Origin of the sequence: Microcystis sp. M144S2 (assembly GCF_020246065.1) — a bacterium.
GTDB classification, from domain to species: domain Bacteria; phylum Cyanobacteriota; class Cyanobacteriia; order Cyanobacteriales; family Microcystaceae; genus Microcystis; species Microcystis ichthyoblabe_A.
Window position 1 is genome coordinate 1 of record NZ_JADBTR010000003.1, and the last position, 47,355, is coordinate 47,355.

General features: G+C 44.9%; 34 protein-coding genes, 2 tRNA genes and 1 pseudogene. 19 read left to right on the forward strand and 18 right to left on the reverse strand.

The genetic code is table 11. The annotated features are described in order from the left end of the window. Nucleotides 1–132 (reverse strand): GDP-mannose 4,6-dehydratase (locus IM462_RS00115; protein ID WP_287702743.1); only part of this gene is annotated, 132 nt, incomplete at its 3' end. 287 nt (nucleotides 133–419) lie between these two features. Between IM462_RS00115 and rpsT the strand changes: the two genes are divergently transcribed. From rpsT to IM462_RS00140, 5 genes are all read left to right on the forward strand, one after another. Then, the gene (gene rpsT, locus IM462_RS00120; protein WP_002737368.1) at nucleotides 420–713 is read left to right on the forward strand and encodes a 30S ribosomal protein S20; all 294 of its coding nucleotides are present in this window, start codon (nucleotides 420–422) and stop codon (nucleotides 711–713) included. Between the two features lie 50 nt (nucleotides 714–763). Further along, nucleotides 764–1,543, forward strand: a complete 780-nt coding sequence (locus IM462_RS00125; RefSeq protein WP_287702691.1) for a TatD family hydrolase — start codon at nucleotides 764–766, stop codon at nucleotides 1,541–1,543. A 189-nt stretch (nucleotides 1,544–1,732) separates the two neighbouring features. Then, nucleotides 1,733–5,044 (forward strand): DNA-directed RNA polymerase subunit beta, encoded by a 3,312-nt coding sequence (rpoB, locus tag IM462_RS00130; protein ID WP_287702693.1) that lies wholly within the window; start codon nucleotides 1,733–1,735, stop codon nucleotides 5,042–5,044. 50 nt (nucleotides 5,045–5,094) lie between these two features. Next, nucleotides 5,095–5,253, forward strand: a complete 159-nt coding sequence (locus tag IM462_RS00135) for a hypothetical protein (RefSeq protein ID WP_287702695.1) — start codon at nucleotides 5,095–5,097, stop codon at nucleotides 5,251–5,253. Nucleotides 5,254–5,370: 117 nt separating this feature from the next. Continuing rightward, nucleotides 5,371–9,402: a DNA-directed RNA polymerase subunit beta' gene (locus IM462_RS00140; protein ID WP_287702745.1), complete on the forward strand. Its 4,032-nt coding sequence runs from the start codon at nucleotides 5,371–5,373 to the stop codon at nucleotides 9,400–9,402. A 219-nt stretch (nucleotides 9,403–9,621) separates the two neighbouring features. Here the strand turns inward: IM462_RS00140 and IM462_RS00145 are convergent. The 3 genes from IM462_RS00145 to IM462_RS00155 all read right to left on the reverse strand — a co-directional run bounded on the left by IM462_RS00145 (nucleotide 9,622) and on the right by IM462_RS00155 (nucleotide 10,442). Then, nucleotides 9,622–9,695 (reverse strand) — tRNA-Pro (locus tag IM462_RS00145). Between the two features lie 40 nt (nucleotides 9,696–9,735). Continuing rightward, nucleotides 9,736–10,251: a GNAT family N-acetyltransferase gene (locus IM462_RS00150; protein ID WP_045359889.1), complete on the reverse strand. Its 516-nt coding sequence runs from the start codon at nucleotides 10,249–10,251 to the stop codon at nucleotides 9,736–9,738. 106 nt (nucleotides 10,252–10,357) lie between these two features. Next, nucleotides 10,358–10,442 (reverse strand) — tRNA-Ser (locus IM462_RS00155). 600 nt (nucleotides 10,443–11,042) lie between these two features. Here IM462_RS00155 and IM462_RS00160 point away from each other — a divergent pair. The 3 genes from IM462_RS00160 to IM462_RS00170 all read left to right on the forward strand — a co-directional run bounded on the left by IM462_RS00160 (nucleotide 11,043) and on the right by IM462_RS00170 (nucleotide 16,868). Next, on the forward strand, nucleotides 11,043–11,828 hold the full coding sequence (locus IM462_RS00160; RefSeq protein WP_287702698.1) for a peptidylprolyl isomerase: 786 nt from the start codon (nucleotides 11,043–11,045) through the stop codon (nucleotides 11,826–11,828). 75 nt (nucleotides 11,829–11,903) lie between these two features. Next, nucleotides 11,904–14,873 (forward strand): peptidase domain-containing ABC transporter, encoded by a 2,970-nt coding sequence (locus tag IM462_RS00165; protein ID WP_287702700.1) that lies wholly within the window; start codon nucleotides 11,904–11,906, stop codon nucleotides 14,871–14,873. A gap of 225 nt (nucleotides 14,874–15,098) precedes the next feature. Then, the gene (locus IM462_RS00170) at nucleotides 15,099–16,868 is read left to right on the forward strand and encodes a beta-barrel domain-containing protein (protein ID WP_287702702.1); all 1,770 of its coding nucleotides are present in this window, start codon (nucleotides 15,099–15,101) and stop codon (nucleotides 16,866–16,868) included. On the opposite strand, the gene hisA is transcribed toward IM462_RS00170, so the two are convergent. After that, complete coding sequence (hisA, locus tag IM462_RS00175) at nucleotides 16,865–17,626, reverse strand: 1-(5-phosphoribosyl)-5-[(5-phosphoribosylamino)methylideneamino]imidazole-4-carboxamide isomerase (RefSeq protein ID WP_287702704.1); 762 nt, start codon at nucleotides 17,624–17,626, stop codon at nucleotides 16,865–16,867. The genes IM462_RS00170 and hisA overlap by 4 nt on opposite strands. Before the next feature lie 498 nt (nucleotides 17,627–18,124). Here hisA and pedR point away from each other — a divergent pair, with 498 nt between their 5' ends. From pedR to IM462_RS00190, 3 genes and pseudogenes are all read left to right on the forward strand, one after another. Further along, on the forward strand, nucleotides 18,125–18,406 hold the full coding sequence (pedR, locus tag IM462_RS00180; protein WP_002754772.1) for a photosynthetic electron transport-dependent transcriptional regulator PedR: 282 nt from the start codon (nucleotides 18,125–18,127) through the stop codon (nucleotides 18,404–18,406). Further along, a complete protein-coding gene (locus IM462_RS00185) occupies nucleotides 18,390–18,941 on the forward strand; it encodes a TolB family protein (RefSeq protein ID WP_287702706.1) in 552 nt (183 codons plus the stop codon). The genes pedR and IM462_RS00185 overlap by 17 nt, the downstream gene beginning before the upstream one ends. Before the next feature lie 270 nt (nucleotides 18,942–19,211). Beyond that, a pseudogene (locus IM462_RS00190) lies at nucleotides 19,212–20,131 on the forward strand (IS630 family transposase). A gap of 179 nt (nucleotides 20,132–20,310) precedes the next feature. On the opposite strand, the gene IM462_RS00195 reads toward IM462_RS00190, so the two are convergent. Next, the gene (locus IM462_RS00195; RefSeq protein WP_287702708.1) at nucleotides 20,311–20,457 is read right to left on the reverse strand and encodes a hypothetical protein; all 147 of its coding nucleotides are present in this window, start codon (nucleotides 20,455–20,457) and stop codon (nucleotides 20,311–20,313) included. Nucleotides 20,458–20,695: 238 nt separating this feature from the next. Between IM462_RS00195 and IM462_RS00200 the strand changes: the two genes are divergently transcribed. Then, nucleotides 20,696–22,936, forward strand: a complete 2,241-nt coding sequence (locus tag IM462_RS00200) for a glycoside hydrolase (protein ID WP_287702710.1) — start codon at nucleotides 20,696–20,698, stop codon at nucleotides 22,934–22,936. Nucleotides 22,937–23,084: 148 nt separating this feature from the next. Beyond that, nucleotides 23,085–25,127, forward strand: coding sequence for a B12-binding domain-containing radical SAM protein (locus tag IM462_RS00205; RefSeq protein WP_194015420.1), 2,043 nt, complete (start codon nucleotides 23,085–23,087; stop codon nucleotides 25,125–25,127). 190 nt (nucleotides 25,128–25,317) lie between these two features. On the opposite strand, the gene IM462_RS00210 is transcribed toward IM462_RS00205, so the two are convergent. From IM462_RS00210 to IM462_RS00230, 5 genes are all read right to left on the reverse strand, one after another. Next, nucleotides 25,318–26,508 carry a HEAT repeat domain-containing protein gene (locus IM462_RS00210; protein WP_287702712.1) on the reverse strand — a complete coding sequence of 397 codons (1,191 nt, stop codon included), beginning with the start codon at nucleotides 26,506–26,508 and terminating at the stop codon, nucleotides 25,318–25,320. Nucleotides 26,509–26,619: 111 nt separating this feature from the next. Further along, complete coding sequence (locus tag IM462_RS00215; protein WP_194033150.1) at nucleotides 26,620–27,396, reverse strand: energy-coupling factor ABC transporter ATP-binding protein; 777 nt, start codon at nucleotides 27,394–27,396, stop codon at nucleotides 26,620–26,622. 14 nt (nucleotides 27,397–27,410) lie between these two features. Beyond that, a complete protein-coding gene (gene cbiQ, locus IM462_RS00220) occupies nucleotides 27,411–28,184 on the reverse strand; it encodes a cobalt ECF transporter T component CbiQ (RefSeq protein ID WP_287702715.1) in 774 nt (257 codons plus the stop codon). A gap of 87 nt (nucleotides 28,185–28,271) precedes the next feature. Continuing rightward, on the reverse strand, nucleotides 28,272–28,595 hold the full coding sequence (locus IM462_RS00225) for a PDGLE domain-containing protein (RefSeq protein WP_287702717.1): 324 nt from the start codon (nucleotides 28,593–28,595) through the stop codon (nucleotides 28,272–28,274). Nucleotides 28,596–28,623: 28 nt separating this feature from the next. After that, nucleotides 28,624–29,352 carry an energy-coupling factor ABC transporter permease gene (locus IM462_RS00230; RefSeq protein WP_108935755.1) on the reverse strand — a complete coding sequence of 243 codons (729 nt, stop codon included), beginning with the start codon at nucleotides 29,350–29,352 and terminating at the stop codon, nucleotides 28,624–28,626. Nucleotides 29,353–29,781: 429 nt separating this feature from the next. On the opposite strand from IM462_RS00230, the gene IM462_RS00235 reads away from it, so the two are divergent. Both IM462_RS00235 and IM462_RS00240 read left to right on the forward strand, forming a co-directional pair. Further along, nucleotides 29,782–30,318 carry a deoxycytidylate deaminase gene (locus IM462_RS00235; protein WP_002743086.1) on the forward strand — a complete coding sequence of 179 codons (537 nt, stop codon included), beginning with the start codon at nucleotides 29,782–29,784 and terminating at the stop codon, nucleotides 30,316–30,318. A 21-nt stretch (nucleotides 30,319–30,339) separates the two neighbouring features. Next, nucleotides 30,340–30,669, forward strand: coding sequence for a BrnT family toxin (locus IM462_RS00240; RefSeq protein ID WP_002743085.1), 330 nt, complete (start codon nucleotides 30,340–30,342; stop codon nucleotides 30,667–30,669). Nucleotides 30,670–30,865: 196 nt separating this feature from the next. On the opposite strand, the gene gyrB is transcribed toward IM462_RS00240, so the two are convergent. Then, nucleotides 30,866–32,788 (reverse strand): DNA topoisomerase (ATP-hydrolyzing) subunit B, encoded by a 1,923-nt coding sequence (gyrB, locus tag IM462_RS00245; RefSeq protein WP_008197359.1) that lies wholly within the window; start codon nucleotides 32,786–32,788, stop codon nucleotides 30,866–30,868. Between the two features lie 482 nt (nucleotides 32,789–33,270). On the opposite strand from gyrB, the gene IM462_RS00250 reads away from it, so the two are divergent. Further along, entirely contained in the window at nucleotides 33,271–34,959 is a 1,689-nt protein-coding gene (locus IM462_RS00250) for an iron uptake porin (RefSeq protein WP_287702721.1), read from the forward strand. On the opposite strand, the gene IM462_RS00255 is transcribed toward IM462_RS00250, so the two are convergent. From IM462_RS00255 to IM462_RS00280, 6 genes are all read right to left on the reverse strand, one after another. Continuing rightward, nucleotides 34,956–35,666, reverse strand: a complete 711-nt coding sequence (locus IM462_RS00255; protein WP_287702723.1) for a response regulator transcription factor — start codon at nucleotides 35,664–35,666, stop codon at nucleotides 34,956–34,958. The genes IM462_RS00250 and IM462_RS00255 overlap by 4 nt on opposite strands. Before the next feature lie 153 nt (nucleotides 35,667–35,819). Beyond that, on the reverse strand, nucleotides 35,820–37,166 hold the full coding sequence (locus IM462_RS00260) for an ABC transporter substrate-binding protein (RefSeq protein WP_287702725.1): 1,347 nt from the start codon (nucleotides 37,164–37,166) through the stop codon (nucleotides 35,820–35,822). A gap of 11 nt (nucleotides 37,167–37,177) precedes the next feature. Next, nucleotides 37,178–37,897 (reverse strand): PspA/IM30 family protein, encoded by a 720-nt coding sequence (locus tag IM462_RS00265; RefSeq protein WP_287702727.1) that lies wholly within the window; start codon nucleotides 37,895–37,897, stop codon nucleotides 37,178–37,180. A 107-nt stretch (nucleotides 37,898–38,004) separates the two neighbouring features. After that, nucleotides 38,005–40,590 (reverse strand): ABC transporter substrate-binding protein, encoded by a 2,586-nt coding sequence (locus IM462_RS00270; protein ID WP_287702729.1) that lies wholly within the window; start codon nucleotides 40,588–40,590, stop codon nucleotides 38,005–38,007. Nucleotides 40,591–40,622: 32 nt separating this feature from the next. After that, nucleotides 40,623–41,987 (reverse strand): DUF1822 family protein, encoded by a 1,365-nt coding sequence (locus IM462_RS00275; RefSeq protein ID WP_287702731.1) that lies wholly within the window; start codon nucleotides 41,985–41,987, stop codon nucleotides 40,623–40,625. Between the two features lie 22 nt (nucleotides 41,988–42,009). Beyond that, nucleotides 42,010–43,152: a sigma factor-like helix-turn-helix DNA-binding protein gene (locus tag IM462_RS00280; RefSeq protein WP_287702733.1), complete on the reverse strand. Its 1,143-nt coding sequence runs from the start codon at nucleotides 43,150–43,152 to the stop codon at nucleotides 42,010–42,012. Between the two features lie 245 nt (nucleotides 43,153–43,397). On the opposite strand from IM462_RS00280, the gene IM462_RS00285 reads away from it, so the two are divergent. From IM462_RS00285 to IM462_RS00295, 3 genes are all read left to right on the forward strand, one after another. Further along, on the forward strand, nucleotides 43,398–44,492 hold the full coding sequence (locus tag IM462_RS00285) for a fatty acid desaturase family protein (RefSeq protein WP_287702735.1): 1,095 nt from the start codon (nucleotides 43,398–43,400) through the stop codon (nucleotides 44,490–44,492). Between the two features lie 142 nt (nucleotides 44,493–44,634). Continuing rightward, complete coding sequence (gene pgsA, locus IM462_RS00290; protein ID WP_287702737.1) at nucleotides 44,635–45,186, forward strand: CDP-diacylglycerol--glycerol-3-phosphate 3-phosphatidyltransferase; 552 nt, start codon at nucleotides 44,635–44,637, stop codon at nucleotides 45,184–45,186. A 666-nt stretch (nucleotides 45,187–45,852) separates the two neighbouring features. Continuing rightward, entirely contained in the window at nucleotides 45,853–46,869 is a 1,017-nt protein-coding gene (locus IM462_RS00295) for a calcium-binding protein (RefSeq protein WP_287702741.1), read from the forward strand. Nucleotides 46,870–47,355: the final 486 nt, after the last annotated feature.

Genomic DNA, 47,355 nt, shown 5'->3' on the forward strand with positions numbered 1-47,355 from the left:
ATCGGTGTTAAAAGTTGAAGTACGACGGATGATACCGTGGACTTCGTAACCTTTTTCTAATAATAATTCGCTCAGATAGGAACCATCTTGACCGGTGATGCCGGTAATTAGGGCGCGTTTAGCTTCAGTCATCAGTAATTTACCTAATCGGAAAGAATAAAGACCCTGAAAGGGTCTGACTGCTTATAGCACACTTTAGCCCCTCAGGACAAGTTTGGCCATAGTTATCGGCACAGTCACGGCAAAATCCCCTGAACGTGAATTTAGGTTTGGCAGTCCCCTTAACCCTCAATCCTTCCCCGTCTCTGGAGTTGCCCCAATCTTGTCCAGAAAACTCTTGCAACAAATAGCACAAATCTGTTATTATGGTTTGTCTGTGTCCCGATTAACCATACCAGTATTGAGAACAAGAAACGACTGTGGCTAATACAAAGTCTGCACTCAAACGAGTCCAAATCTCCGAAAGAAATCGTCTACGCAACAAAGCGTACAAGTCAGCCGTAAGAACCCTGATCAAAAAATGTCTTGTCGCTGTCTCGGCCTACGGAGCCAACCCCAGCCCAGAAGGGCTAGAAAGCGCCCAACAAGCTCTATCAGAAGCTTACAGTAAAATCGATAAAGCCGTCAAGCGCAACGTCTTGCACCGGAACAACGGTGCAAGAAAAAAAGCTGGTTTAGCCAAAGCTTTGCAAAAAGTTAGCCAAGCTTCCTAAGAAACGAGTAAGCTGTAATCAGGACAGACGCAACAAGCGATCGGGGGTCGATGCAATTAATAGATACGCACGTTCATCTGAACTTTGACGTTTTGCAAGCCGACTTGCCCGCTATCTCCGAACGTTGGCGAAGTGTGGGAGTCGTTCATCTGGTTCACTCCTGTGTCGGACCAGATGAATTTGCGACGATTAAAGCCATTGCTGATCAATTTGAGGAAATTTCCTTCGCCGTCGGTTTACATCCCCTAGATGCCCAAAAATGGCGAGATAATAGTGCCGATCAGATCGAATCCCTAGCCCGATCTGATCGGCGCGTTGTGGCGATCGGGGAAATGGGTTTAGACTTCTATAAGGCGGATAATCAAGAGCAGCAAAAACAGGTCTTTTGGACGCAATTAGAAATCGCCCATCGTCTCGATAAACCCGTGATTATCCATTGTCGAGATGCGGCCCCGGTCATGCGGGAGGAAATCAGCGCTTTTAGGCAACAAGTGGGACAAATTCGCGGCGTGATGCACTGCTGGACTGGCAACCCCGAAGAAACTCAATGGTTTTTAGATTTGGGTTTTTACATCAGCTTTAGCGGCATTGTCACCTTCAAAAACAGTAAAACCGTGCAAGCTGCCGCCCAAATTGTCCCCAGCGATCGCCTACTGATCGAAACCGATTGCCCCTTTCTCTCCCCCAATCCCCACCGCGGTAAACCCTGTGAACCCTCTTTCGTCTTCCATGTGGCCGAAACCGTCGCCCGTCTGCGCGGCTATCCGGTCGAAACCCTAGCCGAACAAACCACCCAGAACGCCCGCAACTTATTTCAACTCCCCAGTTAAAAAACATAGTTTATTAGCACAGAGCAGGGGACGGGGAAATGGGGAAATGGGGGAATTCAACTAAAACCCTAAAACCCCAACACCCTAAAACCCCAACACCCTAAAACCCCAACACCCAACCCCTAAAAACCCCGATCTCCGAGAGCAATTCCCGACCGTCGCTATCGTGTCATCAGCCCTTGTAACCCTATGAACAATCTTACCTTTAACCTCTTACCCGACCTCATCGAAATCCAACACTCCAGTTTTCGGTGGTTTTTGGAAGAAGGACTAATCGAGGAACTGAATAGCTTTTCCCCCATCAGCGACTATACAGGTAAATTAGAACTACATTTCCTCGGCCAGGACTACAGACTCAAAGAACCAAAATACAGCGTCGATGAGGCCAAACGACGCGATAGCAGCTATTCCGTTCAGATGTACGTTCCCACCCGTTTAATCAACAAAGAAACGGGAGAAAACATCGAACAGGAAGTCTTTATCGGCGATTTACCCCTGATGACCGAACGGGGAACCTTTATCATTAACGGGGCCGAACGAGTCATCGTCAATCAGATCGTCCGTTCCCCCGGCGTTTACTACAAAGCCGAAATCGACAAAAACGGTCGCCGTACCTACTCCGCTTCCCTGATTCCCAACCGAGGAGCTTGGTTAAAATTTGAAACCGACAAAAACGGCTTAGTCTGGGTCAGAATCGACAAAACTCGCAAATTATCCGCCCAAGTTCTCCTGAAAGCGATCGGATTGAGCGATAACGAAATCTTTGACTCCCTACGCCATCCCGAATTTTACCAAAAAACCCTCGACAAAGAAGGCAATCCCAGCGAAGAAGAGTCCCTCCTCGACCTGTACCGCAAACTACGCCCCGGAGAACCTCCCACCGTCACCGGCGGACAACAACTGCTCGAATCGCGCTTTTTTGACAATAAACGCTACGATCTCGGTCGCGTTGGTCGTTATAAACTCAACAAAAAACTACGCCTCAACGTCCCTGATAACCAGCGCGTTCTCACCACCACCGACATCTTAGCGGCGATCGACTACCTAATTAACCTCGAATTTGACATCGGCAACACCGACGACATCGACCACCTCGGCAACCGTCGCGTCCGTTCCGTGGGTGAACTGCTACAAAACCAAGTGCGAGTAGGTTTAAACCGCTTAGAAAGAATCATTCGGGAACGGATGACCGTCAGCGAATCCCAAAACCTCACCCCCGCTTCCCTAGTCAACCCGAAACCCCTAGTAGCGGCGATTAAAGAATTCTTTGGTTCCTCGCAACTCTCCCAGTTCATGGATCAAACCAACCCCCTAGCGGAATTGACCCATAAACGCCGCATTTCCGCCCTTGGCCCTGGCGGTCTCACCCGGGAACGGGCCGGTTTTGCCGTGCGCGACATCCACCCCTCCCACCACGGTCGCATTTGTCCGGTGGAAACCCCAGAAGGTCCCAACGCCGGTTTAATCGGGTCCCTAGCCACCTACGCCCGCGTCAACGACTACGGTTTTATTGAAACCCCCTGTTATGTGGTGGAAAATGGCCGAGTCCGCTATGATCTCCCCGTTAAATACCTCACCGCCGACGAAGAAGACGATCTCCGGGTAGCGCCGGGAGATGTGGCCACCGATGAAAATGGTTATATCCTCGGCGAAACTATCCCAGTGCGCTATCGGCAGGAATTCTCCACCACTTCCCCCGAACAAGTGGACTACGTTTGCGTTTCCCCCGTCCAAATTGTCTCGGTGGCCACTTCCCTGATTCCCTTCCTCGAACACGACGACGCTAACCGCGCCCTCATGGGTTCTAATATGCAACGACAAGCAGTTCCCCTGCTGCGTCCCGAACGTCCCCTTGTGGGAACGGGATTGGAAGCACAGGCTGCTCGCGACTCCGGCATGGTCATCGTTTCCCGTACCAATGGGGTCGTTTCCTACGTCGATGCTAACCGGATTCGCATCAAAGTGGCGGATGAAGACAAAGAGATTTTCGGCAAGAGCGAGATCGAGTACGAAATTCAAAAATATCAACGCTCTAACCAAGATACCTGCCTAAATCAGCGTCCTTTGGTCTATCAAGGGGAACAAGTTGTGCCGGGGCAGATCCTCGCCGATGGTTCCGCCACCGAAGGAGGAGAAATCGCCCTCGGCCAGAATATCCTCGTCGCCTATATGCCCTGGGAAGGCTATAACTACGAAGACGCGATTTTAATCAGTGAAAGACTGGTGGCTCAAGATGTCTATACCAGTATCCACATCGAAAAATACGAAATCGAAGCCCGTCAAACTAAACTCGGACCTGAGGAAATCACCAGGGAAATTCCTAACGTCGGTGAAGATGCCCTGCGAAACCTCGATGAACGCGGCATTATTCGCGTCGGTGCCTGGGTAGAAGCCAGCGATATCCTCGTCGGGAAAGTCACCCCGAAAGGCGAATCAGACCAACCTCCTGAAGAAAAACTACTGCGGGCAATTTTCGGCGAAAAGGCACGGGATGTACGCGATAACTCCCTGCGCGTCCCCAACGGCGAAAAAGGCCGGGTAGTAGATGTGCGGGTATTTACCCGCGAACAGGGGGATGAATTGCCCCCCGGAGCCAATATGGTGGTGCGGGTCTATGTTGCCCAAAAACGCAAAATCCAAGTGGGCGATAAAATGGCGGGTCGTCACGGCAATAAAGGGATTATTTCTCGGATTCTGCCCCTGGAAGATATGCCCTACCTCCCCGATGGTCGTCCCGTCGATATCGTTCTCAATCCCCTAGGGGTTCCCAGTCGCATGAACGTCGGTCAGGTGTTTGAATGTTTACTGGGTTGGGCTGGCGAAAATCTGGGCGTGCGCTTTAAGATTACTCCCTTTGATGAAATGTATGGGGAAGAAGCCAGCCGTTTAACCGTCCACGGATTGCTAGAAAATGCCTCGAAAAAACCTAATCGCGATTGGGTGTTCAAGGAGGAACACGCCGGCAAAGTCACCGTCTATGATGGTCGCACCGGCGAACCCTTTGACCGTCCCGTTACCGTCGGTATGGCCTATATGTTAAAACTGGTTCACCTGGTTGATGATAAAATTCACGCCCGTTCTACCGGTCCCTACTCCTTGGTTACTCAGCAACCCTTGGGCGGTAAAGCTCAACAGGGAGGCCAGCGCTTCGGAGAAATGGAAGTCTGGGCCCTGGAGGCCTACGGGGCGGCCTATACCTTGCAGGAATTGCTAACGGTGAAGTCCGATGATATGCAAGGACGGAACGAGGCTTTAAATGCGATCGTAAAAGGCAAGCCGATCCCCCGCCCAGGTACGCCAGAATCCTTTAAGGTTTTGATGCGAGAATTGCAATCCCTCGGCCTCGATATCGCCGTTCACAAGGTGGAAAATGCCCCCGATGGTACTTCCCGCGATGTGGAGGTGGATCTGATGGTCGATGTCGGCCGTCGCGCCCCCTCTCGCCCCACCTACGAATCCTTAACCACGGAAGACCTTGAGGAAGAAGAATCGGAAGTGTAATTTCAGTTATCAGTTATCAGTTATCAGTGAGAAGTCAGGAGTCAGTCCCGATGAAAAAATTTTCACCACCAGAGATGAAAGAGGTTTCTTTCCCCACACCCCACACCCGTTCGGCTGAGCTCACGGCCGAAGCCCACACCCTACACCCTCTTTCCAGTCAGGAGACAGGAGAGAATTTTCAAGGAAAAAGCCAAAAAAAAGGACAGTAAAGTAAAAATTTGCCTATTCCCCGTTCCCTATTCCCTGTTTCCTGTTCCCTTTTCTAACTGATAGCTGAATGCTGAATGCTGATAGCTAATAGCTGTTTACTTGTTACCCGGATCGAGATGTTTTATAACCAAACTGTTGACAAAGGAAAACTAAAAAAACTGATCGCTTGGGCCTATCAAAACTACGGTTCGGCGCGCTGTTCACAAATGGCCGATGAATTGAAAAACCTCGGTTTTCGTTTCGCTACCAAAGCAGGGGTTTCCATTAGTGTGGATGATTTAACCGTACCGCCGGCTAAACGACAAATGATCGAAAGTGCCGAACAGGAAATCCGGCAAACCGAACAGCGTTATGTGCGCGGGGAAATCACCGAAGTGGAACGCTTCCAAAAAGTAATTGACACTTGGAATAGTACATCTGAATCACTTAAGGATGAAGTAATTCGCAACTTCCAAGTTACCGATCCCCTCAACTCCGTCTATATGATGGCTTTCTCTGGAGCGCGGGGTAATATGAGCCAAGTGCGTCAGTTAGTGGGAATGCGGGGATTAATGGCTAATCCCCAGGGGGAAATTATCGACCTCCCGATTAAGACTAACTTCCGGGAAGGATTGACCGTTACCGAATACGTTATTTCCTCCTACGGGGCCCGCAAAGGTTTAGTTGATACAGCCCTACGGACGGCAGATTCCGGTTATCTGACCCGTCGTCTCGTCGATGTGTCCCAAGATGTCATCGTCCGCGAGGCCGATTGTGGCACCAATCGTTACATCGAATTAACCGCCATGACCGATGGCGATCGCGTGTTAATTCCCCTAAGCGATCGCCTATTAGGTCGTTCCCTGGCTGAAGATGTGGTGGTCAATGGAGAAGTGATCGCCACCCGCAACCAGATTATCGATGATGAAACGGCGGAAAAACTGGGCAAACTGGTGGATAAAATCAAAGTCCGCAGCCCCTTAACCTGTGAAGCAGCCCGCTCGGTTTGCCAAACCTGTTACGGTTGGAGTCTGGCCCACGGTCATCCGGTAGATATGGGGGAAGCAGTGGGAATTATTGCCGCCCAATCGATCGGGGAACCGGGGACTCAGTTAACCATGCGTACCTTCCACACCGGGGGCGTATTTACCGGAGAAGTAGCCCGGCAAGTGCGAAGTCCCTTCGAGGGAACCGTGCGTTTTCTGCCGGGGTTAAGTATCCGTAACGTGCGAACTCGCCACGGGGATGAACGGGATCAGGTGGAGGCCCCAGGGGAAATTAAATTAACACCCAAGGATAAAACTAAAGAAACTGTCACCTACTCTTTGACTCCTGGTTCGCTGCTATTCGTCACCGATGGGGAAACAGTAAGCGAGGAACAGTTACTAGCGGAAATTACCTCCGATAAAGTCCAAAAATCCACGGAAAAAGCCACAAAAGACGTAACCAGTGACTTAGCTGGCGAGGTGCTATTCTCCCAATTAGTCCCAGAGGAAAAAACCGATCGCCAAGGCAACACCACCCGCATCGCCCAACGGGGGGGATTACTATGGATTCTTTCCGGAGAAGTGTATAACCTGCCAACCGGGGCCGAACCCGTGGTCAGTAACGGCGATAAAGTAGAAGTGGGAGATGTTCTAGCGGAAACTAAGCTGGTATCCACTAACGGCGGTTTGGTGCGTTTAGCCCCCAATAGCCGGGAAATCGATATCGTCACCGCTTCCGTGTCTTTGGATCAGGCCGAAGTAAAAGTAGAAAGTAGTGCCGGTCGGGAACAGTTTATTATTCATACGGGAGATGGTCAAAGCTTCCTGCTGAAAACCACTCCGGGGACAAAAGTACAGAATCATGCCATTGTCGCCGAGTTAATCGATGATCGCTATCAAACCCACACCGGCGGCATGATTAAATATGTCGATATTGAAGTCGCCAAAGGCAGCCGTAAACAGGGTTATGAAATCACCAAAGGCGGCACGATCCTCTGGATTCCCGAAGAAACCCACGAAGTCAATAAAGATATCTCCCTCTTACAGGTGGAAGATGGGCAGTATGTGGAAGCAGGGGAAGAAGTGGTTAAAGACATCTTCTGTAACTCTAGCGGTGTGGTGGAAGTCATCCAGAAAAATGACATCCTCCGGGAGATCATTGTCAAACCGGGGCTGTTATTTATGGATCTCGAACCGGAATCCTCCGGAATTGCCCAAGAACAGTTAATTTACCCCGGGACACAGTTAACCCCCGAAGTCACGATCGAGGAGTTACGGCAAGCGGAATGGGTGGAAACTAACGAGGGTTTGGGTTTACTACTGCGACCAGTACAGGAGTTCACCGTACAAGACCAATCCACTTCTCCCACCCAAGGTTCCGCTAACCAAGAAGGAGGACGACATATCGAACTGCGATCGGTACAGCGCATTTTCTTTAAAGACGGGGAAAGAGTTAAATCCGTCGAGGGTTGTCAACTGATCAGCACCCAATTAGTCCTAGAAATTTCTAGCGAAGAACCAGAATCGGTCTCCCATCTGACGGCAGATATCGAGTTAGAACCGATTGAGGACAGGGATTGTCAGCGTTTACAGTTAGTCATTCTTGAATCTCTGGTGCTGCGTCGGGATAGTGATAATGATCCTTTGGGGGGTAATATTCAGACCCGCGTTCTCGTCCAAGATGGCGATGAAATTCCACCGGGGGCAGTGGTGGCCCGGACGGAGATTCAGTGCAAGGAAGTTGGAGAAATTCGCGGGATTCGCAAGGGTAGCGAAGCGGTACGCCGTCTTTTAATTGTCAGTGACCGTGACGAGTTTACTCTCCCGCTCCCCTTCGACGTAGCTCAGGGCAAGGCTGTTGCTCCCACCGTCAAAGCCGGGGATCTGGTGATCGCCGAAACCGAGATCGGTGCCGGAGTTTTAGCCCCCAATTCCGGTCAAGTGCTGGCCGTTGACCAAACCGCCACCGGCTACGAAATCCGTCTGCGTAGCGCCCGACCCTACCGAGTATCGGCCGGGGCCATTCTGCACATCGATGAGGGGGATTTAGTCCAACGGGGCGATAATTTGGTGCTGTTGGTGTTTGAGCGCTCAAAAACCGGGGATATCATTCAAGGTTTACCGAGAATCGAAGAACTGCTCGAAGCGCGTAAACCGAAAGAGGCCTGTGTCTTAGCACGCAAACCGGGAGTTTGTCAAGTGGAGTACCAAGATTCTGAGATTGTCGATATTAAGGTGGTCGAGGATGACGGCACGATCAGTGAATATCCGCTTTTAGGCAGTCAAAACCCCCTGGTGAGCGATAATCAGCGTATTGATGTGGGTCAGGCGTTAACCGATGGTCAGGCTAATCCCCACGAGATTTTAGAGGTGTTCTTTAATTATTATGTGGATAGCCTGGGCAGTTACGAAGCGGCCCTGAAAGCCTTGGAAAAAACCCAGATGTTCCTCGTTGATCAGGTACAGTCGGTTTACCAATCCCAAGGGATCGATATTGCCGATAAACACATCGAAGTGATCGTGCGTCAGATGACCTCTAAGGTGCGGATCGATGACGGTGGCGACACCAGTATGTTGCCCGGGGAATTGTTGGAACTGCGACAGGTGGAGACGGTAAATGAAGCCATGTCGATCACCGGTGGGGCGGCGGCTAAATATACGCCCGTACTACTGGGGATCACCAAAGCTTCCCTGAATACCGATAGCTTTATCAGTGCCGCCTCCTTCCAAGAAACCACCCGCGTCCTCACCGAAGCAGCGATCGAAGGCAAGTCCGACTGGTTACGCGGTCTCAAGGAAAACGTGATTATCGGTCGTCTGATTCCGGCGGGTACTGGCTTCAATGCCCACGAAAACATGGCGGGGATCAGCGATTACACCCCCCCAGAGGAGGAATATAACTACAACAACAATCGTGGTTATTACGCTGCCCCCGGCGGTATCGGTTTCCCCCCTCGTCCCGGTTTCGGCGATAGTAGTGACGATAGCGATATGATTCTTGACGATCAGACCGCTCGCGCCTACGCTGAGGGTGATGTGGTCGATTTAGAGGATGATGAGATGGCTTTCCTATCTTCCCGCGGCAGCAGTCGCTTTAGTCGCCAACCCATCAGCGACAGCTGGTCAGAAGTCGATGAGGAAGGGGGAGAGGACGATTTCGAGGAGGATTACGAAGAAGAATAATCGTCTGTGGAGATATTACAAGGAGCAGTGGGAGACACGGGGAGGCAAGGGCAATTTTTCTAGAGAAAAACCCTTGTTATCCCCCAAAAATCTCCTGCTTCTCTCCCCAAACTCCCTAATTTTCTGGCTAACTCACCTCCGTTTGGCAATAAAAGAAGGCAGCCTTTTTTGTCAACCGGAAAGGAGACAAAGTTAAGATTTTAAGAATTTTTTCTCAAGTCGGGATGACAGGATTTGAACCTGCGGCATCCTGCTCCCAAAGCAGGCGCGCTACCAAGCTGCGCTACATCCCGAAATAAACTCCTTTTTTAGTATAGCCTAAGAGCCGCATTATTAATCGGGATACCAAAACATCCCTTTGATACCTTCGGGATCGAGAACAAAACCGAGACGACGATAGAAATCCACCACCTGCGGATCGGCGAAAAGAGTTATATTACTGATATCCTCACCCCGCAACTTCCTAATCATAAATTTCATTAATGCTTTACCAAAGCCTTTACTTTGATAGTGAGGATGAACAACCACATCCCAGACTGTAGCATTAAAAGCGTGATCGGAAGTGGCACGAGCAAAACCCACTAAACGACGGCGATTACCTCGCACTTCCCACATCGACACCACTAAAAAACTACATTCGATCGCCTTTTTAACTTTCCGTAAAGGACGACGAGCCCAACCCACCGAGTCACAAAGTTCTTCTAACTCATATAGATCTAGCTCTCGATCGGTACTAAAAAACACTCGCGTCTGTCCGAGGTCATTCTGGGCAACCTCTACCAAGTCTCCCGAATAGTCAGGTGGTGCAGTGACTTCCGAGCTATTAAACAATCTTTTCCAAAAAACCATGCCGGGGGGCTACTGCCTCAATATTATCCTTTTAGCCTAGTATATTTTATTTTCCCCTCTCTACGAACAATCGGGCAACCGGAGTCCGAATTTGATTGGTTGAGTACGGAGAGGGTGGGATTTGAACCCACGAACCATTGCTGGTTACTCGATTTCAAGTCGAGCGCGATCAACCACTCTGCCACCTCTCCAAGGCAGCCATACCTAATATCTTATCATTAGAACTCTTGCATAAATCAAAAAATTTTCCGCAAATGCAGGTAAAAGGGTTGCATATTATAGAATATAGGGTTAAGGGTTAAAATTTCCCCTTTCCCCCTTCCCCAATTTCTGCAAGAAGTCTATTCTAGTCAATTAGAGGCACAATTAGGGTTGGCTGAAACAGTCTTTCCTGGCGGCAGGGTGTGGGGGTTTACCGATTTTCAGGGAAAAAGTACCTGAATTTCCCCCCCCCTGATCACTCCTAGGCCTGGCACTTTTGGAGCTCAAAAAAGTCTAAAAGTCTTAGCCAACAAGGTTTTTAGATTTATTCAGCCAGCCCTAATTAGGGGTTTCTGAGCAGCATTTTGGGCAGGCCGATCGGCCGAACCAATTCCCCTCACCATCCCCGCCAAGATGACCGACTTATTTGTTTAATTTCTGTAATTTTCGGCTTTCACGGGGGAAAACTCAAATTAGAATAGGGGGGAGTTCCTTGAAATTGCTGTTTTGACGTATAATCACCTCAATAAAATTTAGAAGCTCCTAGAGTTGATAGTTTTAAACATTTCTGTGAGGAAAATGTATTTATTATGAGTTCAATTATTGAAATCGGCGACCAAAAAATTAGCGAGTCAGAGGTATTGCCTCTTTTGGCAAAATATGGTATGTTACCCCAGTTATTCCGGGAAGTAATTATCGAGCAAGCGATCGCCAATATCGGATGCAATCCCGAAGAAAGAAACGCCGCCTATTCCCGTTTCTATCAAAATAATCAAATTGCCAACGATGAACAAATGAAATCTTGGTTACAACAAAACGGGATGGATTCCGAACAACTAGAATATCTAATTCTTCGGGACATTAAATTGGAAAAATTTAAACAGGAGACTTGGGATAACAAAGTAGAATCCTACTTCTTGCAAGTTAAAAATCAATTGGATAAGGTGGTTTATTCGCTGATTCGGACAAAAAATCTTGGCATTGCCCAAGAACTATTTTTCCGGATACGGGATCGAGAAAATAGCTTCGCTGAACTAGCCAAAAAATATTCCCAAGGAGCAGAAGCGGAAACCGGAGGACTGCTTGGACCCGTGGAACTGAGCACTCCTCATCCCCAGATCGGGCAAATTCTCAAAGCAAGTAAACCGGGGCAAGTGTGGCCACCGACGCAAGTGGGAGAATGGGTCGTGATTGTGCGGCTGGAAAAATACTTATCCTGTGAACTCGATCCTCCCACCCGTCAACGCTTACGCAATGATTTATTCCAACAATGGTTAATGACTCAAATGCAAACAGTAAAATTTATCTCCGAATCAACCCTTCGACAAAGCTCAGGGCAAGCCCCAGTTAATAGCGAGCAGTTATCGGTTATATAGCATTCCTTGGAAAACTGGGTTTACCCGGTCTTTTCGCCTACTTATTTGCCAACTTAGTTAATTTTCGCCTAGCTAATGAGTTATACCACCTTAAATTTTACCGCCTTTCTGGAGACTGTACAGCCCTTTGATCGCCTGCCCGTCGAGGTTAGACGTTCCCTCGGTCAGAAATTACAACCCTTTCGCTATGAGATGGGCAATGCCATACTCAAGTGCGATCGCTTACCCTCCCACCTCGTCCTTCTCTACGAGGGAGAGGCCAGACTTTTGGGTTACGATGCTAGGGTTAACAATCCGCTGCCGGTTACTTTGGCTAAATTGCAGCCGGGGGATTTATTCGGGTGGATGAGTCTTCTGCGCGGTAGCCCCTGTGAAACGGTGATCGCTTCTTCGGAAGTCACTGTCTGTTTAACCTTAAAAGAAGAGGATTTTTGGTCTTTAATCAATAATTATCCCGAATTTAAGCAATATTTCTTTCAACAAACCTCGATCGCTGAAGTTTATGCGACCCTAGGCTCCTATCTCAATCAACAGGCCTGGGGTGGGGGAGACCTGAAAGAAATTGCACAGGCTCTTTTAAACAAAGCTTGTGTGTCCTACGACCAAATTAACGATGATTATCTCTGGTTAGTCAGCGAAAATAGCGATAATTATCCTATCGGCACAGTTATCACCCAAAATAATCCGACTAGCACGCGCTTATTAGGTCTTTCCTCCGACCAGTTAGACAAGTTCTTGACAGTTGAAACCGAAGCGGCTGCGGAAACAGAAACGGATGATATCTGGGAAACCCAAGTCATTAAGGGAAATAAACCCACCCAGGTATTAGATATCCCCCAAGGAAGAATAAGCGACATCACCAGCGATATCGACGTTGAAAAAACTGTCGAGAAAAACCGGAAATCCTATCCCTTTTTCAGGGGAAAAACGGAACTAGAGGCGGTGAGTGCCTGTTTTCAGATGCTCTGCAAATATTTTAATATCCCCTTTCGCAAGGACGTGATCCAACGCATTCTAGGGGATCAACTGCAAAGAACCGGCAGCCTTTCCCTACCTCTGTGTGGGGCTGTGGCTGAGTTAGTGGGACTCGATAGCCAATTAGTACCCCTAAATGCTTCTTCCTTGCCCAATATCAACCCTCCTGCCCTAATTCGCTGGCAAGACACCATCGTTATCCTCTACGAAATTAATCAACGGGAAACCACGATCGCTGTTCCCGAACGGGGGATAATTAAACGCAAAACCAGCGAATTTCTGGAATCTTGGGACGAAAAAGGGCAAGTAATTCTGCTCAAACCCACCAAACACACCCAGCAACAGCGTTTTGGTTTATCATGGTTTTGGCCCTCTGTCAAGAAACATAAACGAGTCTTAATAGAAGTTTTTATCGCTTCTTTCTTCGTGCAGTTATTTGCCCTGGCCAATCCCTTGATGATTCAGGTGATCATCGATAAAGTGATCGTGCAGAATAGCCCGGAAACCTTGAACACCCTCGGGGTTTTCCTCTTAGTCATTGCCGTTTTTGAGGGAATTTTAACCTTTTTGAGGACATCCCTTTTTGTCGATACCACTAACCGCATCGACATGACCCTCGGTTCAGAAATTATCGATCACTTGCTGCGTTTACCCCTGAAATACTTTGAACGGCGGCCAGTGGGGGAAATTTCGACAAGAATCAACGAATTAGAGAATATTCGGCAGTTTTTAACAGGTACAGCCCTAACGGTGGTGTTAGATGCCATTTTCTCGGTTATCTACATCGTGGTTATGTTGATCTATAGCCCGATTCTAACCGTTTGGGCCCTGGGAGTCGTGCCGATTTTAGTTCTCTGCACAGCTATTTTCGCACCGATCGTGCGGCGACAACTGCGAGCAAAAGCGGAACGAAACGCCGAAACCCAATCCTATCTAGTGGAGGTAATGACGGGAATCCAAACAGTAAAAGCACAGAATATCGAATTGCGTTCCCGTTGGCAGTGGCAAGAACGTTATGCTCGCTATGTGGCCGAAGGTTTTCAAACGGTAATGACCTCAACTTTGGCCGGTTCCTTTAGTCACTTCTTTAACCAATTATCGGGTTTATTAGTGCTATGGGTGGGAGCGGCCTTAGTTTTAGACGGAAAACTCACCCTTGGTCAATTAATCGCCTTCCGGATTATCTCTTCCTACGTTACCTCGCCGATTCTGCGTTTGACCCAACTCTGGCAAAACTTCCAAGAAACCGGCTTATCCCTGGAAAGATTGGCTGATATCGTCGATACTCCCCAAGAAGCGGAACTTGATCGCCAAAATATCCCCATGCCCTTAATTAAAGGCACTGTCACCTACGAAAACCTCGCTTTCCGCTTCAATCCCCACGGCGCCCTGCAACTATACAACATCAATTTAGAATTCCCCGCTGGCACTTTTGTCGCTTTGGTGGGAGAAAGTGGCGCTGGGAAAAGTACCATCACTAAACTATTGGCCCGTCTCTACGAACCAGAATCGGGACGGATTCTCATCGATGGCTATGATATCAACAAAGTGGAACTCTATTCCCTGCGTCGTCAAATCGGCATGGTTCCCCAAGAAACCCTATTATTTGACGGTACGGTACAGGAAAATATCGCCCTGACTAACCCCGATGCGACTGTGGAGGAAATTGTCTCGGCAGCAAAAACGGCGGCGGCCCACGAATTTATTATGACCCTGCCCAATGGCTATAATACCCGCGTCGGTGAACGGGGGGCATCCCTATCGGGGGGACAACGACAACGGGTTGCGATCGCTCGTTCCGTCCTGCAAAGACCGCAAATTCTCATTCTTGATGAGGCCACCAGCGCCCTCGACTATAATACCGAACGGCAAGTGTTTCTGAATCTCAAGGAAGTTTTCAAGGATCACACGGTCTTTTTTATTACCCATCGTTTAGCTTCGATTAAATCCGCCGATATTATTGTCATGATGGATAAAGGGACAGTAGCGGAGGAAGGCACCCACGAGGAGTTAATGGCGAAAAAAGGCCTTTACTATACCCTCTATAAACAACAGGATTCGCAAATCTAGTCAGTCGGGAGACAGGGATTAGGGGATAGGGGATAGGGAAATGGGGAAATGGGGAAATGGGGAAGTTTCAACTAATACCCCAAAACCCCAACACCCCACACCCGTTCGGACTTCGGCGTGAGCTCAGTCGAACGCTGAGCTCACGGCCGAAGCCCACACCCTACACCCCACACCCTACACCCACGAAAAACTTTTTCAGCAAACCCTAAATATAGGAGAATCCCCATGAACGGTAATTCTAACAACGGTCAAAAGGGCAACGGCAACGCTAAAAGCGATGAACTGACCCAAGCGGGTAAAAACGTGGCTACTACCACGAAAAATAAAAGTATTACCCCTTCTTTACCCACTTTCAGCCCACCGGAACAATCGGTGATCCTGAAACAATCACCCATTTGGTCGCGGACAATTATCTGGACATTAATGAGTGTCACCACTGCCGCTTTAATTTGGTCAGCGCTCGCCAAAATCGAGCAGGTGGTCGGCGCTCAAGGACAACTTAAACCCCAGGGCAAAGTGCAAGAAGTACAAGCACCGGTGAATGGGGTAGTACAGGAAGTTAAAGTTAAAGACGGCGATCGAGTTAACAAAGGTGATGTACTGGTTTTAATGGATTCCAGTGCCTCGCAAGTGCAGTTAGAATCCTTGAGAAAAATTCGCACCAGTGCTGAGAAGGAAAATCAATTCTATCGTCTCTTAATGGCGCAGGATCTGACACCGGCAGCAGTGGAAAGTTCGATCGCTCAATTAAAATTACCGAGTGAAATCGCCGATTTAGCCCGTAATCGTGCCGCTTTGGTGACAGAAAATCAACTTTATCAAGCACAGGTTAGTGAAGGTGCTTCTAGCTCTGCTTTACAAGGGGATGAATTAGCTCGTTTAGGGGCTGCTCGACGGGAGGCCAATTCTCGACAAGCGGCCGCTAGATTGGAAATGGAACAACTAGAAAAACAATTGGCCCAAACTAGGGTACAGTTGGCCGATGCCCGCTCGCAATTAATCAATGATCGCTTCGTCTTAGAAGAAATTAAGACTCGTAATGCCAATTCGATGAAACAGGGCCAAGAAAGCTTGGATATCGAGCGTAATATTCTTAAGGATATTGAACCCTTGGGGGATGAAGGAGCGATCGCCCGTTATCAGATTAACAAGCAAAAACAGTCGGTCACTGACCGTCAAAATGAATTGCAGCAGCAAGAAGCTAACGGCAAAATCGATCGAGAAAAACAAGAGAAAGAAGTACAAACCCGCATCGCCGAAATTTCCCGTTTGGAACAGGAAGAAAAGCGTTATTTCCTGTTGATCTCCCAAGCGCGAGAAAAGCTGATTAATACCACAGTAATCACGGAAAAAGATGTGCGCGATAAAATGGCGGACAATCACAAACGGATCGCTGAAATCGATAGTCAAATCAGTCGCATTATCATTGATAACAACAAGCGCATTGCCGAACTAGACAGTCAAATTAGTCAAGCACAACAGACCATTAAATATCAAAAAATTACCGCCCCCATCGATGGTGTGGTCTTTGATCTCAAGGCCCGGCCCGGGTTTGTTCCCCAACCGAGTCAAGCGGAAGCATTATTAAAACTTGTTCCCGATGGCTGTCCCACCGAGGTGAAAGATGCCGCTAAAGGTTGTTTAGTGGCAGAGGTGGACGTGACTAACCAAGACATCGGTTTTGTGCGCGTGGGACAAAAAGCCGATATTCGCATTGATTCCTTTTCCTACAGTGAATACGGCGATATTAAGGGAGAAGTAATCTCGATCGGTTCCGATGCTTTACCTCCCGACGAAAATCACCGTTTTTATCGGTTCCCCGTCCGGGTACGCTTGAACAGTCAAGAGTTAGTTTTGAAAAATCAATCCACTCTACCGCTGCAATCGGGGATGTCCGTGAGTGTCAACATCAAAGTCAATGAAAATCGCACCGTTTTGGGACTATTTACCGATATGTTCAATAAACAGGTGGATACTCTCAAACAAGTCCGTTAAGCGAAAAAATTCGGGGGTACATCCTGCCAACGGCCTGAACCGATCGCGCTAATCGCTTCCGAGAGGTTAACTGCACCGGTATAAAGAGCGCGGCCCACGATTACTCCCGTTACTCCTAAAGGTTCCAAAGACAATAAACTCAGTAAGTCCGTCAGGGAACTAATGCCCCCAGAGGCGATCACGGGAATCTCGACAGATTCGGCTAATTCTCGCAAAGCGGCGAGATTAGGGCCAGAAAGCGTGCCATCTCGATGAATATCAGTGTAGATAATCGTGCTGGCTCCTCTTTTTGCCATATCTTGACCAAGAGCGATCGCCTCTACCTCGGAAGTTTCTAACCAACCCCGCGTGGCTACTTTGCCATCGCGAGCATCAATACCGACAATTATTTGCCCCGGAAAGCTTTGACAAAGTTCGCTGACTAATTCCGGCTTTTCTACGGCTACTGTCCCTAAAATCGCCTTTTCTACCCCGATTTTTAGGAGATTACTCACCGTTTCTAGATCCCGCAGTCCACCCCCCACCTGTACGGGAATGGCAATATCATTAAGAATTGTTTCAATAGTTGACAAATTAACCGATTTACCCTCTTTGGCTCCATCCAAATCAACTAAATGTAATCTGGTTGCCCCGTGATTGACCCATTCTCGCGCCACTATTGCGGGATTATCGTTAAAAACCTGCGATTGTTGGTAATCTCCCTGATAAAGTCGCACACATTTGCCATCGAGAATATCAATAGCGGGGATAACTTCCATGTTTTTCTCAATATCTAACTAAGGAGCGTTTTTCATTATATAGTACCAGCCGTCAGCCTTGAATCAGTTATCAGTGATCGGTGATCAGTTTTGAGTCTGACAGGGGAACAAACCCTCTCAAAGCATTGTCCGTAAAGGTTTTGAGGCTCTTCAGTTACAAACAGATACATCGCTTTCAGCCAAAAAGCTAACGAGAGAATCAGGGATTTGGGCGAACTTACTAGAAATCTTTATCAACAACTGGGGGTGAGCTGCATCGAACTTTTTCGCTCGAACACCCCAAAAAGCTTGTGCTGTAAGGACTTCAGCCAGCTTGTCCCCCTGTCAGGTTTTGAGTATTCAGTGAGCAGTATGTATTAAGTGTGCATCATCAAATGGCAGTAACAGTGCTGTCTTTTCACTGATTACTGTTTACTGATCACTGATTACTGATTATCGATTCCTAGAGGAAAAAATTCTTCTAGAATGATAAGTACATATACGAGAGGAATTATACTCATGTCTGCTGGGAAGTTTCAAACAGCCGCTTCATTATCCGATCGAGAGCTAGAAATACTCGATTTGGTGGCTAATGGTTTAACTAATCAAGAAATCTCGGAAAAGCTAGAGATTAGTAAGCGTACCGTTGATAATCATATTAGTAATATCTTGACAAAAACAAAAACCGATAATCGGGTGGAATTGGTGCGTTGGGCATTGCATTGGGGTAAAGTTTGTCTGGATGATATTAATTGTTGTATTCTTCCTTCCCCGGTGCCGACCGATGATCAAGTTTCCTAAACTTCTGGGACTTTTGCTTGCGGTTAATATCATCAGTCTGGGGGGATGTAGTGATGCGGGTTTTGTCACCCCTCCCCAACAGCTTTTAGGAAATACTTTAAATACCCCTTCCTCTGAAGATAATCCCCGTTTTAACTACGATGGTCGTTATCTGGTCTTTACCTCCGATCGCAGGGGTCAACGAACGATTTATTTATTAGATCGAGTAGCTAATCGTTTAGTTCCTCTACCAGGGTTAAATCAAGCAAAAACCTATCAAGATCAACCAGATATTAGTGCCGATGGTCGCTATATTGTTTATGTGTCGGAACAGTCCGGTAAACCCGATATCTATATTTATGATCGACAAACTCTGCAAACAAAAAATATCACCGAAAATATTTTAGGAGAAGTGCGTCGTCCGACGATTAGTGGTAACGGTCGTTTTATTGCTTTTGAAAGTAATCGTTTCGGTCAATGGAATCTGGAAATATTCGATCGAGGTGGCGAAATTTCTCTTTCTTTACCCCCGATTAATTCTTCCCCGTCCCGATAGTATTGGGAGAGAAGGAAGAAGGGAGAAGGGGGTGAGGTGTGGGGAGCTCACAGGTGTAGGTATTTTACAAACCTGTGAAGACAAGACAAGGAGGACAAGTAGGGAAAGTGGACAAGGAAGTTTTTGCGCGCAAAGAGCAAAAGTGAGATGAGGAATTATTAACAGCAAGAGTAGATTTTGTCAGGGACTGTTGTGGAAATATAGTAATTCTTGGAGCTATGAGGTACAATAGAGAGCAAATAGACAAATAATAGAATTCGCCAGCTTCCTATGAGACCATATTCCGTAGATTTTCGCCAAAAAATTATCGATGTCTGGAAGAAAGAAAAAATTTCTATTCGAGGACTAACCCAGAGATTTGACGTGGCTAAAAGCTTTATTCATAAGTTATTGAAGCAACATAAAGAAACAGGAGATATACGTCCTCGTCGGCAAGGGGGAAGTCCGCCAACCAAGTTAAATAGTGAACAACTGATAATTTTAATAGAAATCATCGAAGCTAACAATGATGCAACTCTCGAAGAATTATCGGACTTACTGTATGAAAAGACACGGGTGAAAGTCAGTAGAGCCACCCTGGGGCGGCTGACGCAAAAACTCAATTACAGTTTCAAAAAAAACACTACACGCGGCGGAAAAAGAAAGTGAAAGGGGACAGAAAAAAAGAGTAGAATACTGGTCTCAAGTGCGGAAAATTGAGGCATCAAAACTAATTTTTATCGATGAATCGGGGGTGAATTTAGCCCAATTAAGACTCTATGCTAGAGCCTTAATTGTCCAAAAAGATCGGGGAAGAAAACCACAAAAAAGAGGGAGAAATATTTCAATAGTTAGTGCTATAAGCTTAGAAAAAGTTGTCCGCATCAGTCAATATATACGGTGCAGTGGATGCGGTAACATTTGAAGGATTTATTCTGAAGGAAGTGCTGCCAAAAATTAAAGAAGGAAACTGTTTGATCATGGATAACGCCAAGATTCATCTCGGAGAAATGGTCAGAGAAATAATCGAACAAGAAAAAGCTAGACTCATCTATTTACCTCCTTATTCTCCCGAATTCTCTCCTATTGAAAACTTTTGGTCAAAAGTCAAAGCGATGTTAAGAAAACTGAAGGCGAGAACTTACAAAGACTTAATAGAAGGGATTGAATTAGCTCTGTTACAAGTTACTCAAAAAGATATTCGCAATTAGTTTAATCACTGTTGCTACTGTACCTCATAAGTCAGTGCTATAAAAGCATCCGTCTTTTTGAATTGTTCATCTGATAAGTTTTGATCATCTATACTTTTGCTAATAAACATAGCAAAAGTATAGATGATTTCCTGACCTAAGATCACATTTTATTCTTTTTTCCACTTCCATCTAAAAATCTATAAAAAAGCAAAACGCTGCATTATAGCGTTTCCTAAGCTAGTGAGGTACACATATTTTTCTTCCCTTTTGACTTTTGCCTGTTGCCTTTTGCCTAAAACCCATAACTTTTGTACCTCAGCAGACTGAAAAACGCTATATACCATAAAAAAATTATGCAAGAGGTCTAATATTAGGGATTCTACTGCTGAACTCCCAATACTCACCACTAGAGGAGCCGATCCTTTAACAAATACAAAGAGACGATACCCTCTCAAAACCCGTTGATAGGATTATGGTAGTGACCGAAATCAACTTTTAAGAATCTAGAATGGGTTTTATTGTCCATTATCATCCAAATAACGGACAAAAAGCCTGTTATATGCACTTTTTCTCGGTATTATCATGGCCTATCCTCTCTACGTCGCTTTTATTTGGCATCAACACCAACCCCTCTACAAATCCTGTCAAACTAGCACCGATGCTTCGGGACAATATCGCTTACCCTGGGTGCGACTGCATGGGGTGAAAGATTATCTCGATTTAATCCTGATTCTAGAACGTTTTCCCAAATTACATCAAACTGTCAACCTTGTCCCCTCTTTAATCCTGCAATTAGAGGATTACGTCAACGGACTAGCTATAGACCCCTATCTTGCTCTTACCGTCACCCCGGAAGCGCAATTAACCCTGGCACAAAAACACTTTATCCTCGAACACTTTTTCGATGCTAACCATCGTACCCTGATCGATCCGCACCCCCGTTACGCGCAATTATACGCACAGCGTCAAGAAAACGGTCATAGTTGGTGTATTAGCCATTGGCATCTCCAAGATTATAGCGATCTCTTGGCTTGGCATAACCTCGCTTGGATCGATCCTATCTTTCACAGTGACCCGGAAATCGCTGCCTGGTTAGAACAGGGAAAAAACTTCACTTTAAGCGATCGCCAGCGAATTATCTCCAAACAGCGTCAAATTCTGCGTCGTATCTTGCCGCAACACCGGTTAATGCAGGAAACCGGACAACTAGAAATCATTACCAGTCCCTACACCCATCCAATTTTACCCCTGCTGGCCAACTCGGAAGCCGGCCGGGTAGCAGTGCCGAATATGACCCTTCCTCGTCAATATTTCCACTATCCTGAAGATATTTCCCGCCATCTCCAGAAAGCTTGGCAAATCTATATCGATCGCTTTGATAAACATCCTCGAGGACTTTGGCCCTCGGAACAATCCGTTAGTCCCGCAATTCTCCCCGCTGTCGCTAAACAGGGTTTTCAGTGGTTATGTTCCGATGAGGGGGTGTTAGGTTGGTCCCTGGGACATTACTTTCATCGCGACGAAAAAGGCAATATTAGCGAACCGGAATTGCTTTATCGTCCCTACAGTCTGGAAACTAGCAACGGCAATTTATCGATGGTTTTCCGCGATCATCGTCTCTCGGATCTGATCGGATTTAGCTATAGTGGCATGAAAGCGCAAGAGGCCGCTACAGACTTAGTTAAACACCTAGAAGCGATCGCCGAACAACTGAAAACCAACGCAGAAACCACGACCCTAGAAAAACCCTGGTTAGTTACCATTGCGCTAGATGGCGAAAACTGCTGGGAAAACTATCATCAAGACGGTTTACCCTTCCTAGAGAATCTTTATCAACTTTTAAGCGACCACCAAGCGATCGAATTAGTCACCGTCTCCGAATATCTCGAGCGCTTTCCCGCTAATGCCAAAATCCCTGTCAATCAACTTCATAGCGGCTCTTGGATCGATGCCAATTTTACCACTTGGATCGGCGATCCCGCTAAAAATAAAGCGTGGGAATATCTAATTTTAGCCCGTCAAACCCTCGCTAATCACCCCGAAGCGACGGAAGATAATAACCCCGACGCGTGGGAAGCATTGTATGCAGCGGAAGGTTCCGATTGGTTTTGGTGGTTTGGTTATGGCCATTCTTCCAATCATGATGCAATTTTTGATCAACTTTTCCGCGAACACCTGATCGCTCTGTATCAAGCTTTAAATGAGCCAATTCCCTCCTATTTGCTCGAACCGGTGGAAGAACACGGAGATAAACAAAGTAATCGTCCACTGGCTTTCATTCACCCCATTATCGACGGTTTTGGTGACGAACAGGATTGGGATAAAGCCGGACGGATCGAAATTGGCGGCGCCAGTGGTACAATGCACCGGACTTCCTTAGTACAAAGACTCTTTTTCGGTTGGGATCACCTCAATTTTTATCTGCGTTTCGATTGGAAACCGGGGGCAGAATTAGGCAAAGATATCCCGCCTGAAGTGCATTTATATTGGTATTATGATGAAGTGCATCGTCTGCAAAGTCCAATTCCCCTAGCAGATATTCCTCCTCGATCGCCCCTCGATTACGGTTATCATCATCATCTAGGAGTTAATTTAATCACGGAATTTACTTGGTTAGAAGTCGCTCAAGAATATTTTACTTGGCAGCGAGTTCCTAGTAATGCCAAAGCTTCTTTTAATCAATGTTTGGAGATTGCTGTCCCCTGGGAAGGATTACACATTGAACCCGATGCTCGTCTCCATTTAATCGCAGTTTTAGCTAATCAAGGTCAATACTATGATTTCCTCCCCGTTGAAGAATTAATCTTCCTGCAAAGACCTTAAATCAGTGATCGGTGATCAGTGATCAGTAATCAGTAATCAGTGAAAAGACAGATCGATGATCCATCTAAAGAATCCAGTATTAGAGCGGTCTTACTGGGGCTACTCGTGATAGATTTCTATAGGAAAAATAAATTGAAATTGTCTAAGTATGACTAACTGTGCGCTACCTGCATATACAGGCATTCGACCCCGAAAACCTGTTGATATTCTCTTTATTAACCTGAGCAATCTGCCTGGTCGGCCAGTTTATCCTTACGCTTTTGTTCAAGTATCTGCACTTGCTCGACGGGTGGGGCTATCTGTTGTTCGGTGGGATGGGTTGGAGTTGAGCCTACAACACAAGCTTGATTGTATTGCCCAACTGATCAGGAACCACCAACCCCGTGCCGTTGCCTTTACGATTCGACAAGCAGATTCCGTTGCGGCTGATAATTACATCAGCATTGATGCCAAAACTCCTGCCAAAAATCCTTGGTTTCCAGTAGAAGAAACTCGTGCGGCGATTTTACACGTGCGTCAACTAACCGATGCCAAGATTTTTGTTGGGGGCTTTAATTTCACTGTTAACTCTGTATCGGCCGCCGAGTATTTACAACCTGATTTTGGTATTCTTGGTGAACCTGACGAGTTTTTCCGGCACTTTGACGAAGTTCTCCAGGGTAGAACTGAGGGAATATCCAACTTAGTCTATCGTGCTAATGGTAAGTGGCAGCAGAATCAACGGGTATTCTGGGGGCCTTTAGACGATATAGAATACTCCGAAGACATTATTGACGAAATATTCCGCTTTCATGGCGAACGCACCCTGCGAAACGCCCATCTTGAAAGTGTTCCAGGTCTCGGTTCCTATAAAGACACAGGAATTTCCATTGCCATTGAAATAGCTCGCGGTTGTCCTTGCGCTTGTGTCTTTTGTTGTGAACCAAAGGTAAAGGGAACTACTGTCCAGTTACGAAATCTCGATGTTATCGAGGCTGAAATTCACAACTTACTGCGCTATGGTCTCAGGTATTACTGGTTTATTTGCTCTGAACTGAATTTTGCCAAGGATCATGTTCTAGAGTTGGCTGAAAGAGTGATTCGCATTAACGAAACATTAGCCAATCCAATATTCTGGCGTTCTTACTTTCTACCTGTGAAATTCAATAAAGATGAATTTCGACTGCTTTTGAGATCGGGGCTGTTGATTGAACAGAGCGCACCCTTTTCAACCTTGAGCGATGAAAACCTAAAACAGATGCGGGAACCCTATCGGGTTAGGCACGCTCTAGAGCATATCAAAAATCTGATGGAACTCAATGAAGAACCAGAGTTCGCCGAAAGACGACAACCCCGTTGGGTACTTTGGTCATGGCTAGGAAATCCATACGCAACACTGGACTCTATTCGCACCACCTTAGAAACTTTTACCAAAAATCAGCTTGATCTAAAGTTTGATGAGGCCGATAGTTATCCCGCTTTAAGGGTTTATGAATGCCTTGATAATCTTCCCCAAGAGGCCAGACAACAAGTGATTACGATTACTCAAAATGAGGAGACTCCTAAAACGCTATTTCACCCATCCTATTACTACAATTCCAAACTCTTACATCATTTTGGGGGGATTGCCGAAGTCCACAATTTCATGCAATATGCGCGGGAAACTTTTCTCTCTAGATACTACAGGCTAACACGCAACTGGCGTTTATTTGTCCAAAGCATAGATTTCTCACAGCTAGAGGAATTGATGTCTTGCCTCAAGGGTATTAGCTTAGAAGGAGTTCCACTGCCTCCCTGGGTAGAACACCCAGATCTAGGAACGCTCAACCCAATTTACTGGCAGGAACAGGCATACGCCTTGTTACGTCAGGAAAGCTCCAAGTTAAAACAGTTAATCAAGGAAACTGAATTAGACCAAGATGATGGCAATGCCATCCTTGCCTTTATCTTGCACACAGTTTTCTCAGTCAATCGCCAAGAAATGATACCTGTTTTTGAGAAGCTGAAATTGCCTGTTGACCCCGAAGGATATCCACCCCCATCATCCTACCTTACGGTTTCTAAATTAATTAAATTCTATACTAGCGAAACTTCAGTGTTTGAGGTGGTGCAGCAGGAATTCTCTCTTAAACAAGTGACACTATTACACTATTATTTCTATGCTATTGATGTTCGGCTCGATCCCAAATACGCCTTTCTAGCACAGACTTGAATAGGCTAACCTGAAACTTAGGGCGGTGCCGAAGACACCCCGTAGCAGTAGGCCGATCATCTGGTCGGGTGCTTTATTTCTTCTGGGGTTAATTTTCAGTGACTTCTATCAGATTGCAACATCTGCTCGAAAACTTGACAGACGGGGGGGTGAAAGTGCTGACAAGGCTTTCCCTGATATTCAGCCAACCCTATATAGTCCCATGATCTAGCTTTTTCAGGGCGCTGAGAGCATGGAGACGGACAATCGCCTCCCCATCGGCTGCTAAAGTCAGCAAAATACTTTTATTATCCCGATCTAATTCTCCTAAAGCGATCGCTAGAGACTGTTTAACTCCTGTATCACCGAGGATCGCGGGACAGGAGTGATAAAAATTACCGAGAATTTCTCCTGCTTGTCGGCGTAATTTCTGGGAGGTTTGCCGGCCGAGAATAGCGATAATTTCCCGACAAATCAAGACATTTTCGCTATATAAAGCTTTTTCTAGGTAATTTAAAGCTTCTCCGTCCTCGATCCAGCCTAATGCTCGCACTACAGTTAATTTTAAACTATCGGGAGTTAAGGAAGATTGCAGCAGTGGATTTAAAGCTTTGGCTGAGGTTGCTGTGCCGATGCGACCGAGAGCGATCACCGTTTCTTGACAGATCTCGAGGTGGATATCGAATAAGAGCGGTTGTAGATGGTTAACTAAATCTGCTTGGGGATAATTCGGCCCTAGGTAACTACTAGCTTTAATTGCTTCCCGTCGCACAGCGATGGCTGGATCCTGTAAAGCATCGAGGATAATCGCAGTAATCTGGGGATGGTGAAAACTGCTTAAAGCTTCGATCACCATAGCCCGAATGGCGCTAGATTGATCCTTAACTACGGTTAAAAGCGGTTCGATAATTTCTGGCCGGCGAATTTGTGATAAAGCTTGTACGGCTAAAAAACGCCTGTTCGAGTCGGACAGTAATTGTCCTAAACTAGAGATGGCAGAACTACCGATATTAGCTAAAGCGGCCGCAGCCATTTGCCTGAGTTCCTCCTCCTCCGATCTTTGCAATAATTGACTGAGAGCGAGAATACAGGCTTGATCGTCAAATTGACTGAGAATTCTCGCCAGAAACCAGCGCATTTCCCCATCTTGTTCCTCGGATTCTAACAGGGCAATTAAAGGAGTGATCGCCGATTGACCGATTTGAGGAAATAGTTTTGCTATTTCCCATCGCTGTTGAAAATCGCATTTTTGTAAAGCTTCTAGGGCTAAATCGAGGATTTCATCGTTAATAATCGGTTCAATCGCATCTTTTTGGTTTAAAAGTCGCTGTATGCTGGCGTTTACTGTCTCCCAGTCCTTTTTATTCAACGCTATCTGAGCTTTTTCTAGCAGAGCTTGCATCGTGAGAAATGGCCTCGATTTTCGTGCTACCTATCTCAAGAATGTCAGACTTTCTCGCTTTTGTCCTCTCTCATAATGCAAGAAACCGATAATAAATCTCCAAATTGTGCATCAGACATCAGTAGAGGGGGCATCAGCGATCGCACAGTAGGGACGACTATAACAAAGGGGTGTTTCCAAGTCGTGTTGTTCCAAAAATTCCCGATTACTTAAAATCCTAGCGGTTTCTCCCTCTCCCACCACCTGACCACGACTTAAAACCACCGTGCGATCGCATAGTTCTAAAGCCAGATCGAGATCGTGGGTGGCGATCACTTGAGTTTGGGGTAAAGTGGCCAACAGTTGTATTAATTGCCGACGGGACCGGGGATCCAGTTGGGCGCTAGGTTCATCAAAAACTAATACCTGCGGCAACATGGCTAAAACCCCCGCAATAGCCACGCGTTTTTTTTCACCCCCCGATAGATTCTGACTGTTTCTCTTACCGTAATGCTGGGAATCCAATCCCACCGCGTGTAAAGCATGATGACAGCGATGGTTTAAATCCTCTCCCCGAATTCCCTGATTCATCGGGCCAAAAGTCACATCTTCCCAGACAGTGGGCATAAATAGCTGATCGTCGGGGTTTTGGAAGACTAAACCGACAAAATTGCGGATATTTTCTAAATTCTCCGGTTTAACTTCGTAGGGACCGACGGTGATTCTACCGGTTTGCGGCGGGAGAATACCGTTAAAATGCAGTAATAAGGTGGATTTTCCCGATCCATTGGCCCCGACCAAAGCCACCTTTTCCGTAGCTTCAATGGCTAAATTAATACCTTTTAACGCTTCTGTGCCGTCAGGATAGGTATAAACTAGGTTTTCAATAAAAATCGGGTTGTGGTGCATGAAAAACGAGACTTTTACCTGAGTAGATGTACCATTTGACCCCAGAGGATCAGAATTACTATGGCAATTATAGCGAGATAATCTTTCAGCTTACTTTGGGGAACCTGTACAGAGGGCAAGGAACCGGTGTAACCCCTCGATAACATGGCTTGATAAATGCGATCACCACGTTCGTAGGTACGGACAAATAAAGCGCCGATCATGTGTCCCACTAGCAACCGTTGCCATCGGGGACTACTCATTAAATTGCGCGCAATTGCTGCCCTTCGCATGGAATTAAATTCAGTGATCAAAACAGCTAGATAACGATACATAGAAGCTAAAATTGCCACCAATAAAGGGGGGGTTTTTAGGGTAACTAAGGCTTGTAACAGGTCGGGAATTGCTGTGGTTAAAACCAGAATATTGACCGTACAAAGACAGAGAAAAGCTTTAAAGGCCACACTGCCTAAAACCAGCAATCCCTCGCTAGTTATCCGCAAAAATCCCCAAGACCAAAGAATTTCCCCGCCATCACGAAAAAGAGTTCCCAATAAAACCACACCGATAAAGACAAATTCGATCGCTACTCTTCGTAAAAGTACAAGAATAGTCACCCGACTGATCAGAATTAAAATAATTAATCCTAATCCGTAAATCCCCCAAGTTTCCCAGCTACCATTAGGAGTTAAGGCTGTGGCAAAAACTAACAAAAGAGTCACTAAAACCCGGGTATGGGGCGCGAGTTTCTGCCAAAAACCGCAATTTTGGCACTCATTTTCGCGAGAAAAAGTAGCAATATGTAGCATTTATTCAGTTATCAGTTATCAGTGATTTAGGTATTTAGGGATTTAGGGAAATTTCAGCCAAATGCCCCACTCCCGACTCCTGATTCCTTACTCCTGATTTTGGGATTTTGGAATCACTAATTTACCTATACCCCAAGCGATGCCGAAAGTGGCAAGAGTTCCCAGAAAACCGGCGAGGGGAGTGGCGACACCTTCGGGAACACCTTTGAGGGCATAACCATCAAAAATTCGGGCGGAGGGTAATTGATTACCGAGGGCGTTAGGGTCTTCTTTCTTGCTAAATTGCAAGTCTTCCGCCACTCGATCGAGTCCGTCGGGATCGGGACTGGCAAAGGGAGAAAGAAAAACGGCGATAATTAGGGATAATACCAAGCCAATCAGAAAAAATTGGCTATTTCTGCGAATATTCATCGACTTAATTGCTTTATTGACGAGAAGCTTAGGAAGGGGAAACAGAAGTATTAACGGAATGGGGCGGATCGTAGAGGAGATCGGGACGAGTTCGCCAGATATAACCGACAGCGAAAACGGTAATCACCGCTTCCCCGATACCGATGAGGATATGCCAAGATAACATGGCAAAAAGGGCGACTAAAGGCGGTACAGTCCCCGATAAAGCCAATTGCAGGGCGCAAAACAACGCGGCTACCACCACACTTGTCCAAGCGGCCAGGGCAACAGCGATCGCCATACTGCGCCAACGATGAAAACCGAGGGCTTTTCTAATCCCCAGATAGAGATAATAACCGCCAAAAGTCCCGATCAGACCCATATTGACGATATTTGCCCCTAAAACCGTTAAACCGCCATCTTGAAAAAATAAAGCTTGCACGATAAAAACCACCGCCATCACCAGAGAACCCGCCCAGGGACCGAGTAAAACCCCCGCGAGAGTCCCCCCTAACAAATGTCCGGAGGTTCCCCCCGGAATGGGAAAATTAATCATCTGGGCGGCAAAAATGAAGGCGGCACAAACTCCCATCAAAGGTACAGCCCGTTCAGCGTAGTGACCGCGCACTTTTTTGAGAGAAAAGCTAATCAGGACGACGGCAATTATCCAAGTAAATAGACTCACCGATGGACTCAAAAAGCCGTCGGGTATATGGAGGGCGAGATAAGGGGTCAGCAGAGGGTGAAACAAACCAACTCCTAGAAAATTAACAGACATTACAACTCAGTCTCCTTGGCAATTTGGGTTAAAGATTTCAAGAGAATTGTTTGGCTGGGACGGAAAAGTCCTCTCTTCTAGTAGATAACTAACCGCTTCATTCTACAATGCTCTCTCTGGGGATTTAACCCCTTTGGCTTCTTAAGAATTTCTGTTATTTTTCTGGTTGTCAGGGTTTAGCTATCGTCCAAAATCTCAATTATTCTCAAGCAGTCAAATTATTTAAAATATTATTAACTTTACGAGTTTTTTGTCGTTTTTATGCTAGGCATTAATCAGTGAGCAGTGAGCAGTTAGAAGAGGCTGGTGACTACATTGACTACGCGATCGGTAGTCAGGGCAGTGCTTTAATTGGTTTAGAGGTCATCTAATGATAAGCTATCAGAGATAACCCCCTCTTTTTCGCTTTTTCTAGCTTGGTATTAAACCGTGATCAACTCTGAAGAAAAAAGACCGACTTGGGACGAATATTTTTTGATGATCGCTAAATTAGCCGCCACCAGATCCACCTGTTTAGCTTTTCCCGTCGGTGCGGTAATTGTCAAAGATCGGCAGGTTTTAGCCACTGGTTACAATGGTTCTCCATCAGGAACAGTTCATTGTACTGCCCAAGGTTTTTGTTATCCCGGTTTGGGAACCTGTCGGGAATCTGGAGAAATTCCCTCTCGGGCAATTCATGCCGAAGCTAATGCGATCGCTCAAGCGGCTAAACACGGTATTTCTACCCAAGGTGCTAGTATCTACGTTACTTTAGAACCCTGTATTTCCTGTTTAAAACTAATTATTTCTTCGGGAATTAAAGAAGTTTTTTACGAAGCGGACTTTAATAGTGGGACAAAAGCTATTTTAAGGGATTCTTTTCTAGAAACGGGGATTATTAAGTATAAAAAGATTTATTTATCAGAAGAAATGGCTAGTCATGCGGCCTTATTTTTATTAAATCCCATTTCGATCGATCCCAGGTAGTTATCCTCAACGGCGACATCAATGACGACCCCGCAACTTTTCGAGTGGGATGAAAATAAGCGTCAGGCTAATATAGAAAAACACGGCATAGATTTCGCCGACCTGGAAGCGATTTTTAGGGGTCCAATAATTGAGCGCGTGGATACCCGTCAGAATTACGGCGAAATTCGAGTGATTCTAGTGGGTACAATCGATAATATCGTTTTGGTGGTGGTTTATACATGGCGTGGCTCGGTTCGTCGAATAATTAGTGCTAGGAGGGCTAACAACCGTGAACGAAGAACATATTACCAGAGTCACCCGCGAACAGTGGGCGAAGTTGAAAGGCAAAACGAACTGGGAGAAAGTTAAAGGGATGAGTGAGGCGGAAATTGCCAAAAATGCCCTAGAAGACCCCGATAATCCCCCGCTGCCGGCTGATTTTTTCGATGAAGTTCTGGAATGCGCCCCGGGTTCCTTGAATCCCTAACCCTCCGATTAGTAACTGGATTTAGGGATTTTATCGGGGGCTGTATTAGCCTAGACTAACACAGCCCAAAGTTACCGTTTAAATGTCCAAATCCGTAAGATTTAAACGTGATCCGTGGGTTTCGATAAATTCTCGCCGGGGGGCAACTCGATCGCCCATAAGAATGGTAAATAATTCCTCAGCTTTGGCTGCGTCTTCGATTTCCACCCGTTTTAAAGTGCGAGTTTCGGGATTCATAGTAGTATCCCAAAGTTGTTGGGGCATCATTTCTCCTAACCCTTTAAAACGTTGGATTGTGTAGTTAGCATTGGAGGGAAATTCCGCTATCTTTTGCTGTAATTCTCGATCGCTATAGCAGTAGGAATGATTTTTACCGCGTTCCAATTTATAGAGAGGAGGACAGGCGATATATACATAACCTTGGTCAATTAAATTCTTCTGATAACGATAGAAGAAAGTTAACAACAAAGTTCGGATGTGCGCGCCATCCACATCAGCGTCAGTCATTAAAACAATGCGATGATAGCGCAATTGTGAGGGATCGAAATCTTCTCCTTTAATTCCTAAACCGAGGGCGGTAATTAAGGATTGAATTTCCGTATTTTTGTAGATTTTGGCATCATCGGTTTTTTCGATATTGAGGATTTTTCCCCGCAGAGGTAGAATCGCTTGAAAACGACGATCGCGCCCCTGTTTGGCACTTCCGCCGGCGCTGTCACCTTCGACGATGTAAATTTCTGACTTTTCTGGGTCTCTTTCGCTACAATCAGCCAATTTACCCGGTAAAGGTGAGGATTCCAAGACCGATTTCCGTCGTACTAAGTCCCGGGCCCGACGGGCCGCTTCCGCCGCTTTGTACGCTTGTACTGCTTTTTCGATAATCGTGTCGGCTACTTGGGGATTTTGTTCTAAGTATTCGTTGAGAGTTTCCCCCACCAGCGAATCGACGATACCCCGGACTTCGGTGTTACCTAATTTGGTCTTGGTTTGGCCCTCGAATTCCGGTTCGGGGACTTTTACGGAAATAACGGCGGTTAAACCCTCGCGGACGTTTTCCCCCGCTAGATTAGGCTCGTTTTCTTTAATTTTATTGCGTTTACGAGCGACATTATTTAAAGTACGAGTCAGAACTGCCTTTAATCCTTCTAGATGGGTTCCCCCGTCAATGGTGCGGATATTATTAGCAAAACCGAGAATATTGTCGCTATAGGCATCTATACACCACTGAAAAGCCACTTCGATATTAATTCCGTTCTTTTCCCCGGATACATAGATAATATCTTTGTGCAGGGTTTCTTTTTCCCGACACATATAGGCGACGTATTCTTTAATACCCCCCTCATAACAATAGGTTTCGATGTGGGGTTCTTCGGGACGGTAATCGCTAAAGGTGATTTTAACACCGGCATTTAAGTAGGCTAGTTCTCGTAAACGTCCGGAGAGGGTACTGTAATCAAATTCGATGCCTTGGCTAAAAATTTCGGTGTCCGGCAGGAAATTAACCCTAGTTCCCGTTTTTTCCTCTTGACTGGGACTGCTGACCAATTCTGTGACGGGGATACCTCTTTCGTAGCGTTGGGTATGTACTTTATGATCGCGCCAGACGGTGACATCGACCCATGCAGAAAGAGCATTAACGACGGAAATCCCGACTCCGTGTAACCCTCCCGACACTTTATAACCACCACTGCCAAATTTACCGCCGGCATGAAGTATAGTGAGAACGGTTTCGAGGGCAGATTTACCCGTGGTGGGGTGGACATCGGTGGGAATACCCCGGCCATCGTCAGTGACGCTGACGGAACCATCGGCCTTGATATCCACTTCGATATGAGTACAGTAACCCGCTAGGGCCTCATCGATCGAGTTGTCCACCACTTCATAGACTAAATGATGTAGTCCCCGCGGCCCGGTCGTACCGATATACATCCCCGGCCGCTTCCTGACTGGTTCTAACCCTTCGAGAACTTGTATCTGTTCCGCGCCGTAGTTACTTGTCATAAAATTTCCCTGAAAAGGCTGTGATCCCTGATTAAACCTAAATGAATAGCAAAATCTTCAAAAATTCTAGCACATAAGGGTTAAAGACTGCTTAAATGCCTTTAGGGAGAATTTTTTATTAGGGTTGGGGTGTGGAGTGTGGGCTTCGGCCGTGAGCTCAGCGTTCGACCGAGCTCACGCCGAGGTCCGAACGGGTGTGGGGTGTGGGCTTCGGCCGTGAGCTCAGCCGAACGGGTGTGGGGTGTGGGGGGAGAATAAATAAAAGCCATCTCCTATCTCCTGAATACTGACTCCTGATAGCTGACGGCTGAGATTTTAACAACACCTTAAAAAAATTTCTGTCATATCATAAAATAAACTTAACCTAGCCAAGAAGCACGAAGGAATTGGAATAGAATGTGATTATAATTCAGGCTGAGTACATAGTCTGTTTGTATCCATATTCCATTCAATCCATCAAATAAGGTGTGAGGATTGACCCCATGTCAAAACTATTCAAGAACTTAGTAAAGGTAACTCCTTTAGTATTAGGTGCTTCTGTGGCTGCTGCTGGCGGTGCAGTGGCTCAAACCATGCCCAGTACGCCTCAACTTAAAATTGATCCAGCGGCGCAACAACAACTCGTTCAGCGCACCCAAAATAGTCAGCAGATTAATAGGAGTGTTGATCAGGTTTCCATGTCCCAGGTGACTAGCGTTAACCAACTGCGGGACGTATCTCCCACCGCTTGGGCCTATGAGGCATTAAGAAGCCTTGTGGAGCGTTATGGTTGTATTGTAGGTTATCCTGACCGGACTTTCAAGGGCGCTCAAGCTTTGACTCGTTGGGAGTTTGCCGTCGGTTTAAATGCTTGTCTCAATAGTATGGAAAAATTGCTGCAAGAGGGAATTAAAATTACCCAAGCGGATTTAGAAACAATCAAAAAACTTGCCCAAGATTTCCAGACAGAATTAGCCACTTTAGGCACAAGAATTGATAACTTAGAACAGAGAACAGCTTTGATCGAAGATCATAGTTTTTCAATCACGACAAAACTGCAAGGGGAAGTTATTTTTGCTCTCAGTAATGCTTGGTCGGATGATTTTGCTGTCGATAGTAATTTTCCCAATTTATCACCGAGTCAACAGGAGAGTTTAAGAAATCGTCCCATCGGTAATCAAACTACTTTTAGCGATCGAGTTAGACTAAATTTAAATACCAGTTTTACTGGCAAAGATTTACTGCGAATGCGTCTGCAAGCTAGTAGTATTCCGAATTTAGCTAGGGCAACAGGTAGCGATATGGCGCGTCTTTCTTTTGATGCGGGTTCTCTCTACGATAATAACAATATTGCTCTTGACGACTTATATTATATTAGCAATATTGATCGAGTTAAAGTCTGGATGGGAGCAAGAGGATTAGACCTTGATGATGTTTTTGATGTGGTTAATCCTTTCCTAGAAAGTAGTGCTACAGGTGCTTTATCTCGTTTTAATCGTCGTAATCCTTTGGTTTATCGCGGTCCAGAAGGGGCGGGTTTAGGAGTGAGATATAATTTTTCATCTCAGTTAGCGGTGACAGCTTTGTATTTAGCAGAACAAGATACTGTCAGTAATCCTAATTCTGGTAATGGTTTGTTTAATGGTAATTACAGTACAGGGCTACAATTTAATGTTAAACCTGTTCCTAACTTACATTTTGCTGTCACCTATCTTCACGCTTATTTTACTCAAGGTTCGGTGAATTTATCGGGAAGTACAGGCAGTCCTATTACCCGCGATCCGTTTAACAATTTAGGGGCTGCTACCCGTGATAGCGTCGGTTTACAAAGTCATTGGAATATTAATGATACTTTTAGCTTAGGTGGTTGGATAGGTTACGCTAAAGCTTACGCTCAAGGGATAGATTCTTCGGCGGATTTATGGACATGGCAAGGCAATTTTTCTATTAGAGATTTTGTTAAAGAAGGGGCAACTTTTACCATTGCTGGTGGACAGTTACCCAGGGTCAGTTATGTGGAGGGGTTTACAGCAGATCGAGATACTTCTCACATTTTAGAAGTGGAATATTCCTATCCCATTAGTCGCTATATTTTGCTAACTCCGGGGTTTTACGTTATTTTTGACCCTAATAATTTTAGTGAAAATGGTAATATCTGGGTGGGGGTAATTCGGACAACTTTTCGTTTTTAAACACTGTCATCCTCAAATTTATAACCGACACCGACTACAGTTTTGATAAAGATAGGATTAGCAGGATCGGGTTCTACTTTTTTGCGTAAGCGTCGGATATGGGTATCTACTACCCTTTCATCGCCAAAAAAATCATTTCCCCAGAGATTATCGATTAATTGGGTGCGACTCCAGACGCGATTGGGATAACTGACAAAGGTAGCTAATAAATTAAATTCTAAGGTGGTTAAATCGAGGTTTTCCTCTGGCATTCCCTCCAATTTACGAAGAGCAGAATGTTGATCCAAGTCGATAATAAAATGACGGCTGCGATGGAGTTGTTGGGGTTGGCTATCGTGTCTTAAACTACGTCTTAATAATGCCCTTACCCGCGCGGTTAATTCCCGGGGACTAAAGGGTTTGACCATATAATCATCGGCTCCCGTAGATAGACCGATAATGCGATCAATTTCTTCTCCCCTAGCGGTTAACATTAAAATATAGGGGTCTTTTGTCCCGGGTTTTTGGCGGATTCTAGCACACAATTCTAGTCCGTCTAATTCGGGTAACATTAAATCTAAAATAACTAAGTCTGGTTGCTTTTGATAAAATAGTTCTAGTCCTACCCTACCATTATAAGCCAGATGACAAGTAAAGGACTCCCGCTCTAAAGTTTGCTGAATCAAATGGGCGATTTCAATTTCATCTTCGATAATAACGATATCCATACAAAGGAAAAAGGTTACAAATATCTAGGCATATTTTAACATATTAGCCATTCATTTCTTTCTCAGGGTTGAACATTGAAATAATTGTAATTTTTGCTCATTTTTTGGGGGGAGAGTTGGCAGCTCTCCCGACTTTGGTGGACTGGGGACTTTTCAAGGTAAAGGGACAAACTGCTCACCGGAGGGAGTTGATTGCACTTGAATTAAGACCGGTTGACCAATGCGATCGCCAGTATTGGGATCAAAGCTAATTTTTCCGGTGGCCCCTGTTTGATGAAAATTGCCGGAGCGCAGCAGGGATTGTAGGCCTTGACGATGGGTATTTTCCCTTAAACCGGCAATAATCACCCGTGTAGCGTCAAAACTGGTGGCTGTGCGCCAACTAACTGGACCGCGCCACTGTTCCTGCATAAGATTGGCAAAAGTCTGGTTAACCGAGGGGTGCCAGGGTGCGGCAAGGGTTAAACCTTGGGCGTTTTTGCCGCCATCTTCGAGGGTGCGAATATTGTAGAGGGTGGGACTACTAAACAGAGGCAAACGCTGACGATTGGAGCGAATAACCTCAAAAACGGGATCGAGACGATCAACATGAGCGACGACAAATAGGCCGTTAGCACCCCCAGAAATCGCCTGATTAAGGGCTTGATCGGCCTTAAAATTGGGGACACTCAGATCGCAGACAATCGGCACAATTTGACCGCCTTTTTTCGCCACATTAGCCATCAACTCATCTTTAAAGGAAATATTATCAGGAGCTTGAGAATCGTAGCAAAAAGCAATTTTCTGGACTTTAGCAGTATTTACTATGTAATTTGCTAAGGTTTCCGTAATTTTGCCGTTAGAAGCCACGAGACGAAAGATATAATTTCCCGCACCGGAGAGATTATTAGCCAGGGAGGTGGGAGAAATCATCACCAAACCGCCTTTTTCGTAGATGGGAGCGGCGGCTAAACTGGCATCGGAGGCATTATGACCGATAACAGCGATAATATCGGGATTTTTGACTAATTCACCAGCTACCTCTTTCGATATCTGTGGCTGATTATCGTCATTAACCACGATAACCATCAGTTTTCTGCCGTTGATCCCTCCCTGTTGATTGATCTGGGTTTGTGCGCTGGCGACTCCTCGCAATATTTCCTGAGCGACGTTGGGATTTTTCGCCGGCACAACAACGGCGATTTTGAAGGGATTTGAGCCAGTTTGCAGGTTGCTGAGATAAATTACGCTTTCGGGATCGTTGGGATGTTGAGCGAGGGATTTTTGCAGGAGTTGCTCTGCTTCTTGGTGATCACCTTGAGCAATGGCAGCGATCGCTGATTCTTTGGTGGTGTTAGAATTAGTTTTGATCAGGAGATGATTGCCGTAACTGATGCGGGGATTATTATCGGCTTTTGGGGCAAATATTGCCAATATTTGGGGAAAAAGAAACCAACCGATCAACCCCAGTAAAATATAGAAAATTGGCGGTAAGCTCGCTTTTTTGCCAGTCTTTGTCATCGCTTTACTCCTTAACTTTGCTGATTGAATTCGGCTAAACGGCGGTTAATTTCGTCATCAAGGCTTAAGAAATCGATTTCTTGAGCTAATTTCTCGCTATAGTTCTCGCTTAATTCACTATAGGCGTTTTCTTTTCGATAACGGTCTTTAATCGCTTCATTGGCATCCTCAAAGCGATCGCGGGAGGTATTGAGGTTGAGACTACTATCAAATTCGTTTATTTTACCTAAAGCCTCATTCATGGAACTAATCGCTTTTAAGTTGCTCATTTCTAACTTATAATGCTCGATTTTTTCCTGCTCTTTACGAAGTTTTTCTTTAGCAGCAATGACCACTTTTTCGGCATTATCGACCCGATCTTTCATAGCGGGTAGAATTTTTTCTAGGGAGAGAACCTTAACCATAGCTAGTCTTGCCGCTTCTTGAAGACCTTTTTTTTGAGCGGTGACAGCCTGTTGCAAGTAGTTTGTGTGTTCCTGTTTTTTCGCCTCGTATTGTGCTTGGGCTGATTGCTGGGCTGCTACTACTTTCGCCACCGATTCTGTCAATTCCGCTAGGGATTTTTGCATCGATTCTAGGGATTCTTTGGCCGATTCTACGGCAATTTTGCCGCCGGATTCGATGGGAATACCCCACAACCAATTCCAGATCGCCAGGAGAGAATTTCCTGCCCTATCACCGATCAGCCAAAAAATCAAGGCCTTTGGGGTTAATTTTTTTAACAATTTCATGCCGTTTGTCTCCTAGAGGTGTTACCTGTTAATTAGGAGTGATGGCCAACTTTAATGCAGTGGGTAAGGTTAAGTTTTGTAAAAAGTCTTGACAAGGATAGGAAGGTTTAGACTGGACCGGCAGATTTAATGGGAGCGAGGGGGACAAATTGACCATTTTTGACCTGTAGAATCAAGTAGCGGTCATCATCAGGATTATTGTTCATGTTGCGGACACCATTCTCATCGAATCTAACAGTGCCAGTCATTCCTTCAATAGAAAAATCGTTTCTTAAAGCTTTATATAATGATTCTCGATCGAATTTTTGTCCTTGTTGCAAAGCGGTGAGGATAACTTTGGTCGCATCGTAGGCCATGGGAGTGCGCCAAACATTGATCTTATTTTGCCAAAAACTCTGGATATAATTATCTTTTTTGAGATCATACCAAGGCACGGTGATAACTAAATTTTCTACTCCTTGTTTACCTTCTGCAAGGGTGAGATAACTTTGAAAAGTGGGGGAACCTAAAAGCACTAAGTTTAACTGTTGTGCGGGACGTTGCTTAAAGATACTGACGGCTCTTTTCAGATCATTAACATAGGGAGCAACCATGAGAATATTTACTTGATACTGAGCAATTTTTTGATAAATTTCCTGTTCATCTAAATTCATTTCTGGTTCGATATTGCAGTCAAAATCTGCATCTTTAATGACTTTTTGAAACTGCTGACCGAGGAGAATATTTTTATATTTTTTAGCGAAGTTATAATTATCCCCAGAGCGATTATCATAACAAATTAAATTAGTGGGGTTTTGGATAATTAGCTTGTCAGTTTGTTCCCGGATGTATTCACTTAAGGTTGTGGCAAAAGTTTCCATCTCCGGAACCATTTTATATATATAGCCATTGCCAGAGATTTTCGTGGAAAAGCTGGTGGGAGATAGGGCAACAATTTTCCCTTGTACATAGATATCTTTGGCCGCTTCACTAGCAGCAGAAGCATTATGACCAACCACTGCTATAATTGACGGATCTTTAACAAATTTTTCGGCTCGATCTTTGGCATCTACGCCACTATTATTATCATTAGCGACCACTACCTGTAGAAAGTGAAAATCGGGGTTTTTGGCCTGTTCATCGTTTAACTCCTGTTGAAATAAAGCAATACCTCGTAAAATTTCTTGAGCAATTTCTGGATTATTACCAATAGGAACACTGGTGGCAATTTTTAAGGGATTTCTATCTTGATAGGCCGCACGAGCGTTATTATAATAGATGCGAATCTCTGGATTATTGGGCAAGCGATCAAGGGATTGTTTAAAAAGTTGAATTGCTTGTTTATAGTCTTGGTTTTTAAAAGCTTGTCTTCCCCGTTCAATAATGTTATCTTGTCGGTTTGTCTTTAATAATATTTCTTCACCTAAGCTAATTTCTGGGTATTTACTAGCATCATCGGAAAATACTCCTCCCCAATATAAAACTGATAAAGTTACCAGAATACTTAAAATAAATAACAGAGCTTGTTTCCAGCGACTAGATAGACGTAAAGGCGAACTTTGCTCATGATTTTTTCCCTTATTTTCAGGGGGTAAAGGTAAAATTAACGGTGGTTCTTCAGGATTTTCTATCAAACGAGGCAGCAAAGAAGAACTAGCAGCATCCACCTCAAATTCGTGTAATCTTAATTCTTGTCGAGCGATTGTTAAGGATTCTTGTAGGGATTTATGTTCAAGAAAATTGGGAAGAAAAACTTCTAGAAATCTCAAAGCAACCCGCACAGCGATGGGTTCTTTCATAACAATAATATGGGGTACTCCGATATTAGCCAACTGACGACCAATACCCAACCCATCGCAGGAATTACAGATCACAAGTTTTAAGCCTTTTTTAACAGCTATTCCTAGGGAATTTCTTAAGTTATGTGCAGGAGATAAAGCCGTATCATTATCAATGATAAAAACTCCATCGTAACCGTCGCTACTGGTTTGACTATGACCTAAATAAACTACAATATCCCATTGATTTTTGATCAACTCATTGTGAATATTTTTCGTTGAAAGAGGAACTTCTGAACTGGGACTTAATATTTGTATATAAACCTTATCTGGGTTTCCTAGTGCCGTTTGCAAACTGGATAAACACAGGGAATTATGCTCGTTTTCGATGTCAATATTACCCAAAATTACTAAAACCTTAATCGGAGAAGTCAGGTTAATTATCGGGGGATTTCTCTGGATAGTAAGAGCAATTTCCACATCGGGACACCATTCGTGTAAAAAATTCCAACACTCCCAGGGAATTTGTTGTAAATCAAAGTGGGTAGTTTGGATAAAAAATCTTACTTCTGACTGATTACCTATATGGAACAAGATACGATTTTGTATCGAACTCAGATAACTAGAGTTTAGCCATTCATTTAGGCTATCTTTTAAAGTTTGAGTAGCTTGTCTCAGGTTGTCTCTAGGATCACCTACCGCTGCATGGGTGATCATACTATGAGGAACGGTAATTCCTAAACTGGGTTGACTTTTTACCCAATGATAATAAGCTCGACGATAATTTTGCAAAGCGTCAGCAATGTCAAGGTTAGGGACTAATTTACCCTCGGCAAAAGGTGCTATCAAGAGATGATTGTCACGAATTTCTAGAGTGACGGAAAATCCCGTTTCAAAACTGCCATCACCAATTTTCAGAATCACAACTCTGCTCATATCTTTACCCTTGACATTTGCTGCTATCTCTATTAAATCCTAAACTGTTCGGTAATGCTACTGTCCCCTAAACTTAGGTTAACATTAAAGCGATCATCGGCATCAGCTAGAAAATAAAGTTGCAGATAGCTATCTAAGGGTTTCTCCCTTGCTCTTGCTTCTAAACTGGGGATTAATTGGCCTATTTCATCGCTAATTTGCAAAGATAAACCGGGGGGTAGCTTGGCAAAATTGTCCATGGCATAGGCACGAATTAAGACAGCAATTCTCTGGTCACTGGTCGATAAAACTCCCACCATTAAAGCAATTTTATAACCCATTAATTGACTACCCACATCGAGCATTTTACGGATAGCAGCATTGGGATAATGGGGATCGATATTCCAGAGATATTCGGCCGCTTGCCAGCGAATAGTTTCATCTTGGGTTTGATGTTGCAGTTTTGCTAAAGCTTCCTCTGGGGTTAAATGTTCCCAAAATTCCACCTCTTTTTGACTAGCATACAGTTGTCTAATTCTTCGCTGAATATCTGTCGGAGATTCTCGGCTGCTGATTTTTTCAGCAGCTAACAAAAACCCCGGATTAATTGGACGATAACTGTCGATAGTGCTGAGGATTTCCTGCCATTTCTCGCTAATAATTCCCTGCAACCATTGACTAAGTTTAGTGGGGATTACCTCTAAACGCTGCTGATAAAGTTTTTCTCGCCATTGTTGATTATTTAACAAAGCTAACCATTGCTGAAAACTAATATCTAATCTCGGAGAATAGGGTGAAACTTGACCTAACTTTTTAATTAAATTTTCTGCTGTTGCTGGCGATAAGTTTGCTAAAGATTCGAGTTTTCCTTGTTCACTCTCTCCCTCTAAACAACTCTGCCAAAGAATATCTAAATCATCAATAATTTGCTCACTGTCCAAATAATATTGATGGTAAATTGGATCGTATTCTGCGAGATTTTTAACATCTTTTCTGGATATAAAACCCCAGATATTGATAAATTTTTCTGCTAAATCTACCTGCACGGCTAGATAAAAATCTGCCGCTAAATCGGGAATATCAACCCATTCTTGCTCTATTGTCAATCCCTCAATGTCAATAGCTTGACTGGGAATAGTAGTAACTTTTTTGTCTTGAATTTGCCAAGTAAACCCGTTAATAAACTCCCAAAGATACTGATGGTTTTTAGGTATTATTTGAAGGGAACAATCAAAATTATCTTTTAGCCAATTGCTTAAGCATATTTGCACTAAGTAATTAATCAAAGCCTGATTTTTGGCGGTTTGATTAGAGTATTGACTGAGAATCGATCGAGCTTGCTTGATCTCTGTTTCCGAAAAAGTTAGCCAAAGGGATTTCGGGTTAATTTGTTGCAAAATATCGAGGTTGACTTTCATGGTATCTCCTAACAGATTAGATTTAAGTTAAGTAGGACTGACAAAAATATTCTAGATAAGCATCGATCTCTTGTTTTTGCCGAGATTTTAATTTAATCTCATTTAACAACTTAGGACAATCTTTGCCTTCCCTTGCACAGAGTAGCTGATAAATTTTTTTACATAATTGGGTTATTTCTCGACTAATAGTAGATGAGTGAACTCCCAATCGATTAGCGATCTGTGCTTGGGTCATCTTTTGATGATAGTAACAATATACAATCTGTTTAACTTCATCCTCAAGAGTGATTAATAACTTATTAATATTTTCCTGGATTTCTTGCTGTTGTAGTAAATCTTTACTTGGCTTCTTGCTGGGGAGATTTTCCCAAAAGTAATTGCTATTATCGTCATAATTATTAGGCTCAAATCTAGAGTAAGGAGGATCGATATGATTACGCATTATCTCCCCTATTTGATTGAGTTTTGCTTGCACTTCCTCCACGGTGAGAATAACTTGCGGTTGTAACTGCTGTAGGCGATCGATTACCTGTTGCCAATCCTCCCCTTGCCACTTATCCAATGATCTAAGAGAAGCTTTTTTTACCTCTCGAAAACAGTTAAATATTAGCAGATGATTCTCGGTAAAGATACCCGATGTTCGTAAAACTTTTTGAATTTTATTCGCACTAAAAAGACTGACTATACCGAGATTAGTCCTGCCAATGGTTTTATACTCTCCTCGCAGAAAATTATAGAGAGTATTTCTCAATTTTTTATCTGTCCATTTTTCTAAGATTAAGCGAAAAAATCCCGGTTTGGTCTTGTTATCCTGAAAATTACCGTAAAAATTGCTAGGATTGTTGGTGATTGCCGTGGAAAGCAAATTCAGCAAATAGTAGAATAGGGTTTCATAATCAGCATCGATCCGATGACCGACATTTTGATAGACCCTTTGAGTTACCATACAGGAGCGATATTGTAAGAAAACCATCCAATGGGACTTGACTAATTGGTTATTAGGATCATTCTGTAACCATTGCCACAGATAAAAATACACCGCTTCATCATTGGCCACGCTTCGACCGATCGCATCGAGTGATTTTCTTAATTGTGGCACTTCGCACCAGAAAACTCGATCGCCTTCAATCGCTTTAATAGTAGTATAAAAGTACCTAACGCTCATTTCTATCACCGGCTACAGGTATCTGATATCTGATTAGGTAAAAACCGAGGATTTTCTGCAAGAGTAGCAAATAAATTGAGCGATTCCCTTGCCAAGCGCACCTCTTTCTCTGACAATAGATGAGAGACTGATGAGAAACTATCAGTTATAGTGAGACAGCCTTAGCAAACCAGTAAAAGACTCATAAATTAACTCTGAGCTGCCACAAATAGCCGTCATATCAACTTCTAGGACAAAAATTAGGAATGCGAGTAACTTTTACCGAAAATCAGGGTTTTAGAAAGGAATTGAATAAACGGGTTGATGCTTATTTTACCGAAAACGGCATCCCCACCAGAGATAATTTTGCCATGTACCTGAAGACGATCACGATTTTAACCTGGGTAATTGCCGCTTGGCTATTTGTGCTTTTTGGTCCAGATATCTGGTGGCTAAAAATTATCGGTTGCATGGTTTTAGGGGGAGGATTAGCAGGGATTGGTTTTAGCATTGGTCATGATGCCAACCATGGCGGCTATTCTAGTAAAAAATGGGTTAATTCTCTCATGGGCATGACCTATGATTATATCATCGGTACTTCCAGTTATCTCTGGCGTTTTCGTCATAATTATCTCCATCATACCTACACCAATGTTTTAGGGTACGATGTGGAAATTCACGGCGATGGTGTGGTGCGAATGACTCCCCATGCCGAGCATAAATGGTATCATCGTTATCAACATTTATTTATCCCGATTCTCTACGCCATAATTCCTATCTATTGGTCATTCTCCGATGTGCGCTCTATTCTCTTTGGTCATCGTTTTGGCGAGATTAAAATTCCTAATCCTAAACCGATAGATCTATTCGTTTTATTGAGCGGAAAAGTTGTTTATCTCTTCTGGTTTATTGGCATTCCTCTTCTAGTTGGTTATAGTCCCCTAGAAATAGCGATCGGTTTTCTCATTGCTTTTATGACCTATGGAGTTCTTGCCTGTCATGTATTTATGTTAGCTCACGTTTTGGAACCCGCCGAATTTATTCAACCCTCGGCAGCTAACCAAATCGAAGACGAATGGGCAATCTTTCAAGTGCGAACTACCGTGGATTTTGCTCCTAAAAATGCCTTTTTAAATTGGTATTTAGGGGGATTAAATTATCAAGTCGTTCACCATCTGTTCCCGCAGATTTGTCATATTCACTACCCCAAAATTGCCCCAATTTTAGCGGAAGTTTGCCAAGAATTTGGCGTTAATCATGCCGTTTATCCTACCCTGCGAGGTGCTTTAGCTTATAATTATCGTTGGCTCAGACAATTAGGCAATAAACAAAGTAATTTCGATCTCAAATTAGCCAGCTAAAGATCAGTTATCAGTTATCAGTTATCAGATGTAAGTTTTAAGTTAATTAGTTAGTTATCTTTATCTTTATACCTGTTTACTGTTTACTGATCACTATTTACTGGTCACTGATCACTGTTTACTGTTTACTGATCACTGAAAAATGAACCTACCCAACTCGATTACCCTATCGCGACTCTTGGGACTGCCATTAATTTTATACTGGTTGCATCAAGGCACAGAAATCGATCGCTGGTTAAGTTTAATTATCTTTCTGATTGCTGCCAGCACCGATTGGCTCGATGGTTATCTAGCGCGAAAATTAAAGCAAATCACCGAATTAGGTAAATTTCTCGACCCTTTAGTCGATAAATTGCTGGTTCTCGCTCCTCTTTTAGCTCTGATTGAAATGGATTTAATTGCCGCTTGGGGAGTATTTTTGATTCTCGCTCGCGAATTAGCGATCGCTGGTTGGCGCATTAATCCCAATTTAACGGGAAATAGCGACATAAAAGGGGCTAATTGGTGGGGAAAAAGCAAAACAGTCAGCCAAATTGTCGCTATCGCTCTCTTAATTGCTCCCTTGCCTTCTGAATATAACTTAATTGCTCAGGTGGCTTTTTGGCTATCGGTGACATTAACTTTAATTTCTGGGGTGATTTATATCACCCCCAACCGAAAATTAACAGAAAATTCAGAAAAACTTAATCATTAGCAATAATTGAGGAAACAAACCTAAAAAATAACGATAGCCTAATCGGTGGTGATGGCAACGATAACCTAAACGAAGGCCTTGACACCATCACCGATTTTAACCCTACTGGGGGCAACGCCGATACTATCCAAGTTTCTACCGCTGGTTTCGGGAGTGGACTGACTGCGGCCGCTTTGTTGGCTACACAATTCCAGTTCGGTGCGGAGGCTCTCTTACTCTTTGTGTGATAAGTTTAACTTATATTAGGAGTGATCGATCTTTGTGTCTTTGTGGTTCTTTCCACTAATCCCAGGATAGGGGGTTAAAATGCGTCTGAGCTTACTTTAAACTGAAGTTCGCTCGAATAGTCAAAACCTGAGTAAGCTGTACTGCATTTAAACTGCCTCTTAGGAACTTTAGTACAAATGCTCGAACTCCAGTTCCGCCTCTCCTGGACTCCCATGCAGTCTTAACGAGTAATTTAAATAGTCAACATCTTATGACAGAACTTTGCATCGTCTTCCGATGCGGCATGGTTAAATTTAGCCTAGCAGATGCTTGTCCCCAAGAATAATCTGGGAAACAAGCCCCCAAAAAAATAGTTGCATTTTTTTTCCCGGTATATAATAATCGGGAGGAAGATTGTCAAACTCTTCAGATTCAAACAAATCATTCAAAGGAAAAACTATGGCCATTACTGTAGACTTCTCTGGCTCTGCCATTGGTGTTTCTTTCACTGCTGGGAGTGCGACAGTTGCCCAGTTACTGAACGCCAATCCTACTCTCCCCATTTCTCTGCCAGCAACAGGCCTTACCGCCGATAATCTCACTTTCATTGGCGTTTTCGCTCCCGCTCAAGGCAGCAGTACGGTTTGGAGAATAACCAACTTCGGCCCTGCTGTTTCTAGCGCAACCCTTTCCCAGGTCGGTGGAGGCTATTCTACGACCCTTTCCCTGCCAGCAAATAGCTTTACCTTTGTTAGAGCTGGGACTACCGACACTTATCAACTAACAATCGACGGTGCTACTATCACGAAAGCCGCAGGTACCACAACCATATCTCTGGGCAATCCACCAGCACCCGCCGGTCAAACTACCGTCTCAAGAATCGATTCAAACGTTCCCCATAACATTATAGGTAGTAACTTCAATGATACCCTCACCGGCGGGGGTAGTACCGATACCATCGACGGTGGGGCGGGAGACGATAACATCGGTGGTCTTCAGGGCGGCGATAGTATTCTAGGCGGCACTGGAAACGATGCTATTCAAGGCAATTCTGGAGGCGATACCATCAACGGTGGAGCTGGAGCCGATACCATATTTGGTGGTACCATCGGCGATACCATCACTGGTGGTACTGGTATTGATCGTTTTGCTTACGCTGCTACCAATGAGGGTACTGACACCATCACCGATTTTAGCACCGCGGTTGACCCTGATTCTATCCAAATCTCCGCCTCTGGCGGCGGTTTCGTCAATGGCGGACTGACTCTTGGTCTTTTGACTGGTACGCAATTCCTTCGGGGTGCGGGAGTTGTTGCCGCTACTGATAACTTGCAAAGATTCCTCTATAATACCACTGATGGTGCTTTACGGTTTGACGCAGATGGTATTGGTGGCGCTTTTGCGCCGGTTCAACTCGCAACCCTTACTGGTGCGCCAGCAGCCTTCGACCACGGCTATATTGTCATTGTCGCCTAATCTATGCCTGTCCCTCCCCTGCGGTGGGTTGGGCAGTTGTGGATTTTTGGGGTAAAACTAAGCCACCAGAAATAATCTCTACGGGTGTGTTAGCTAGGGCTAGGACACCCTTATTACTTTAAAGCATTAGTAAAGGGAGCTTGAGAGCCATTGGCATTAGTTTTGTGTGGTGATTAAGTAGCTGGTTATAATTAAATTAAAAATGGATTTTAGGTTCGATCCCCCCTTAGTCCCCCCTTAGTCCCCCCTTGATCCCCCCTTGATCCCCCCTTGATAAGGGGGGTGCCGATCCCCCCTGCCCCCCTTGATAAGGGGGGTGTCTGACAACTTTTAACGCCTACCTACTTAACTGACGGTGATAATCGCCCCATAACCGGGCTGCCTGTTGACTACTGCCGGAAGTGGGAGAATTATTATCATTTCCTAACCAAATGCCCGTCACCCAGTCGCGACGGGGAAGATAACCGATAAACCAGAGGTCCACAT

Coding starts and splice junctions, on each gene's coding strand:
- IM462_RS00125 (WP_287702691.1), top strand. CDS start 764: ATGCAATTAATAGATACGCACGTTCATCTGAACTTTGACGTTTTGCAA.
- rpoB (WP_287702693.1), top strand. CDS start 1,733: ATGAACAATCTTACCTTTAACCTCTTACCCGACCTCATCGAAATCCAA.
- IM462_RS00135 (WP_287702695.1), top strand. CDS start 5,095: ATGAAAAAATTTTCACCACCAGAGATGAAAGAGGTTTCTTTCCCCACA.
- IM462_RS00140 (WP_287702745.1), top strand. CDS start 5,371: ATGTTTTATAACCAAACTGTTGACAAAGGAAAACTAAAAAAACTGATC.
- IM462_RS00150 (WP_045359889.1), bottom strand. CDS start 10,251: ATGGTTTTTTGGAAAAGATTGTTTAATAGCTCGGAAGTCACTGCACCA.
- IM462_RS00160 (WP_287702698.1), top strand. CDS start 11,043: ATGAGTTCAATTATTGAAATCGGCGACCAAAAAATTAGCGAGTCAGAG.
- IM462_RS00165 (WP_287702700.1), top strand. CDS start 11,904: ATGAGTTATACCACCTTAAATTTTACCGCCTTTCTGGAGACTGTACAG.
- IM462_RS00170 (WP_287702702.1), top strand. CDS start 15,099: ATGAACGGTAATTCTAACAACGGTCAAAAGGGCAACGGCAACGCTAAA.
- hisA (WP_287702704.1), bottom strand. CDS start 17,626: ATGGAAGTTATCCCCGCTATTGATATTCTCGATGGCAAATGTGTGCGA.
- pedR (WP_002754772.1), top strand. CDS start 18,125: ATGTCTGCTGGGAAGTTTCAAACAGCCGCTTCATTATCCGATCGAGAG.
- IM462_RS00185 (WP_287702706.1), top strand. CDS start 18,390: ATGATCAAGTTTCCTAAACTTCTGGGACTTTTGCTTGCGGTTAATATC.
- IM462_RS00195 (WP_287702708.1), bottom strand. CDS start 20,457: ATGGTATATAGCGTTTTTCAGTCTGCTGAGGTACAAAAGTTATGGGTT.
- IM462_RS00200 (WP_287702710.1), top strand. CDS start 20,696: ATGGCCTATCCTCTCTACGTCGCTTTTATTTGGCATCAACACCAACCC.
- IM462_RS00205 (WP_194015420.1), top strand. CDS start 23,085: ATGACTAACTGTGCGCTACCTGCATATACAGGCATTCGACCCCGAAAA.
- IM462_RS00210 (WP_287702712.1), bottom strand. CDS start 26,508: ATGCAAGCTCTGCTAGAAAAAGCTCAGATAGCGTTGAATAAAAAGGAC.
- IM462_RS00215 (WP_194033150.1), bottom strand. CDS start 27,396: ATGCACCACAACCCGATTTTTATTGAAAACCTAGTTTATACCTATCCT.
- cbiQ (WP_287702715.1), bottom strand. CDS start 28,184: ATGCTACATATTGCTACTTTTTCTCGCGAAAATGAGTGCCAAAATTGC.
- IM462_RS00225 (WP_287702717.1), bottom strand. CDS start 28,595: ATGAATATTCGCAGAAATAGCCAATTTTTTCTGATTGGCTTGGTATTA.
- IM462_RS00230 (WP_108935755.1), bottom strand. CDS start 29,352: ATGTCTGTTAATTTTCTAGGAGTTGGTTTGTTTCACCCTCTGCTGACC.
- IM462_RS00240 (WP_002743085.1), top strand. CDS start 30,340: ATGACGACCCCGCAACTTTTCGAGTGGGATGAAAATAAGCGTCAGGCT.
- gyrB (WP_008197359.1), bottom strand. CDS start 32,788: ATGACAAGTAACTACGGCGCGGAACAGATACAAGTTCTCGAAGGGTTA.
- IM462_RS00250 (WP_287702721.1), top strand. CDS start 33,271: ATGTCAAAACTATTCAAGAACTTAGTAAAGGTAACTCCTTTAGTATTA.
- IM462_RS00255 (WP_287702723.1), bottom strand. CDS start 35,666: ATGGATATCGTTATTATCGAAGATGAAATTGAAATCGCCCATTTGATT.
- IM462_RS00260 (WP_287702725.1), bottom strand. CDS start 37,166: ATGACAAAGACTGGCAAAAAAGCGAGCTTACCGCCAATTTTCTATATT.
- IM462_RS00265 (WP_287702727.1), bottom strand. CDS start 37,897: ATGAAATTGTTAAAAAAATTAACCCCAAAGGCCTTGATTTTTTGGCTG.
- IM462_RS00270 (WP_287702729.1), bottom strand. CDS start 40,590: ATGAGCAGAGTTGTGATTCTGAAAATTGGTGATGGCAGTTTTGAAACG.
- IM462_RS00275 (WP_287702731.1), bottom strand. CDS start 41,987: ATGAAAGTCAACCTCGATATTTTGCAACAAATTAACCCGAAATCCCTT.
- IM462_RS00280 (WP_287702733.1), bottom strand. CDS start 43,152: ATGAGCGTTAGGTACTTTTATACTACTATTAAAGCGATTGAAGGCGAT.
- IM462_RS00285 (WP_287702735.1), top strand. CDS start 43,398: ATGCGAGTAACTTTTACCGAAAATCAGGGTTTTAGAAAGGAATTGAAT.
- pgsA (WP_287702737.1), top strand. CDS start 44,635: ATGAACCTACCCAACTCGATTACCCTATCGCGACTCTTGGGACTGCCA.
- IM462_RS00295 (WP_287702741.1), top strand. CDS start 45,853: ATGGCCATTACTGTAGACTTCTCTGGCTCTGCCATTGGTGTTTCTTTC.